The 57,671-nt window shown below is 35.5% G+C and carries 54 protein-coding genes (2 of these 54 running past the window's edge); 41 read left to right on the forward strand and 13 right to left on the reverse strand.

Annotation, left to right across the window (positions count from 1 at the left end; all coding sequences use genetic code 11):
* Window positions 1–234, forward strand: partial view of a TatD family hydrolase gene (locus ACQKM9_RS00770; protein ID WP_427732781.1) — the end only. 555 nt of this gene lie to the left of the window's left edge; only the last 234 of its 789 coding nucleotides appear in the window; its start codon lies beyond the left edge, outside the window; the stop codon is at window positions 232–234.
* A 124-nt stretch (window positions 235–358) separates the two neighbouring features.
* On the opposite strand, the gene ACQKM9_RS00775 is transcribed toward ACQKM9_RS00770, so the two are convergent.
* The gene (locus tag ACQKM9_RS00775) at window positions 359–1,495 is read right to left on the reverse strand and encodes an MFS transporter (RefSeq protein ID WP_427731769.1); all 1,137 of its coding nucleotides are present in this window, start codon (window positions 1,493–1,495) and stop codon (window positions 359–361) included.
* Window positions 1,496–1,703: 208 nt separating this feature from the next.
* Between ACQKM9_RS00775 and ACQKM9_RS00780 the strand changes: the two genes are divergently transcribed.
* On the forward strand, window positions 1,704–2,840 hold the full coding sequence (locus tag ACQKM9_RS00780) for an FIST signal transduction protein (protein ID WP_427731771.1): 1,137 nt from the start codon (window positions 1,704–1,706) through the stop codon (window positions 2,838–2,840).
* 11 nt (window positions 2,841–2,851) lie between these two features.
* Window positions 2,852–3,835, forward strand: coding sequence for a methyl-accepting chemotaxis protein (locus ACQKM9_RS00785; protein WP_427731773.1), 984 nt, complete (start codon window positions 2,852–2,854; stop codon window positions 3,833–3,835).
* A 59-nt stretch (window positions 3,836–3,894) separates the two neighbouring features.
* On the opposite strand, the gene ACQKM9_RS00790 is transcribed toward ACQKM9_RS00785, so the two are convergent.
* Window positions 3,895–4,212 carry a general stress protein gene (locus ACQKM9_RS00790; RefSeq protein WP_427731775.1) on the reverse strand — a complete coding sequence of 106 codons (318 nt, stop codon included), beginning with the start codon at window positions 4,210–4,212 and terminating at the stop codon, window positions 3,895–3,897.
* A 351-nt stretch (window positions 4,213–4,563) separates the two neighbouring features.
* Here ACQKM9_RS00790 and ACQKM9_RS00795 point away from each other — a divergent pair, with 351 nt between their 5' ends.
* The 7 genes from ACQKM9_RS00795 to ACQKM9_RS00825 all read left to right on the forward strand — a co-directional run bounded on the left by ACQKM9_RS00795 (window position 4,564) and on the right by ACQKM9_RS00825 (window position 11,504).
* A complete protein-coding gene (locus tag ACQKM9_RS00795; RefSeq protein ID WP_427731776.1) occupies window positions 4,564–5,025 on the forward strand; it encodes a hypothetical protein in 462 nt (153 codons plus the stop codon).
* Window positions 5,013–5,303 carry a DUF2653 family protein gene (locus ACQKM9_RS00800; RefSeq protein ID WP_427731778.1) on the forward strand — a complete coding sequence of 97 codons (291 nt, stop codon included), beginning with the start codon at window positions 5,013–5,015 and terminating at the stop codon, window positions 5,301–5,303. Before ACQKM9_RS00795 ends, ACQKM9_RS00800 begins: the two co-directional genes overlap by 13 nt.
* 177 nt (window positions 5,304–5,480) lie before the next feature.
* Window positions 5,481–6,707 carry a hypothetical protein gene (locus ACQKM9_RS00805; protein WP_427731780.1) on the forward strand — a complete coding sequence of 409 codons (1,227 nt, stop codon included), beginning with the start codon at window positions 5,481–5,483 and terminating at the stop codon, window positions 6,705–6,707.
* 634 nt (window positions 6,708–7,341) lie between these two features.
* A complete protein-coding gene (locus tag ACQKM9_RS00810) occupies window positions 7,342–10,023 on the forward strand; it encodes a hypothetical protein (RefSeq protein WP_427731781.1) in 2,682 nt (893 codons plus the stop codon).
* A 337-nt stretch (window positions 10,024–10,360) separates the two neighbouring features.
* Window positions 10,361–10,507 carry a hypothetical protein gene (locus ACQKM9_RS00815; RefSeq protein ID WP_427731782.1) on the forward strand — a complete coding sequence of 49 codons (147 nt, stop codon included), beginning with the start codon at window positions 10,361–10,363 and terminating at the stop codon, window positions 10,505–10,507.
* Window positions 10,508–10,702: 195 nt separating this feature from the next.
* Window positions 10,703–11,188 (forward strand): tyrosine-type recombinase/integrase, encoded by a 486-nt coding sequence (locus ACQKM9_RS00820; RefSeq protein WP_427731783.1) that lies wholly within the window; start codon window positions 10,703–10,705, stop codon window positions 11,186–11,188.
* Between the two features lie 175 nt (window positions 11,189–11,363).
* Window positions 11,364–11,504, forward strand: coding sequence for a hypothetical protein (locus ACQKM9_RS00825; protein WP_427731784.1), 141 nt, complete (start codon window positions 11,364–11,366; stop codon window positions 11,502–11,504).
* A gap of 227 nt (window positions 11,505–11,731) precedes the next feature.
* Here ACQKM9_RS00825 and ACQKM9_RS00830 read toward each other — a convergent pair whose 3' ends face one another.
* Window positions 11,732–12,166 (reverse strand): hypothetical protein, encoded by a 435-nt coding sequence (locus tag ACQKM9_RS00830; RefSeq protein ID WP_427731786.1) that lies wholly within the window; start codon window positions 12,164–12,166, stop codon window positions 11,732–11,734.
* A 342-nt stretch (window positions 12,167–12,508) separates the two neighbouring features.
* Here ACQKM9_RS00830 and ACQKM9_RS00835 point away from each other — a divergent pair, with 342 nt between their 5' ends.
* Window positions 12,509–12,670, forward strand: a complete 162-nt coding sequence (locus ACQKM9_RS00835; protein WP_427731788.1) for a DUF5658 family protein — start codon at window positions 12,509–12,511, stop codon at window positions 12,668–12,670.
* A 524-nt stretch (window positions 12,671–13,194) separates the two neighbouring features.
* Here ACQKM9_RS00835 and ACQKM9_RS00840 read toward each other — a convergent pair.
* Window positions 13,195–13,917 (reverse strand): WecB/TagA/CpsF family glycosyltransferase, encoded by a 723-nt coding sequence (locus ACQKM9_RS00840; protein WP_427731790.1) that lies wholly within the window; start codon window positions 13,915–13,917, stop codon window positions 13,195–13,197.
* Between the two features lie 96 nt (window positions 13,918–14,013).
* Complete coding sequence (locus ACQKM9_RS00845; RefSeq protein WP_427731792.1) at window positions 14,014–15,099, reverse strand: CapA family protein; 1,086 nt, start codon at window positions 15,097–15,099, stop codon at window positions 14,014–14,016.
* A gap of 149 nt (window positions 15,100–15,248) precedes the next feature.
* Between ACQKM9_RS00845 and ACQKM9_RS00850 the strand changes: the two genes are divergently transcribed.
* Complete coding sequence (locus ACQKM9_RS00850) at window positions 15,249–16,721, forward strand: S1C family serine protease (RefSeq protein ID WP_427731794.1); 1,473 nt, start codon at window positions 15,249–15,251, stop codon at window positions 16,719–16,721.
* 168 nt (window positions 16,722–16,889) lie between these two features.
* On the opposite strand, the gene ACQKM9_RS00855 is transcribed toward ACQKM9_RS00850, so the two are convergent.
* The 4 genes from ACQKM9_RS00855 to ACQKM9_RS00870 form a co-directional block, all read right to left on the reverse strand.
* Window positions 16,890–17,639: a C40 family peptidase gene (locus ACQKM9_RS00855; protein ID WP_427731796.1), complete on the reverse strand. Its 750-nt coding sequence runs from the start codon at window positions 17,637–17,639 to the stop codon at window positions 16,890–16,892.
* 560 nt (window positions 17,640–18,199) lie between these two features.
* The gene (locus tag ACQKM9_RS00860) at window positions 18,200–19,315 is read right to left on the reverse strand and encodes a LysM peptidoglycan-binding domain-containing protein (RefSeq protein WP_427731798.1); all 1,116 of its coding nucleotides are present in this window, start codon (window positions 19,313–19,315) and stop codon (window positions 18,200–18,202) included.
* 256 nt (window positions 19,316–19,571) lie between these two features.
* Window positions 19,572–20,498, reverse strand: a complete 927-nt coding sequence (locus tag ACQKM9_RS00865; protein ID WP_427731800.1) for an LCP family protein — start codon at window positions 20,496–20,498, stop codon at window positions 19,572–19,574.
* 350 nt (window positions 20,499–20,848) lie between these two features.
* Window positions 20,849–21,325: a competence protein ComK gene (locus ACQKM9_RS00870; RefSeq protein ID WP_427731802.1), complete on the reverse strand. Its 477-nt coding sequence runs from the start codon at window positions 21,323–21,325 to the stop codon at window positions 20,849–20,851.
* A 227-nt stretch (window positions 21,326–21,552) separates the two neighbouring features.
* On the opposite strand from ACQKM9_RS00870, the gene ACQKM9_RS00875 reads away from it, so the two are divergent.
* Complete coding sequence (locus tag ACQKM9_RS00875; protein WP_427731804.1) at window positions 21,553–22,083, forward strand: sigma-70 family RNA polymerase sigma factor; 531 nt, start codon at window positions 21,553–21,555, stop codon at window positions 22,081–22,083.
* A gap of 514 nt (window positions 22,084–22,597) precedes the next feature.
* A complete protein-coding gene (locus ACQKM9_RS00880) occupies window positions 22,598–23,926 on the forward strand; it encodes an NAD-dependent malic enzyme (protein WP_427731806.1) in 1,329 nt (442 codons plus the stop codon).
* Window positions 23,927–24,007: 81 nt separating this feature from the next.
* Here ACQKM9_RS00880 and ACQKM9_RS00885 read toward each other — a convergent pair whose 3' ends face one another.
* On the reverse strand, window positions 24,008–25,582 hold the full coding sequence (locus ACQKM9_RS00885; protein ID WP_427731808.1) for an FMN-binding glutamate synthase family protein: 1,575 nt from the start codon (window positions 25,580–25,582) through the stop codon (window positions 24,008–24,010).
* 204 nt (window positions 25,583–25,786) lie between these two features.
* Entirely contained in the window at window positions 25,787–27,106 is a 1,320-nt protein-coding gene (gene brnQ / locus ACQKM9_RS00890) for a branched-chain amino acid transport system II carrier protein (protein WP_427731810.1), read from the reverse strand.
* Between the two features lie 338 nt (window positions 27,107–27,444).
* On the opposite strand from brnQ, the gene ACQKM9_RS00895 reads away from it, so the two are divergent.
* Both ACQKM9_RS00895 and ACQKM9_RS00900 read left to right on the forward strand, forming a co-directional pair.
* On the forward strand, window positions 27,445–29,139 hold the full coding sequence (locus ACQKM9_RS00895; RefSeq protein ID WP_427731812.1) for a methyl-accepting chemotaxis protein: 1,695 nt from the start codon (window positions 27,445–27,447) through the stop codon (window positions 29,137–29,139).
* 304 nt (window positions 29,140–29,443) lie between these two features.
* A complete protein-coding gene (locus ACQKM9_RS00900) occupies window positions 29,444–30,487 on the forward strand; it encodes a glycosyltransferase family 4 protein (RefSeq protein ID WP_427731814.1) in 1,044 nt (347 codons plus the stop codon).
* A gap of 250 nt (window positions 30,488–30,737) precedes the next feature.
* On the opposite strand, the gene ACQKM9_RS00905 is transcribed toward ACQKM9_RS00900, so the two are convergent.
* On the reverse strand, window positions 30,738–31,823 hold the full coding sequence (locus ACQKM9_RS00905; protein WP_427731816.1) for an LCP family protein: 1,086 nt from the start codon (window positions 31,821–31,823) through the stop codon (window positions 30,738–30,740).
* A 137-nt stretch (window positions 31,824–31,960) separates the two neighbouring features.
* Window positions 31,961–32,596, reverse strand: coding sequence for a YigZ family protein (locus ACQKM9_RS00910; RefSeq protein WP_427731818.1), 636 nt, complete (start codon window positions 32,594–32,596; stop codon window positions 31,961–31,963).
* A gap of 181 nt (window positions 32,597–32,777) precedes the next feature.
* Between ACQKM9_RS00910 and ACQKM9_RS00915 the strand changes: the two genes are divergently transcribed.
* The 25 genes from ACQKM9_RS00915 to secA all read left to right on the forward strand — a co-directional run.
* A complete protein-coding gene (locus ACQKM9_RS00915; RefSeq protein WP_427731820.1) occupies window positions 32,778–33,932 on the forward strand; it encodes a sensor histidine kinase in 1,155 nt (384 codons plus the stop codon).
* Between the two features lie 26 nt (window positions 33,933–33,958).
* Window positions 33,959–34,633: a response regulator gene (locus tag ACQKM9_RS00920; protein WP_427731822.1), complete on the forward strand. Its 675-nt coding sequence runs from the start codon at window positions 33,959–33,961 to the stop codon at window positions 34,631–34,633.
* 459 nt (window positions 34,634–35,092) lie between these two features.
* Window positions 35,093–35,740 (forward strand): YybH family protein, encoded by a 648-nt coding sequence (locus tag ACQKM9_RS00925; protein ID WP_427731824.1) that lies wholly within the window; start codon window positions 35,093–35,095, stop codon window positions 35,738–35,740.
* 160 nt (window positions 35,741–35,900) lie between these two features.
* Window positions 35,901–36,743: a DegV family protein gene (locus ACQKM9_RS00930; protein WP_427731826.1), complete on the forward strand. Its 843-nt coding sequence runs from the start codon at window positions 35,901–35,903 to the stop codon at window positions 36,741–36,743.
* Window positions 36,744–36,877: 134 nt separating this feature from the next.
* Entirely contained in the window at window positions 36,878–38,317 is a 1,440-nt protein-coding gene (locus ACQKM9_RS00935; RefSeq protein WP_427731828.1) for a DEAD/DEAH box helicase, read from the forward strand.
* A complete protein-coding gene (locus tag ACQKM9_RS00940; protein WP_427731830.1) occupies window positions 38,314–38,916 on the forward strand; it encodes a ComF family protein in 603 nt (200 codons plus the stop codon). The genes ACQKM9_RS00935 and ACQKM9_RS00940 overlap by 4 nt, the downstream gene beginning before the upstream one ends.
* 127 nt (window positions 38,917–39,043) lie before the next feature.
* Window positions 39,044–39,466, forward strand: coding sequence for a TIGR03826 family flagellar region protein (locus ACQKM9_RS00945; protein ID WP_427731832.1), 423 nt, complete (start codon window positions 39,044–39,046; stop codon window positions 39,464–39,466).
* Window positions 39,467–40,238: 772 nt separating this feature from the next.
* Window positions 40,239–40,502 (forward strand): flagellar biosynthesis anti-sigma factor FlgM, encoded by a 264-nt coding sequence (gene flgM, locus ACQKM9_RS00950; RefSeq protein ID WP_427731834.1) that lies wholly within the window; start codon window positions 40,239–40,241, stop codon window positions 40,500–40,502.
* A gap of 18 nt (window positions 40,503–40,520) precedes the next feature.
* Complete coding sequence (locus ACQKM9_RS00955) at window positions 40,521–41,012, forward strand: flagellar protein FlgN (protein WP_427731836.1); 492 nt, start codon at window positions 40,521–40,523, stop codon at window positions 41,010–41,012.
* A gap of 21 nt (window positions 41,013–41,033) precedes the next feature.
* Window positions 41,034–42,620: a flagellar hook-associated protein FlgK gene (gene flgK, locus ACQKM9_RS00960; protein ID WP_427731837.1), complete on the forward strand. Its 1,587-nt coding sequence runs from the start codon at window positions 41,034–41,036 to the stop codon at window positions 42,618–42,620.
* Between the two features lie 15 nt (window positions 42,621–42,635).
* The gene (gene flgL / locus ACQKM9_RS00965) at window positions 42,636–43,517 is read left to right on the forward strand and encodes a flagellar hook-associated protein FlgL (protein ID WP_427731839.1); all 882 of its coding nucleotides are present in this window, start codon (window positions 42,636–42,638) and stop codon (window positions 43,515–43,517) included.
* Between the two features lie 117 nt (window positions 43,518–43,634).
* Window positions 43,635–44,189, forward strand: a complete 555-nt coding sequence (locus tag ACQKM9_RS00970; protein WP_427731841.1) for a DUF6470 family protein — start codon at window positions 43,635–43,637, stop codon at window positions 44,187–44,189.
* Window positions 44,190–44,202: 13 nt separating this feature from the next.
* Window positions 44,203–44,640 carry a flagellar assembly protein FliW gene (gene fliW, locus ACQKM9_RS00975; RefSeq protein ID WP_427731843.1) on the forward strand — a complete coding sequence of 146 codons (438 nt, stop codon included), beginning with the start codon at window positions 44,203–44,205 and terminating at the stop codon, window positions 44,638–44,640.
* A 4-nt stretch (window positions 44,641–44,644) separates the two neighbouring features.
* On the forward strand, window positions 44,645–44,854 hold the full coding sequence (gene csrA / locus ACQKM9_RS00980) for a carbon storage regulator CsrA (protein WP_427731845.1): 210 nt from the start codon (window positions 44,645–44,647) through the stop codon (window positions 44,852–44,854).
* Window positions 44,855–45,033: 179 nt separating this feature from the next.
* On the forward strand, window positions 45,034–45,870 hold the full coding sequence (gene hag, locus ACQKM9_RS00985) for a flagellin Hag (protein ID WP_427731847.1): 837 nt from the start codon (window positions 45,034–45,036) through the stop codon (window positions 45,868–45,870).
* Between the two features lie 139 nt (window positions 45,871–46,009).
* Window positions 46,010–47,254 (forward strand): flagellin lysine-N-methylase, encoded by a 1,245-nt coding sequence (gene fliB, locus ACQKM9_RS00990; RefSeq protein WP_427731849.1) that lies wholly within the window; start codon window positions 46,010–46,012, stop codon window positions 47,252–47,254.
* A 59-nt stretch (window positions 47,255–47,313) separates the two neighbouring features.
* Entirely contained in the window at window positions 47,314–47,700 is a 387-nt protein-coding gene (locus tag ACQKM9_RS00995) for a hypothetical protein (protein ID WP_427731851.1), read from the forward strand.
* Window positions 47,701–48,677: 977 nt separating this feature from the next.
* The gene (gene flaG, locus ACQKM9_RS01000) at window positions 48,678–49,058 is read left to right on the forward strand and encodes a flagellar protein FlaG (protein WP_427731852.1); all 381 of its coding nucleotides are present in this window, start codon (window positions 48,678–48,680) and stop codon (window positions 49,056–49,058) included.
* A gap of 15 nt (window positions 49,059–49,073) precedes the next feature.
* On the forward strand, window positions 49,074–50,579 hold the full coding sequence (locus ACQKM9_RS01005; protein WP_427731854.1) for a flagellar hook-associated protein 2: 1,506 nt from the start codon (window positions 49,074–49,076) through the stop codon (window positions 50,577–50,579).
* Between the two features lie 37 nt (window positions 50,580–50,616).
* Window positions 50,617–51,018, forward strand: a complete 402-nt coding sequence (fliS, locus tag ACQKM9_RS01010; protein ID WP_427731856.1) for a flagellar export chaperone FliS — start codon at window positions 50,617–50,619, stop codon at window positions 51,016–51,018.
* A complete protein-coding gene (locus ACQKM9_RS01015; protein ID WP_427731858.1) occupies window positions 51,015–51,368 on the forward strand; it encodes a hypothetical protein in 354 nt (117 codons plus the stop codon). Before fliS ends, ACQKM9_RS01015 begins: the two co-directional genes overlap by 4 nt.
* Before the next feature lie 199 nt (window positions 51,369–51,567).
* Window positions 51,568–51,960, forward strand: a complete 393-nt coding sequence (locus ACQKM9_RS01020; protein ID WP_427731860.1) for a PilZ domain-containing protein — start codon at window positions 51,568–51,570, stop codon at window positions 51,958–51,960.
* Window positions 51,961–52,087: 127 nt separating this feature from the next.
* Window positions 52,088–52,645 (forward strand): ribosome hibernation-promoting factor, HPF/YfiA family, encoded by a 558-nt coding sequence (gene hpf / locus ACQKM9_RS01025; RefSeq protein WP_427731863.1) that lies wholly within the window; start codon window positions 52,088–52,090, stop codon window positions 52,643–52,645.
* 186 nt (window positions 52,646–52,831) lie between these two features.
* A complete protein-coding gene (locus ACQKM9_RS01030) occupies window positions 52,832–55,222 on the forward strand; it encodes an EAL domain-containing protein (RefSeq protein WP_427731865.1) in 2,391 nt (796 codons plus the stop codon).
* A gap of 78 nt (window positions 55,223–55,300) precedes the next feature.
* Window positions 55,301–57,671, forward strand: the 5' portion of a protein-coding gene (secA, locus tag ACQKM9_RS01035) for a preprotein translocase subunit SecA (protein WP_427731867.1). 140 nt of this gene lie beyond the right edge of the window; 2,371 of the gene's 2,511 nt are visible here — the first part of the coding sequence; the start codon lies at window positions 55,301–55,303; its stop codon lies off the right edge, out of view.

Genomic DNA, 57,671 nt, shown 5'->3' on the forward strand with positions numbered 1-57,671 from the left:
CAGCAGCTCGTAAAGCAATATCCATTAGAGCAAATGATGGTAGAAACAGATGGGCCATGGCCGTTTAAAGGGACTTTCTCTGGTAAGATGACACATCCAATCATGATCAGAGCATCTATTGAGAAAATTGCTTCGATTAAACAGCTGTCATATGAAGAAGTTTCTACTAAGCTATATGAAAATACACAAAAATTTTATCGGTTGAAGTATTCAAGTCCATCTCTAAAAGTTTGACATAATATAGATGGTATCCTCTTTGTCTTTAGGCAAAGGGGATTTTTTGATATTGAGATTAATATGAAAATCAGCAACAAATTCCACAAAAAAAGCCAGAGATTTTTAAATCTCTGGCAGAATCTCAAGCTAAAGCAGTTTTCCGATCAAATAATGTCACACAAGCAAAGCACAGTAATAGGATTCCTGTAAAAATAAAGCTGCCTGTGATTCCAAGTGACAACCAACCTAAAAGCGAAGAGCCCACAACTACTCCAAATGAGAAGAACGCATAGAAGTAACCATAAGCCTTGCCTCGAACCTCAACAGTTGTCGAATCAATCAGTAACGAATTTAATGAAGGGAATAAGAAGGCGAACCCAAAGCCATAACAAGCCATTGCAATATAAAGTAATGTACTTGAATCTGCCTGGCTAATTAATAGTTGGCTTAGCCCCATCAAGCTAATACCAAGTGCTAATGTTTTAATCGGCTTGACTCTATCGAAAATTCTATTAGTCGGTAATAAGAATACAAGAACAGCAACAATGCCAAATGTACTCATTAAAGTTCCGCTCACACGAGAATCAAAACCTAATTCTTGTACCTTTAAAGGTAATAAATAAGCAATGGCTCCTTGAGAAAACATAAGGAAAAATGCGCCTATAAAGGCTTTTAGTGTGCCTGCATTTCTGAAAAAAGCTCGAATTGGAACTTGGACACTAGTAGATGAATCTTTTTTTATTTGAGATGCTTTTAAGATAAAGATGGCTGAAAAAGCGAGTACTAGCATGCAGACAGCTGTAATGTTAAAAACAAATGGTACACTTGTCCGACTAGCTAAAATACCACTAAATGCAGGGCCAGTAATGGCAGCAATACCTACAAATGCACCTGATATGGCACTACTCTTACCACGTTTTTCTTGTTCAGTTTCATTTGCTAAAAAAGTAAATGCTGCTGGAACGATTAAACCTGCTACTAAACCGTGGATAAAGCGAACAACTAAGAGCATGATCGGGGCATCAGCGAACATATAAAGCAACAAAGCTAGACCAGTAGTGAATAATCCCGCTATCAAGACTTTATATGGACCTCTACGATCCGTTAAAAACCCTGAAATGATGTTACCAAATGTATTAGACAATGAATACATACCTACCGCCAAGCCTGTTATAAAGGCCGAAGCTCCAAGCGATTCAGCAAATGTACTCATGACTGGTAGTTGTGTAAACAAATCGAAGAACGAAAAGAAAACAATGACATATATGAATTTTTTCATGTAAAACCTCTCCAACAATTAAATTATTTATATATTATAGCCTATCAATGCCAATCACCCAAATTTTCTTGAGTTTAGCGAATATGCAAAAGGGAAAAAAAGTAATTAAATAATCCTTATACATGCTATAATAGATTGTAAAAAAGAACTATTTTTAATAATTAATAGCAATTCAAACTAACTATCAAGAAAAACTAGAGGTGTTACTATGGGATTAATACGTGCCAATTCTACAAAGCAAAAAAATACCGTAGAAGCAGTCAGAGAAGTTACAAGTAAACTACATACCGAACCTTCATTACTATTATTTTTTACAAGCACTACACATCCATTTCAAGAAGTAACAGCACTATTTAATGCACAATATCCAAATAGTGAAGTTGTCGGATTAACGACGACAGGCGAAATTGGACCATCTGGCTTCTTAGAAAATGGTCTCGTAGCAATGAGCTTTGCGAAAAGTATTGGACAATTAAGCACGGTTTTGATGAACGATATTTCGAAATACCCTGTATTCTCTCGTAATGATCTAATTTCCGCAGCAAAACATATAGGTATTAATTTTAACAGCCAAGCGCTTGAAAAAGAAGGGGTGGCATTAGTATTTCCGAATGGATTAATTGCTGCAGAAGAAAAGATGTTATCAATCGTCAATTCAATATTCCCACATGAGGGTTTCCCTGTTTTTGGTGCAACTGCTGGAGATGATGCAAAATTCATTGAAACCTTCGTGAGCTTAAACGGAGAAGTATCAAGTAAAGGTGGCGTAGTCATCTTTATGAAACCGACTGTAGATTTTGTCATGCTAAAAGAGAATATTTTTACTAGTACAGGGAAATCAATGAAAATTACAAAAGCTGATACTGAGCAACGTATTGTCTATGAATTAGATGGAAAAAAGGCAACGACAATCTATGCAAATCGATTAGGTGTAAAAGAAAATGAACTAGATCAATATTTTATGACAAACCCAATCGGTAGAAGATTTAACAATGAAATTTTTATCGCATCCCCATTCCAAATACTACCGAATGGAGCAATCCAATTTTATTGCCAAGTTTTCCAAGATTCAATTGTAGAGATTTTAGAACCAAAAAACCCAGTTGAAACTTTACAACAAACATTACATACTTTCAAGTCCGAGTTTACTGAGTTAGAGGGTGTATTAGCCTTTAACTGCATTCTAAGAAAACTACAATTTCAAAGTCAGGGTCTATTCCCCGAATTAAATCGAGAACTTGAGAAATTACCTAACTTAGGTGGGTTCTGCAGTTATGGAGAACAATTTAACAAATCGCTTGTTAATCAAACACTAGTACTTTTAGGTTTAGGGAAGAAAAGATAGGAGAGGTGAGCATGCTTAAAAGCTTTTTCAAACAAAAAGAAAATTATTCGGACAATCTAATAGAAGAAATCAACTCTTTGACACTCAAAGAAAAAGAATCAATGATTGATGGGTTGCTTGATTTAGTCGCATTATTAAAATCATCTAATGAAAAAAACGCGAAAGGCGACAGCGTATTTATCGAGCGTATTACAGAAGTTAAAAGTACTGTAGAAGAGGGCAGAACATCTTTGATTACCTCAAGTGATAATATCCAAAGAATCATTGATGAAGCGCAAAATATACATAGTATTACAGCTTCAGTGGAAGCACAAGGTGAGCAAAATATTCGACTAGTAAATGAAGGCAATGAAAATATGGACAAACTCGACTCTCAAATGGATTATGTCAAAGACGTATTTACTAATTTCGAAAAATCCATCGCCGAAGTACAGCAAGAAACAAATGAAATTATAGCTATTACCAATATAATTGCGGGGATAGCAGACCAAACGAATTTACTGGCGTTAAACGCCTCAATTGAAGCGGCAAGAGCAGGGGAACATGGGAAAGGTTTTGCAGTGGTAGCTGCAGAAGTGCGTAAATTAGCCGAACAAAGTAAAAATGCATTAGTGAATGTGAATAAAAAAGTAAATGAAATTGTCGATAAAGTCTCGGCACTATCATCAAATATCGTTGAAAAATCAAAAGAATTCGATCATACGCAAGAAATGACTCGTTTGACCAGTGAATTCTTCGAGAAAATAGCAACATCCGAAAAAGAGCTATTTACAAGTATGTCAGGTATTAAGCTAGCAACAGATAAAACAATGGCTGAAATAATCACATTCCGTCAGGAACTTAAAGAGATTGTCCATTTATCCGAACAATCAACAAAAAGAATTGATGAACTGTACATATTCTCACAAGATAAATTTTTCATTTCAACAGATATGACATCCTATATTTCTCAAGTAAAATACTTAGTTGAAGCATTGAAGAACGACCAGCTTTAATATAAATTCAAAAAACCCCCAATCAATATTAGCGTGATTGGGGGTTCTCTACATATTCATTAGTTTACTATAATGATTAATTTACCTTTATCTAGTTCCTCTTCAGCATTAGCAGCTTCTTCTTTTGTTAAGCCAGCTGCCTCCATCTTATAGCGTAGTTCATCACCACGAGATGTGAATATATTCTTCATACTATTTAAGATTCCTAGTTCTTTAATTCCAACTTCAGCAGTATCTAGAACCTTATTGATATCATCAGATCTTTCTTTAAAGTGTGAGAATACATAGATATCATCACGTAAGTGACCTTGAAGCTCTAACTTTTTGATTTCTTCCAAAGCTTGTACGGAGTTTTCTACTGTTAATTTTAATGTCATTTGAATATCCCTCCGATTTTGTTTTACATATACTCTTTACCCTGAAGGAATAGTATCTAAACAATAAGTAGGGAAAGACCAAGTGTTCAAACAATATAAGCGGTAAAATCCTATACTTGAAATGTGTCTTATAAATAGGATGTAAAACACTTTGGGGAAAGGAGATAAATTGTTTTAATGTTTTTGAAACCTTTTGTCCTTTCAAACGTATATAAAGTAGATCATGATAATTATCTGTGATGAGATGGGCTAACGCTTGTATATCAGTGTAAATATCCAGTAGTGCATGATACACTGTTCAGTGGGGTTAGCACCAAAGAAAAACTACCAAAATTGATGGAGGGTCATACATTGAAAAAATTAGTAGCAGCTTTATTTGCAGCCACTCTTGTATTCTCAAGTGTCGGAAGCTTTGTTTTCAACGACCAAGCAGCAACAGTTGAAGCAAAAGGGTATAAATCAGGTAAAAAAGGCTTCAATACGAACAAGAACTACAATACAAATAACAATAACCAACCAACAAATTCAAATATTCAAAAAGATAAACAAGATACAAAAACAAATAACGGAACATCGGCTACAAAATCAGGCGGTGGCTTCATGAAGGGCGGCCTTATGAAAGGTCTTATGCTTGGTGGACTAGCAGGATTATTATTCGGTGGTCTATTTGGTAACATGGGAGCACTTGGGTCTATTTTAGGATTTGCAGTAAATATCCTTGCGATTATTGTATTAATTGCAATAGTTCGTAAAGTATTTACTATGCTAAAAGCAAAAAAACGTAAAGAGGAAGCGAACCCATGGAACAGATAATTATTCCAGAACAAGATATCATCAATGCAATCTGTCTTTTCCAAGCTCGTAACAAAAACGTTATGCCAGAAGATGTTGAGGTTGAATTGGCATATGATGATGATGAAGGCTTTTCAGCAGAATCATTCATTAGAGGTCAAGTTGAAGCAGTTAGCGAAGCGGGTTTAATAGCGGCAGTTCGTTTATGGATTTCCGAATTCCTAAACCGCGATCCATTCGCTTCAGGAATTGAACTTGTATTAGATGATGAAGAAGGTATTATGGCCGTAGTAAACTAATAAAATATAAAACAAGGCATCACTGATATATAAAATCAGTGATGCTTTTTTTGTTATTTTAATAATAAAACATTAATACCAGCATTTCACAAAAAAATAGGTTTAAATGTGGTAAAATAAGTATGTTACATGAAGTGGAAGAACTAAATACATATAAGTGAAGGAGCTTTAAAATCGATGCAGAAGACTAACAATACCCGTATCAAACTTCTCAAACGGCTTATGCTTTGTTCCGTACTATTAATCCCTTCGATAATAACTTTAACGAAAACAGACATCGCACAAGCGGCTAATTCTACTAACTTACAAAAAGAAAAGGTCGGTTTTCAAACAAAGACAAAAAAAACGACAAAAGCAAAGAAAAAGGTTTCTCAAAGCTATAAGGTGAAAAATGGCAAACTATATAAAGGAAACAAGCTCTATAAAAAGCAAAAGCTTTATCAAGGAATCCTCTATGTAGATGCACAAAAAGCAACCGGTCAGTACACGGTTTCTGGCAATGAACGATATTATAAATCCGGTAAACTTTTTACGGGTCTATTAGAAGGTTATTATTATGAATTTGGTAAAGAGCCTGGAAGATATGTTGTATATAATAACAAACTTTATGCGCCAGATGGCTGGCCGAATGAAGGCTTTAGAATTTATAATGGTTTACTTTACGATGGGGAAAATTTAAATAAAGGTGCGCTTATTTATCAAAGTAAACTATATTACGGAGCAAATATAAATAGTGGTTATAGAATATTTGATGGTGAACTGTACTACGGAGCGTATTTAAGAAACAGTAAAACAGTATATAAAGATCGATTGTATACGAACGCAAAGCCGAATGTTGGTTATACAACTTATAATAAGAAACTATACGATGGATCATATTTAAATGAAGGGTACTTCCTATATAACGATATCTTATATAACGATGCAGATTATAATAAGGGATATACATTATTTGAAGATCGACTTTACAATGGAAGCGAAGAGAACTATGGAATTGCAAAATTTGATGGTCAATATTATTACCATACAGATATCGCAAATGGCAAATACGGCGGAAATCTTTACGAAGATGGAGAATTAGTTAGAAGTGCGACGACTATTAAATCTATTCGTATAGTTGATACAAAAACGCTAGAAATAACATATAGCCAAGCAGTTAGTAATAAGAAGCCTTTAATCAACGTAGAAAAAAATGGTGATCTATATACAATCTCAGCATTTAAATGGAACAAAGCCAAAACAGTATCAACCTTTGATATCTCAGGACCTATCACTGCAGGAAAATATAACATTACTATTTTCGGCATTGATAATATTAAACTGTTCGGTTCTATTGCAGTCGAGGGTGAATCAGCTCTCCATATTGCAGATGCCAATTATGGTTATGAAATGGTAGAAGATTAAAAAATAAGAAACGTAGTCAGTAAACTTCTGGCTACGTTTTTACTTTTTTATGGGTAAATATATTGAAATAATAAAATATCAATCTATATGTTAGTATGATGAAAAACCATTTAAAGTTATATTTGTAATAATTATGTTGAAAATTAAAGTAAGGAAATATTTATATCTAATCCTTTTTATTAACATAATACGCAAAAATGTTATAAAAAATAACCTAAAAAGACAATTAAAGGTAATAATCCAAGTCTAATAAAACTGAAAATTTAAATAATTTAAACATTCTAATAAAAACTGTTCATAGTATAATTTTATTATAAAATATCCATTTTAAGTAATTTTTGAATAACATTTTACGAAAACATGCGTATTTTAATAAATTTTTAACAGGTAATTATCTTGAAATAATATAATTCTATTTTATCACCAGGTGGAAATTTATATAAATTTAATAGGAATATACTATCAAAAACGAACAAAATGGTAAAAAACCCAAAAAAATATTAAGTATACCTTTAGATGTGTGTTAATATAGTCAATAAGGATTACGTAAAGTAAATTTAAAGGATATTTAGAGGTATTAACTACATGACTTTAAAACTTTTAGATAATCCGCAAGTAAAGGAGAATGAATAAAATGGTAAACAACAAACTTAAACTAGTAAAATCGGCTACTGCCTTTGTAATTGGTGCTACATTATTAACAGGATCATTCGCAGCTGCTGGATCAGATACAGCATTCGCAAAAAGCTCATCTTCAGTAAAAGAGAGCAAAGGTAAACTTGTATATAAGAGCACTGGTAAAGTTGTAAAAGGATACAAAACTTATAACAAAGCGCTATATAAAGACGGTAAAAAATTAACTGGTCTTTACAAAAAAACTTATTACAAAGCTGGTAAAAAAGCGACAGGTACTTACAAATCTGTATACTACAAATCAGGTAAAGCATTCACTGGCGTAACTAACAAAACGTATTACAATGCTGGTAAAAAAGCGACAGGTACTTACAAAAACGTATACTACAAATCGGGTAAAGCATACACTGGCGTAGTTAACAAAACTTACTACAAAGCTGGTAAAAAAGCGACAGGTCTTTACAAAGGCGTTTACTACAAAACTGGTAAAGCAGCAACAGGAATCTACAAAGATCAACTTTATGTTTCTGGTAACCTAAGCAAAGGCTTAGAACTTTACAAAGAACAACTTTACAAAGATGGTTCTTTAAACCAAGGTTTAGCAGTTTACAAAGAGCAACTTTATAAAGATGCAGCATTAAACAAAGGTTTAGCATTATTCCAAGACCAACTTTATAAAGATGCAGTATTAAACAAAGGTTTAGTAAAATTCGAAGATAAATTCTACTTCGACGCAACAATTGCTAACGGTACTTATGTTGATGCAGACAATGTAGAGCGTGCAATTGAAAATGGTATTGAAGTTGGAGCTAAAGTTAAAGCTGTAGAGGCGATTAACGGTACAGAATTGAAAGTAACATTTAACAAAACTGTTGACAAAAACACAATTTCTGTTGACGATTTCACTTTTAAAGCATTAGATACTGCTACAAACAACAGTATTACAACAACTTCAGGTTCTGCTAATGTTGATGGAGCTCTAAGTTCAGATGGTAAAACTTATACTATTACAACAAATAACGGAACTTCAGTATTCTCTGGTCGTTATGATGTTGCAGTAGCTGCAGGTTCTATCAAAACAAAAGCTAACGAAGGGTTTGCTAAATACGCTGAAACATTAACATTCTCTGATAAAACAGCAGCTTCAATTTCATCTGTTACTACTAAAGCAACTGATGCTACAACTGCTGACGTAGTTATTGAATTTAATGAACAAGTAAAAGATGCTGGTACTTTAACTGTAAATGGTAAATCATATACAGCAACAGGTTTTAAAGCTGGTGATACAAAAGCTACATTCGCATCAGTAAAAGTTGATGCTAGTAAATCATATCCAGCAGAATTAGTAGGTACAACTGATGTTGCTGGAAATATTGGTGGAACAATTTCTACAACGGTTTCTTCAGTAGAAGATACAATAGCTCCAACAGTAGCAATTTCTGCTAAACAATCTACTATTACTTTAAAATTCTCAGAACAATTAAAAGCAGCTCCAACTGTAACTGTTAACGGTAGCACAATTGCAGCAAACCCAGATGCAACTGACGCTACAAAAACTACTTATACAGTTGATGCTTCTACTTTATTAACAGGAACAACATTCCTAAATAATGCAGCAGTAGTTGTTTCAGCTTTCGCTGACGCTTCTAATAATGCTGGTAAAACAACTAACGCAACAGTAAATCTTACTACAGATACAACAGCACCAACTTTACTATCTAAAGAATTAGTTAATAACGAATTAGTTCTTAAATTTGATGAAACTGTAAAAGATGCAGCAGGTGTGGTTGATGTAACTGGACTTAAACTTTCATTTGTAGATGCTGATGGTGTAGTTACTCCATTAACAGGTACAACTTTAACTGGTGCTAAAGGTAAAGACCTTAACGGAAACGGTAAAATTGATACTAACACTGATGAAGAAAAATATGTAGTAGTGTCATTCGCTGATTCTAAAAATCAAATTCTTGATACTAAAGGTAATTTAGTAAATGGTAATTACACATTCTCATGGGCTAAAGGTGGCTTTACAGACGCTGCAGGTAATGAAGTAGCTGCTGGTTCATTTACTTTATCACCAAAAACAAGCTCTTCAACATCAGCAACAGTAACTTATGATACAAAAGCTACAGTTTCTGGCTTAACGCTTAAAAATACTCAAATTTTAGTAACTTACAACGAAGTAATGTCTTCAAGTGCAACTGCTGTAGAAAATTACAAACTTGCAGGTGCAGCATTACCAACAAATACAACTGCAGTATTCTATGGAGATAAGCAACATGTATTAATTACATTACCACAAGGTTCTATTGCTTCTAATGGTACTCGTACATTGATTGCATCTAACGTAACTTCTGCTGCAGGTAACACTATTGCAGATACTCAAACTACTCAATCTGTAGACCTAAAAGAATCTGTATTACCAACATTCTCTTCAGTACTTGTTAATAGTGCAAATCAAGCAACTGCAACATTCTCTGAAGACCTTAAAGACAATGCTGCTCCTAAAGGTGTAACAGTAAAAGTTGATGGCGTTGAAGATAAAGCAGCGAAAGTGGAAGCTAAAGGCGGTAAATTAGTAATCACAACTGGTGTTTCTTTAACTTCATCTTCTAAAGTAACTCTAGTATTTGCTTCAACTGATTTAGCAGATGCTAACGATAACACTGTAGCAGATAACTAGTATTAAAATCCACCCCTTACCTTATTGGGCAAACGGATTCAAAGACTCCTATCTTTTTCGGAAGATAGGAGTTTTTTTGTTTCATAGCATTACCGAAGGTTTGCATGATAACAGCCATTAGTTACTTAACAAAAAGTAATGAAGATTACTTAATGATGGACGTTACGATGAAAGTAATCAACATCATGTCAAAACAATTTGGCTGAAAAACGGAGAAGTACAATTAGAGAACGATTAAACTAACGACAAAACTAATCGGAATCTCCACGACAAATGTAAATCAAAAGAATAGTAAAAAGGACAAGTTCATGCGACACAAGGCATGAGCTATTTTTGTATGCAAAAAAACTCACGACATTATTATATAACTGTCGTGAGTTTCATTTTTAGGAGGGAAAAGCGCATGAAGTACAAATTGATCGTAACAGTAGTAGTTGCAGTTTTAGCAGAAGCATTACGACAATTACAAGATGAAGAGTCCTAAACCAACACAATGGTTTAGGATTTTCTTTTTTTGCAAGGAAGGATAACAGTGAAAGCACCAATGGAAGCATTTCAACAATGGTTAGTAGAAGAAGGCAAAATAGTTAAAATGATTGAATCCTACATGAACGGTGTAAGGAAGTTTGAAGTGTACAGATAGAAACATCGTCAATTTGAGGAGTTTCTTACACGATTTTTGTTTTACTTAGAGGATAAAGCGAATGTAAGTGAACGGAATCGTTTAATAGGATACCTATTACTGTACATAGGTGTTCGAGTGATTGAATTGGTGAGTGTCCGTTTAGAAGATAGTCTAATGCCATCTGCTTTAACGGTTAAGGGGAAAGGCGGAAAAATAAGAGAAATTAGCTTACGACAAAATGTGTTAGCCTACATGAAAGATTACTTGCAAGGTGAAAGAGAGAAAAGTCCATTTCATAGTAGTTCTTACTTGTTGGTTAGTCAAAGCGTAGAAAAATTACATCGTGATGCAGTTCGGAACTGGTTGAGCTATGTGTCAAAGGAGTTACAAATTCATCTACATCCGCATTTATTTCGACATACGTTTGCGACAAGATTACTTCGTATGGTGGGCTGGATTAAAGACAATAACTGTACGCATGTTGCCATAGAAATCACTAGTGTTTACAGGAAACATATTGTGAATTTATTAGAAGCTTAAGATATTGAGTTTCTAGTTGTGGATGCCCAACATACGAAGGTAGTACCTGGAAGTAAAACAGATGTGAAAGACGCCAGAATAGATTGCTAAACTCTTTTGTCATGGGCTTTTAAAAGCTAGTTATATCCTGAGCGAAGAGGATCCTGAAATTCTATCGAACTTCGCTCGGCTTATTATGAAAAAGAAAAAAGAAAAAAGAAAAAAGAAAAAAGAAGAACTGGAAATAGCCCTAGGAGGATATATTAAATCTCATCAACGCTTAATGTTAAAGACTTATCAGCAACACGAAAAGGAAAGAAATGAGCAGGAATTGTAGTAGCATATAGCATCGTAATCCAGTTCAACTAACTACATAGTTCATTGAATTAGACACACTCTTCTTTTTTAGACGAATGAGCTGTATCTCTTTAAGTATTGCATTTTTTAAAAATACAGAATTTACTTTTTGTGGTAGTTTTATACTTAGGGAGTGTTCGGCAACAAACAAAGCACTTTGAGCAACAACCTTCCAAATATTTTAATCGGTCGGTATGTTCTCCTAAATTAATTATTATTTTCACTTAAAATTTCTTGAGAATTACTTAAGTAATTCTCTGCTATTGTATTTATGATTTTATTTTCATTAAAATCATACTGAAGATTTGCTTGCTGTAATTCTTCAGTTGTTTCAAATAAAGGATTTTTATAGTCATTTTGATTTTCTACTATATCACTTTTTATTTCATCTTTTTCTTTATTTAGTAAGTTACCAATCTTTTCATCAACGAAGTCGATTGAATCGGATATGAAGATTTTTAAATCATCAAATACGATTTCTAGGTTTTGAGGCAGAATTGAAATTAATTCAACGCCATCTTGGAAAATAGATTCCTTATTCCAATCAAGGAGTTTAGAGGGGGAATTGTTCATTGTGTAATACGATCCTGCGAAAAAAGAAATTGAACATATTATTAAAGTGGCAAAAAACTTCTTAATCATAATTTATCATCCTTCTTTCAGTGATAAATACATACTTTCCAAAAAAGGATGGAATTATAACTTTAAGTTAGTAATTAGAAAATGTTCTTTGAGAATAAAGCATTTATTAATGAGCTCATTAGACTTTGTGGGGTGAACACCCATGACAAATAAGAAAAGTAGTGACAACTGGACTATTATAAAACTAATCGAAGAATTTGGTACTGAAATTAATTTAATAATGAAAACTGCTTTTTCCTCTAATTCCTATCTTGTAAATTTACCCAACCTGAAAGTGAATTTTACCATCAGCTTTACCAGAATAGTACAAGCTTACTATTGAATAAAAAGGGGTTACATTATTTGGGAGTTAAAATTGCAGTTTTTCTATGTAGCAAAATATTTTTTGCGGGATTACTTCTATTATTCTTATTCATTCTAGATTCAATTTTCACCGATTTTGGTATTCGACGTGGCCACATTACTGAAGCAAACCCACTCACACCTTTTAGTATATTGAAATAGTGTTTTCGGATTCTATCCATTGAAAATTATGTTTCCATTATTGTTATTGTATATCCTCAGTAAGGTTCAGTGTTGAAAAGATCATTACGGCTCTTTATGGGGGCGGCTATTGTCCTTCACTTTGCTGTATTCATTCAGCATGTTTGGTGGATTTCATTAGTCATCTAATCAGTGGGTTCCAGATTCTTAGAGTATTTAAATATAATTAGTCCTTAATCTTTTCGGAGGTTAGGGCTTTCTTTTGCTGAAAAGGGGAATAATGATATTTCAATCAAGTTAGAAAATTACCCTTTATTCAAACAAAAGCCTAGCTTCTAGGACGTGAATATTCTCCTAAATAACAAACATCGGAGTTAGTGCAACAAACAGACGAGTTAGTGCAACAAACGCCGGAGTTACCACAACAAACACCCCAGTTACCACAACAATCCCAAAACCACCCCCAAAACACACAAAAAAGCCGCCCATTCAGGCGGCTTCCAATCAATTTTATCCAAAAGACTATCCCACTACTCAACAACCACTCATTTTCGTCCATCTCTCTTCACAGTAAGCAAAAACTGTGGAATCTTCAGCATTCTCTTCCAACGAGTAGGTTGAGTTATCAAGCGGTGGAACCATTCCAAATTTAACTTAAGAAAGATATCTGGTGCTCGATCAATGTTCCCAGATAGTATATCCAAGCTCCCGCCAACACCCATTAAAATGGCATTAGGGAACTGCTTGAGATGTGCAGCAATCCATTCCTCTTGCTTTGGGGCGCCTAACGCTACGAATACGTAGTCAGGAGATAGGGCGGCTGCTTTTGCTGCAACTTCATCACCATCGCCGTCTCCGCCATAACCATCAGCGACACCGATGATATCAATATTAGGGTACTGAGCTTTTGCCATCTCAGCCGCTTTTGCTGCGATACCAGGCTTACCTCCATACATGAAAATTCTATTGCGCGTTCCCGTAGCATCCGCAACACCCATAAACTCATGTACTAATTCAAATCCTGGAATGCGCTCTTTTAATGGTTGTCCTAGCATTTTAGAACCAATGACAACACCTATACCATCTGCCACTACATAATCAGCAGTGTGTAATAGCTTTTCATAACTGGGTAGTTCTTTGGCAAGCATAATGATTTCAGGATTCGCGGTTACGATCCAAACTTGTCCAACTTGTTTTGTGACTGTATTTACAAATTCTTTTTTTGTTGTATCCGCTATCGGAATCGATAAAATATCTATTTTCTTCATCTAAAAACCTTCTTTATAAAAGCATTTCTTTCTATTATATAGTAAACCATTTGAAAGGGGCGTGGCTAACGTGTAAACGTCCAATATGTTTACTTCTTACTGATCAACACCTACAGTCTCTTGTACCCAATCAACGGATCTTACAGCCTGTTTTTCGACATCCTTCAAAAGCTCTACTGAATAGAAACCGTCTTTCTTCATAATAGCAGTTGGGGTGAAGCGGGGTGAAACGATCCGAATGTCCCCTTCTGCATTTTTTACAACATTTAACGAGGCGATGCCACCCACATAAGTATTTGGATCTTGCATAGCGGCGAAGAAATTACCTAAAGAGTAAAATACATGCGTCTCGTGTCCGTCTTTTGCAGTTATTTTCTCATAGGGCTGTAAGACATGTGGATGATGCCCAAAAATTATATCTGCACCAGCTTCAGAAATGACTTTAGCCATTTGTTTTTGCTTTTTATTTGGTGTAGATTGGTATTCAGTGCCCCAATGCATATTGACGATGAGGACGTCGCTATAAGGGCGCATTTTTTTGATGTCCTTTTGAATAGTGTCAAGATCGATTCGATTGACTAGATAGTCTTTACCAGCAGGTGTCTCATTATCATTTGTTCCATACGTATAGGATAACGTTCCAACTTTGATACCTTTGACATTGATAATACGCATCTTTTCGCGATCTTTCTCGGATTTATAAGCCCCAACATAAGGAAGGCCATAAGATTGGATATTCTTAAGAGCAGCTAGAACGCCTTCTTCACCACGGTCTAATGTGTGATTATTGGCTACTGACAAGAGATCAACACCAGCTTCTTTTAAATCACGAACAATGTAATCGGGGCTTGCAAATTTAGGATAGCCAGATAAGCCAAATTCTTTACCAACGGGCAAAGATTCCTGATTCGCAAGCAGAAAGTCGAAGCTCTTTAAAGTATCCTCCACGGCAGCAAAAGAAGGGGAGTAATCTTGGTAATATAATAGTTGTTCATGCAATAGGATATCGCCAATCATAGCTATGGAAATCTCCTTATCCTTTATGACAGGAACCTCTTGCTCCACTTTTTCTGGTTGACTATCAGTAGTAGTTTCATTGGATACTATTTTTTGATATTTTTCTGAAACGGTGCATGCGCTAAGTAAAAAAAGGGTACAACATATTAATAGAATTTTTTTCAAAGAAAATCATCCTTTCTAAGTCCATTTTCTATAGATTGTGCTATGATAAACTTTGTGAAAAATGATTACTACATTTTTTGAAACTTTAGATGTAGTTAATCCGTCTATTATAGTAATGAATTTTATGCAGACAGGAAGTGGATGTGAAAGTGACTAATAATAGGAGATATAATCCCAAAAATACATCCTTTAAACGTGTAGTAGCTTCCGTTATTTTAATCATAGCAGTTATTGCCGGATTATACACACTCCTTACAAAAAATGATGAAGCGACAAATGAACCCAATGTGAAAGTGGCTGAAGTCCAAAAGCCAACTCCAGAAGAACCAAAAGAAGATTTAGATAAGGACACATCTGAGAAGCGAGAAGGATCTGTCACGACGGGTGTTAAAGATGGCATTACGAATGAAGATGTCACAGATGTGATAATGCCTAAAAACGATACATCTGCTATTATTGCGAATGCAAAAACGCAAGTGTACACTGTCTACACAGACTTACAACAAGGTTCGGGCTTTCTTTTCAATAAAAAAGGGGACATTATTACAAATGCCCATGTAGTAAAAGATGCATCCTATGTATTTGTAACAAATGAGCATGGTCAAGAATTCCAAGGACAAGTGATAGGTATTTCTAAAAAAACAGATATTGCATTGATTCGTGTTCCTGGTTTAGAAGGTAAAGACCCACTTGTACTGGATACTACAAAAGCAAAAGTAGATACGCCAGTTATCGCCATTGGAAGCCCTAATAACAAGGGTGGTACATCAACAGAAGGTGATATTAAAAGTTTAGACGCTAATTTTACAGATGAATATAATTATTCAAACCTATATGAAATCACAGCAAGATTAGAGCCAGGTTCTAGTGGTGGACCTCTAGTTAATGCGACAACTGGTAATGTTATCGGTATTAACTCCATCATTTTAACGGATCAACCTGAAATTGGTTACGCAATCCCGATCTATTCAATAATGCCACTTATCACAAAATGGGCAGACCAAGACGTCGACATTAAACTAGATGACGAAGAAGATTACGATCATAAACAGGATGCTTATTTAGATAAAAAATTAATTAAAGACTATATTGACGGCTACTATGAACTATTCCCGTACGCTATCAAAGATAAAAATAAAAACTACTATGAAACGTATTTGTTACCAAACAGTAGTGCAGAAACAATAGCTAAAGAGATGATTGCAAACTATTCATCAAAAGATAAAGAGTATCAAGATTTGAAATTTACTTTAGGCGCATTGCATATTTATGATGATTCTCCGAACATATCTGATCACTATGCGACAGCAAATATTAACTCGACATACACTTACAAAGACGTTAAAACAGGTACAAAAGGAACGATAAAACAATCTATTCAATATACAATAATTATTGATGAATATGGTGATTATCAGTTCTCTAAAATTGAAATCTTATCAACAAATACAGATTTACCTACATCAGGTTCTGGTGATAAAAAAGAAGAAGATAAAGAAAATGTAACTACGCCACCAGCTGATGACAATGGAAAATCAGATGAAGAAGAAAAAGAACCTGTTGAAACACAAGGTACAGAGACACCAACTGATACACCTTCAGATGAAATAACAGAAGAATAAGTACCTAAACCTCGAGCTAACAAAGCTCGAGGTTTTTGTGTGTAATATAGATGTTAAATTTTAGAAAGAAAGTAACGTTGCTAATTATGAACATAAAAACCTCTAAGTAAAGGGCTTTTTTCTAAAAGTCCAATACTTAGAGGTTCTAAAGTGAATGATTAAATTAAATTAGTTAAAAGTACCATAGCTGTGTAAATAGCGATTCCAGTATCCATTATTGATAGATTGAACTTGGACTTGGCTTCCGGCAGCATGTACGATTTTACCGTCACCCATATAAATCGCTACGTGATCGATTGAGCCTCCACCTTGTGTGAAGAATACCAAATCGCCTGCTTGTGGGTTGCTTGTATATCTTGTTTCACTACGCTGTGAACGACTTGTACGTGTGATAGATTTACCTTGTTGTTTGAAAACATATTGTGTAAAGCCGCTGCAATCAAATCCAGAAGTAGTCGTACCACCATAACGGTATGGAATACCAATATAATTTAGAGCTTGATCGACGATATCGCTACCAGAATCATTACTTGCAGATGCTTTTGTTACGCTCTTTGATGTTTTTGATAGGTAATCACCAGACATCCAGCCTTGTTTGCCGTTTACTGAAACTTTATACCATGTTTTGTTATCAATAGTTTTTTTAGCAGACGCTTTTACAACAGTGCCTGAAGCAACAGTTGTTTTTACTGTTGATTTAGTTGAAGCATCAGAACGTAGGTTCAAGCTTGCAGTTGTTTTTAAGTGACTATTAACTTTAGTAGCAGTCGAGTTTGAAACTTGAGTTATTTCTACTGATTCAACTTTTGTATTTTCTTTAGTGTTGTTGTCGTTTTCAGCAGCTTTGGCACTTCCAAAGGCAAGTGTTAAAGCAAGTGTGCTTGATGCGATTGCTGTAAATAATGCTTTCATATTCATCAATTCGTCCTCCAACTTTTCAACAATTTTTTTTGTATATAATGTTCAACGATTATTTTGAATTTTAGTTTGTTTGACTAAGTAATACTTTAAAGAATTCAGAAAAGAAACACAATACTATTTCGTTTACAGTTATATTACAGTTGTGTAACAGAAATGAGAATAAAGTTCTAATGGTGAATGGTAATTAAGTCTTTGTTGTTTGAATATTAGTGGGAAATCATTAATTTGCAGTACTTATAAGTTAAACAATTTATGTATAAGTAAAATTAGTGCAATAAGTCGGGTAATTTGAGTTTTTAGCGAAGCGTTTTGTAACATAATGTTACAAAATCCGGATGTTATTGAAATATTTCATTGCAAGTAGCTTTGAAGTATTTCGAGAAGAGTATTTCAGTAATGAATTCTGCTGGGTTGCCAATTAATAATTTCTGGCTAGCCTAACTATACAAAAAAGCATTCTCAAGGCAATTTGAATCGCCATGAAAATGCTTTTTTATAACAAATGGTTAATAACATCAGTTCCTGGATAGTAGAATACATTCTTTCGTTTATAAGTTTTAATCAAGTGAATAGAAACGTTTATAACTATCAAAGTGCTGAGCCCAATATGGTTCATTTACTGAAGAGACTTGAACATGTGTACCACCAGCATGTACGAATTGACCATTACCAATATAAATGCCTAAATGCGAAATACCAGTTTGATATGTATCACGGAAAAATACTAGGTCACCTGCTTGAGGTGTATTGATATAGTAAGATCTAGCTTCATAACCTGCAGCGTTTGTACGAGTCATGGAAAGGCCAGCATTATTAAATACATAGTGAATGAAACCGCTACAATCAAACCCTGCTGGTGTTTGTCCACCCCAAACATAAGGTGTATTTTGTAAAGATAGACCTAAGCTAACAGCTTTTTGTTTAATTTCATTTGTTGAAACTGTTGGTGTTGTTGGTTTTGAAACATTTGTTGTATTTTCCTTGTCTTGTTGGATAGTAGAGCCTGAGCTATTTTTGACTTTTAATGTTTGTCCAACACGTATTAGATCAGCAGTTAAACCGTTCCAAGATTTCAACTGTGTTATCGAAATACCGAATTTATAAGCAATGCCAGATAGCGTATCACCGGCTACAACTTTGTAGGAAGTAGCATTAACATTGTTTGGAGTTGGTGGTTTAGTTGTTTTATCAGGCTTAGTTGTTGTAGTATTGCCATTTGGTTTACCAGCATTTGTCGTTGTTGTAGGGACTTTTATCTTTTGTCCTACATATATAAGATGGCCCTTTATTTTATTTATTTGTTGAAGGGCGCTGACAGATACGTTAAATTTTGTTGAAATTTTTGAAAGTGTGTCGCCTTGTTTCACTTTATAAGTAGCTGTATTACTAGATTGAGAAACTGCATTTGTATTCACTGTATTAGATGGTACTTTTGATGTTTGAGTAGATGCTTTGCCGGAAAGTAGCAATTTTTGTTTTGGATAAATTATATCTGATTTCAAATTATTCGACTGTTTTAGTTTAGTGACTGTTGTGCCATGTTTAAGTGCGATTGTGTATAAAGAATCACCACTTTTCACTGTGTAAGTATTTGAGCTTGCTTCTGTTGATTGACTATTTATACAAAGTGCGAGTGCACCTGTAGCCAAAATGGAATAGGTAGCTTTTTTCACAAAAATCACTCCTCTTTATATTTCAAATTGTCATACCTGTTCTTTGTACCCTCATTCTATTGAAAAAAAACAGAGAAAACAATGAAATTAGTAAAAAGGGGTAATAAGATAGTGATTATTTTTGTGGAATGCGCAAGATTCGAAAGTAATGGTCATTTAAAACCATAAAAACCCTTGTTATAAATATAACAAGGGTTTTTATAACTAATTAAAAATAATAAAAATATATCAATAGTAATAAAAATAAACTAATTAACTATTTCAAGCCTAAATGAGCTTTTAATTCAGCGGATACATCCTTAAGTTCCTTCTTATTCATCATATAATACCAAATACCATTCATCGTCTGACCTTGCCCCTTATGAAAATAGAGTTGTTCAATCGAATTAAGAGCCTCTTTATGATTTTTTTGTAGCTCCATCATTTGTCCAAATGTCAAATTTGTTGAAATATTGTCACCGAGTGCATTAAAAATATCTTTATACTTCCAAAGACTACTAACAGAAGCTCCTTCTTTTAAAATTCCTTGAATAAGTTGTTTTTGTCGTTCTTGGCGACCAAAGTCCCCATTAGGATCTTCCTTCCGCATACGTACGTATGCGAGTGCATGTTCACCGTCTAATTTTATTTTCCCTTTTGGAAAACTATAACCTTCTTCCTTAAATGCAAGCAAATTAGTCACTGTAATACCACCAACAGCATCTACAATATCTTGGAAGCCTTCCATGTTCACTTCCGTTACATAATCAATTGGAATATCAAGTAAATTTTCAACTGAGGCCATTGCCATTTTAGTTCCTCCAAAAGCAAAAGCATGATTCAACTTATCACGCATCCCGTACCCAACAATTTTAGTATAAGTATCTCTTGGAATACTTAGCATTTTCGTACTTCTTTCATTAGCATTAATCGTAAGTACAATAATCGTATCAGATCGTCCTTTATCATTTTCCCGTTGATCTACTCCTAATAGTAAAATGGAAAACGGCTCTTTTTTCTCTAAATGGACTTTTTCCACCCTCAAATCGGATTTATCTCGATCAATTTCTACATGCACACTCTTTAAATTTGAAGATAAATTGGCATATACGTTCCAAACATACATACCAATTCCTAATATAACTATGCCAATAATCCATGGCCATTTTCTTTTCTTCTTTGTCTTTTCTACCTCGATATCCATTGGTATGACACCTCCTGAAAAATGGGATTCGACTGTTCTATGTATAATTGCGAATTGAGTCGACAAATTTATCGGTTAACTCACTTACTATCATCCGATGAAATTATACAAAATATCGCAAAACATATAAGTTATCGACAAAAGCTATTTTAATTATCGATTTGTTGGTCATTATGTCGTAAAAGGTAGTGTGGGTACATGACGGCTATATGTCATTTCAATCAATTTTTCAATTTTTATGTGTTAAATGTCGTTATAAAAGTTGTATCAAAACAACATAGAAAGAGCATCTAATAATATATTTAAATAACAAAAAGCTCGCATTTCTCATGAAAAGGAGCTTTTTGATATCATTTTCGACGAATTAGTGTTTGTTGTTTATTAAAACGTAAAGACAAAATAATCGAGGCTAATCGTTGCTGTTGTTCCATAACAGTATGTAGAGAAATATCCAAAATGACTATTTCGCCATTATCAAAATAAAGAATGGTCTGTCTTTTACTATATGCCTCATAACGATAACAATGATAAAAAACCCATACACACTCAGGGTGATAAGGTGATCGTGTCGGATACGCATAAATACCTTCTCCGATATAAAGTGGTAGCTTTTTTGAATAACCGAGAAGCTCCTTAGCAGCGTCTATACGACCTTGAAAAGTAGAACCATAACGAATACAGATTTTTTCGAGTAGCTGAATAGGCGTTAAAGTCGAGTATAAATATCCATCTCTAGTCATTACCTTCGACTTCATTTCTCCTTCAAATAAGGGGGATAAAACGAATGAATTGGTAGTGATTAAATCTAAATCCTTATCAAACATCATCGAACACCTCACATTTTCATCCATCATACGAAAATGACCAACTGAAATCAACATAATATTGCATAATTTCCAAATATTATGAAATATCAATGAATTTAAGGTAAGGTATACGTTAAGTTCGGTGGAGTAAACCTTAACTATAGTCATTCGTCCTGAACGATAATTCCATATACGATAAGTAGTACCCGGGAATACAAAGGGTTGTGCACAACTAGAAAGGCCATCTAATGGACCAATATGAAATTGTTTTAGCACAATTTGAACCAATGATTACAAGTGTTATGAATCGCTGTCGTATTTATCGAGACCATGAGCTATATAGGCAAGCGGCACGGATCGGACTTTGGAAAGCGTGGACAAAATATGAAGGCAGTCGAGGTGACTTTGCTCCGTATGCCTACCGATGTATTCAAGGTGCTGTTTTAGATGAATTGAAGAAAGAATCACGCAATGAAGATCGAAATATACCTGCCGAGTCAGATACGTTAGAAATACTAATAAAAAACACCCAAGTAGAAAAGTCAGACACCCACATACTAGATACTATATTAGAATCACTACCGACTAAGGATTTACAATTACTCATTCTATTGTATATAAAAGGATACAGCTATGCCGAATTAGCGGTTAAGGAAGGACTTACAATAGGAGGTATAAAAAAACGGAGAGATCGGATTATGAAGCAAATACGAGAAGGAAAAATGAAGAGTCGCAAAAAAGCTAACGAAAGATTGGTCGTTCATAAAAGTGGAAACTAGAAAGATTATACAAAGTGAAGCGAAATTATTAAGAAGTCTAGCGTTTTATCGTAGCAAATGTCGAAATCAGTAGTTTTCTTGACAGAATTTCAATATGCGCTGCAGAAAATGTCGTGGATAATAGAGAGTAAGAGGATAGCTGTAGAAGAAATTGTAGATTGAAGTGGGAGTCGGGTGTCGAAATGACTAAATTTGAGTGATTTGCATTGCTTGAATAGGAAATGACTACAAACTTTTTGGGGATATATGATTTCTTCGCGAAAACGCATGAATTTGAATTCATGCGTTTTTCAGCATGGAGAAGTAAAAAGAGAAAATAACTGTAATGTAACTGAAAGATATAATGCATTTGTAAAAGATTTGAAAGTAGTAAAAAGTAGTGAAAATAACCTATATTTGCGAATAAGTTAGTTTTTTTATGTTTTTTATAGGTAAACGTATTTACGTGTAGGATTTAGAGTAGTATTATAAACTCCATAACCAAAAAGCGTTTTCAAAATTGGGAGGAAAGATATTGAACGTTCAAAGCATTATTCGTAATCTAATAGTAGAAACACCATCTATACCTGGTAATTTGGCAAAGGTTGCTACAGCAATTGGCTCAATTGGCGGTGATATTGGTGATATCAAAACAATGAAAATTGGTACTTTATCTACAATTCGTGATATTTCATGTACTTGTGAAGATATAGCTCAACTCAATCAGATTGTAGAAGCGATTAATAATATAGATGAAAATATTCACGTTCGTTCAGTTTCGGATGACGTCATGAAAGCGCATGAAGGCGGAAAAATCCATATGACGAGTCGCGTAGACGTGCGCTCATTAAGTGATTTACGTCGAATTTATACACCGGGTGTGGCGAACGTTTGTCAAGAAATCCAAAGAGAACCCGAAAAAGCACATTATTACACAAGCATTGGTAATACTGTTGCCATCGTGACCGATGGTACAGCCATTTTAGGTTTAGGGAATATAGGACCAGTTGCAGGTATGCCAGTGATGGAAGGGAAGGCTGTATTGTTTGATCAATTTGCTGGTATTAGTGGTATTCCAATTTTACTCGATACAAGCAATCCTGATGAAGTAGTTGAAACCGTAAAACATATAGCAAAAGGTTTTGGTGGTATTTTATTAGAGGATATTGGTTCACCGCATTGCTTCGAAATTGAAGAGCGTCTAAAAGCTGAGCTATCAATTCCTGTTATGCATGATGATCAGCATGGAACAGCTGTTGTTACTTTAGCTGCAGTAATATCAGCTTGTCGTTATGCAGGAGTTGAACTGAAAGATGCTGTTGTTGGTCAAATTGGTCTTGGTGCAGCAGGGTTGGCAATTTGTCGTATGCTAATGGCTTATGGTGTTAAAGAAGTATGTGGCACAGATCCGCAAGAAAGTGCATTAGTCCGTTTACGTAGTTTTGGTGGAACGGTAGTAGATTCAGTTGAAGAAACGATAGCAAAATGTGATATTGTCATTGCAACGACAGGGGTATCAGGTCTGATTCAACCGTCAATGGTACGTGAAGGACAGATCATTTTGGCTCTTTCAAATCCATACCCAGAAATTACTCCTGAAGATGCAATTGCTGCTGGAGCATCATATGCTGCAGATGGACGCCTGGTCAACAATGTTCTTGGCTTTCCTGGGATTTTCCGAGGGGCATTAAATGCCAATGTTAAAAGTATTACGTACCCAATGTTATTAGCTGCCGCTAATGCCATTGTAGACGCAACGCGAAATGGTGACCTTGTACCACACCCGCTAGATCCGAACGTTCATAAATCGGTAGCTGAAGCCGTTGAAAGAGTAGCTTTAATAGAGAGGGCAAATATAGATTAATAACAATAGACCGCTTATTAAGCGGTTTTTTTGTATAAAAAAAGCATTCCGCAATGCGAAATGCTTTCTCTCAAAGACATTTTATTTTTTCTCTAAATCCTCAACGGAAAATACACGACCATAGGCATCTTTATAGACAATATGTTCACTACTTAATTTTGTTGGGGAATCAAGTCCAGCAGCAGCAGCTACACGGAAAAGACCTTCACGCATTGAAACAATATAGTTTGTTACACGGTATTTTTTTTCATCTACGATTAGACCATTTTGCAACTTTGGATTCGTTGTTGCTACACCTGCTGGGCAATCATTTGAATGACATCGTTGTGCCATAATACAGCCAACTGATATCATAAAGCCTCGCGCGATATTGATTAAATCTGCACCTAAAGCAAGCATGACAGCTGCACGGTCAGGTGTTATGATTTTTCCGGATGCGATGATTTTCACACGATCACGTACACCATGGCGAACCAATGCATCTTGTAATAACACTAGGCCAGAATGGATAGGTAGGCCTACACCATCAGCTAAATCTTGGAATGTAGCACCAGTACCACCTTCAGCGCCATCAATTGAAATGAAATCAGGACCTTTACCAGATTCCTTCATATAAGCAGCTAACTCATCTGCATCTTGCGGGCTACCCACTACAATTTTAATACCTACTGGCAGACCGCCGCGTTCTCTAATCTTTTCGATGAATTCAAATAGAGAAGGGAAGTCATCAAATTGACGGAAGCGGTTTGGACTATTAATCGTGACAAATGGTTCAATATTACGGATATTAGCAATCTCTTCTGTTACTTTTTCAGCTTCAACGTGACCACCACGTGTTTTAGCACCCTGCGCCAATTTCAGTTCAAATGCTTTAACATGGGGCATGGCTGCTTTTTCAGCGAGTTTATCCCAACTGAATTCACCATCTTTTGTACGATAACCAAAGAGACCTGAGCCAATTTGAGCAATTAAATCCGTTTTACCTGCTAAATGGTGCTCTGAAATACCACCTTCACCTGTATTCATCCAAGAACCTTTTGCCATACCAATACCTTTTGATAACGCCGTGATGGCATTTTTGCCAAGTGCACCGTAACTCATAGCAGATTGACCAACTAAACTACGAACGTGGAAAGGCTCACGGCAATTAGCGCCGATTACAACAGCATCATCTTCTGACAATAACCATGGATTGATATCAACTTCTTCAGTATGTTCTTTACGTGAAAATAAATTATCGGCATCCATTACGTATTTTTTTGTATGAATACGTTCCTCTGAATCCACATGTAATTCATCCACTTGTTTTGTAAACATCGCATTACGAATATAAAATCCGGCTTCATTAAAATCACGTTTTGAGCCGAAGCCTATAACGTTTCCTAAGTATTTCCCAGGTAATACAATATGTAAAAAATCTTCACGATTAAACGGTTTCCCTGAGTGATCATCGTCAAATAAGTATTGGCGGAATTCAGGTCCGACCTTTTCAAGGATATATCTCATTCTTCCTAAAATAGGAAAGTTTCTAAGAATAGCATGTTGCTTTTGATGACGGTCAAGAAAATATAAAAAGACTACTGAAATTAATGGAATAACAACTAAAACGACTAGCAATATGAGTAATATAGAAGAAATACCTTCAAACCACCCCATATGCGCCACACCCCTTTTTTATATAAAAATCATAATCTATATCAATAACTTATATAACATATCACATTTTGAGATAGATTCAAGGGTTGGAGAATAGATGAAAAATATAGAAAATACTATATTTTTAGAGTGTTTTGTAAATTTGAGTTGTGTTAATGCAAAAATCCCCAGAGCATAAGCTCTGGGGATTTTGCGTAAAGTATCTTATTTTTTTGTAAATAATGAAATAATCAAACCAATGATTGTTCCAACTATTGCAGGTACTAACCAACCAATACCTTCTGCATAAAAAGGTAAGTGACTTAATAGATCTGCGTAAGCTGGGATGTCCATTTTTGCTGCATGTAAACCGTCATATACACTAACTAGTGCAGTAGCGATTAATGCAACAGTGTAAACAATTGGTGCACCATTAAAGAATTTATCGATTAAAGCTAAGCTCATTAACACGATTGCAATTGGATAGATAGCTAAAAGTACTGGTAAAGAGATCGAAATTAGTTGCTCTAAGCCAAAGTTTGAAATAACCGTACTGAAAACCGCGAAAATGAAAACAAACACTTGATATGAAACTTTAGGGAAAAGTTTTGTAAAGAATTGAGATGATGCAGTTAATAAACCAATTGAAGTAGTTAAACAAGCAAGTAAGATAACTGCTGATAATAGAATATTACCAAAATCACCGTAAAGAATGTTTGCAGATTTCGCAATAATTTCAGCACCACTACCTTGAGCGCCAATCGTTTGGAAGCTTGATGCTCCAATATAACCTAAAGAAATATATACTAAAGCTAAACCTACTGCAGCAATACATGCAGCGAAAATAGTTGTATTAACAATTTTTTTATTATCGGTTACACCTTTGGAATGTAAGGCTTGGATAATTACAATCCCAAATATTAAAGCAGCTAAGAAATCCATAGTTAAGTATCCTTGTAGGAAACCTTCAGTAAATGGCTGTGTAGTATATTTACCAATTGCTTCACCAGGACCGTCCATTGGTGTAATAATACTTTTTGCTGCTAAAAGAGCAATTACTAATAGAAGTATTGGGGTAAGGATTTTACCAACACGGTCAACTAATTTAGTTGGATTTAGTGCAAAGAAAGTTGTTATTCCGAAGAAAACAATTGTAGAAATCAATAACGGAATAGAAGACTCACGTATCGCGTCTGATAAAAATGGTGAGACACCAATTTCATAAGATACTGTACCAGTACGTGGAATTGCGAAGAATGGTCCGATTGCTAAATAGACGATGGAAGTAAATACAATCCCAAAAAGAGGGTGAACTTTACCGGCCATATCTTGTAATTGGCCGCCAGATTTAGCAACAGTGATAACACCAATTAGTGGTAAACCAACACCGGTGATTAAAAATCCAATCATGGCTAGACTAAATGATTCGCCAGCTTGTTGACCTAATTGCGGAGGGAAGATAATATTTCCTGCACCTAAGAACAATGCAAATAGCATTAAACCTACGGCAACTTGCTCCCCAAGTGATAAAGATTTGTTCTTCATAAAAAAGACTCCTTTAATAAATTACTTGCGTAATGATTTCATCTATGAAAACACAACACTAATTTTTCTTATAATAAATAATCTTTGTAATCTGAAAATTCTAACTACAAAAGTTATAAAAGTTACTAAACAACTTTAACATGAATACGTTTAGAATGGAACCTTAAAAAAGACAAGCTAGTAGGTTTTTTCTTAATCCAGCGCTTTATAGTATTAAAGCGCTTTCATTGGACGAGAAGTATTTATGAATATAGTGTAAAAGGACTGTTAAGTTTTTGTAAACTGAAACTTTTAGTCTATTTTGTATGCTAGATTGTCTTTAAGGAGGGGGAATATATATGTTTATATGGAATAAAATGGACTTGAGAAGAAAGTATTTTCTTTCACTTAGTATTACTTTGCTGTTATTTGCTATTATGACGGTCACATTAACTTTTCAAGTAAACGAAAATAGAAAATGGTCTCAAGAATTAGATAGTTTATCGAAGAGTATTAATGACATAGATATGTTATCAAAGGAATTCAGTACATTATATATTGCAGTCATCCATTATACTGGGGATCCGTTAGCTAAGTATGATGCTTCGTATGGTGCATCGATGTCTACACTTGAAAGTTTACTAAAAAAATCTGGAGATGTAGTGCAACCAGGAAACTTGGAAGCAATCGAAGTGGAACTAAAAAGGATTCATGAATTATACATAAAGCGTTTGAAAGTATCAGTTGCGAAAAAAGACAATATCGCCAAACGACGTCAACTGAATTCGGTATATCAATCGTATGACAATATAGAAAAAAAATTAAACACAATTCGGGCAGGAGCATCATTGGAACGTGAACAAATTTTACAAAATATGAATGAAAGCCAACAAAGAACCTTAATCTTATTATTTGTGTCATTCTTACTGGCGGTAGCCATATCGACTATATTAATGATGATCACAAATCGCCAAATTCGACAACAACTTGAATTAGTTGCACAAACAGCAGAAAGTATTTCAAAAGGAAATTTGAACGTTGTGGATTTACCTATTCATACGAATGACGAGATAGGACAAGTATCGACAGCGATGAATCATATGAAGCACCAACTTGTAGAAATGCTTCAAATAATTAAATCGTCAGCACATGAAATATCGAGTGACAGTCATGTACTGCAAAATTATTCAGTACAATCTTTAGAGGGATCGAAAATAGTATCAGTCTCACTTAAGGAGTCTTTGCAAAATGCAAAAGCACAGCAATATTCATCTGATGGTATTGTTGCTTTTATGGAACGCTTCTCAAATAATTTGCAGCAAATGGTTGGCCAAGTAGAGCAACTGTCGATAAAGGGGCTTCAAGCGGAACAATATGTAGAAGATAGTAGTGTTTCGATGACTGAAGCTGTAAGCAAAATGACGGGTTTACAGCAACTTCTAATAGAAGCAGAACAGGAAAGAATACTTTTACAAAAGCGTACTGATGAAATTGTCCGTGTCTCTCTTTTGGTAAAACAAATTGCCAAACAAACTCATTTGTTAGCATTGAATGCCGAAATTGAAGCTGCACGCTCTGGTGAAGCAGGGAAGGGATTCGCAGTTGTAGCAGAAGAAGTCCGTAAATTAGCGGAAGAAGTTTCGAATGCTGCTCACAATATTCATAATTTGTCCGATGATATAACTGTGCAAGGTACAACAATGGCGAATACTTTTAACGCTGGTCTTATAACATCAGAAGAAAGTGCAACAGCAATTCAAAACGCGGCACAGCAAATGACGATTATCATACAATATTTAGGTGATACACGTGAGCAATTTAAAGCGATGTCCAGACAAATACAAACTGTAGAAAAAGAAAAGGAAAGTACTAAAACTTTGATTCACCAGTTAAATGACGCTATTTTTCAAAATACTGAGCATATTGAAGAGACGACATTGTTCTTAAGTGATAATCTATCAACTATTGAATTATTGTCGGCACGAATTCATGACGTCTCTGATCAAGCGAAGACAATGCGACAATCAACAACGAAGTTTGAGATGCACAGTTAAATGTAATATGTGGAAAAATGTTTAGCCTTCCTAGGAGGGGGGTACAATATTAAGGAAATGCCGTGATGCTTCTCCTAACTGCATTGTTGGGGGGTTTTTCTGTGAAAGTGGGAACTTTTTAAAGGGAAGCGACGTCCTATAAAAGAATTGACTAGAGTATAAGAAAGTAATAATTTCGGTTAAACGAAGTGTGTTTTCTAGTAATTCATGCTATAATACATTGTAAATAAATTGTAAATATATTGGATGCATATTTATTGCGTCTATAAAATATAAATGAAAAGAGTTATTAAGGAGGAAGGGTATGACATACCTTGCATGGATTGTAGCATTTATAGCTTCAATTTTACTGACTCCGCTTGTGAAGCGACTAGCATTTCGTGTCGGTGCGGTCGATCGTCCAAATTATCGAAAAGTGCATGCTGATATTATGCCGAGACTTGGTGGCTTAGCCATCTATCTAGCATTCCTCATAGGGATATTGATTTTACGACCTACGCATGAAGCAATGCTTCCTCTATTAATTGGGAGCTTTGTCATTATTGTGACAGGCGTCCTTGATGATATGTTTGAGATTTCAGCGAAGGCTAAATTATTTGGTCAGTTAATTGCTGCAGTAATCGTAATATTTTTTGGCGGAATTCAAATTGATACAATCAATCTTCCATTCAGTAATGGTGAACTTGATTTTGGCTTCTTAAGTATACCAGTGACGATTATTTGGATTGTAGGTATTACCAATGCGATTAATCTAATTGATGGACTAGACGGTCTTGCTGCCGGTGTTTCTACCATTGCGTTGATAACACTTGCTGGAATGGCCTTTATCATGGGAGATACATTTGTTATTATAATGGCTACGTTGTTAGCTGTAAGTACTATCGGGTTTTTATTTTACAATTTCCATCCTGCGAAAATTTTCATGGGGGATACGGGGTCATTGTTCCTTGGCTTCATGATTTCAGTTTTAGCATTACTTGGATTCAAAAACGTTACATTTGTCTCACTAGTTATTCCAATTATCATGCTTGGCGTACCAATCTCAGATACATTCTTTGCGATTTTACGACGCCTATTAAATAAACAACCACCATTTTCACCAGATAAATCTCATTTACATCACTGTTTATTAAATGTTGGTTTTACACATCGTCAAACTGTAATAATCATTTATGGTATTGCATCGATGTTTGGTTTAGCAGCGATTGTCTTCTCAATGGCTAAGCTATGGGGAGGTATTCTACTTATAACGGTATTGCTTGTTGCGATTGAATTATTTGTAGAAATTATCGGATTAGCAGGATCAAATTATAGACCGCTATTAAACTTAGTGCGTAATAAAAAATAAATAGTAAAAGACGATATTGCAGAATTGACTGCGATATCGTCTTTTTATTTGGAGATAGATAGAGTAGTTATGGATGTGAACTAGGGTTAGTAACTTTAATGTCATTGCTATCAACTGTATAATTGCTCACATTAAGGTACATTCAGGTCAGTCATGTTTGATGAGGTGGCATTTATTTATTTGCTTTTTAAACTCTTGTGTTGAACGTAATAAAATCCCTTAGCCGAAGACGACTAAGGGATTTTTGTGATTATTGATTATTATTGTTATCTGATTTGTAGTTCGATTTATATCCAGAGCCTTCAGCATTATTTGTGTCTGCTGTATTATCTGTTTCACCTGAATCATCAACTAAGTTATTATCTGTTAGCCCAAGTTGAGTACGTAAGATATTTTGTGTTTCTGCTAATGCAGGCTCGTCTAATTGGTAGTAGTAAATACCAGTAGAAGTATCATCATTACCTTTAAGAGTCAATGATTCTACGTTTGGCATACCACCTTTAATGTATTCAAAGAATGATTTCATTTCATTAAAAGTCATATTTGTTTTCATGTTGTTACCAACAGCTTCAAGAATGTTATCGTATTTAGTAAATGATGTAACGGAAGATGCTTTTTTCAGTATGGCAGCTAAAATCATTTGTTGGCGTTCACCACGTTGAATATCGCTATCTTGTTTACGTGTTCTTGCAAGCGCTAAGGCTTCACGACCATTAACCGTTTGTACACCAGGTTTTAAGTTAACTGTACGTTTATCATTTTCATCAAGTTCATGAAGTTCATATGGAACATCTACTTCAATGCCACCAAGAGCATCAACAATTTCGATAAATGCATCGAAATTTAAGCGGTAATAATAGTCAACAGGGACGTTTAATAAATTCTCTACAGTGTCAATTGTTGCATTCGTTCCTCCAAGATGTGCGTGCGTAATTTTATCTTTCTTGTCTACATTAGGAATATAAACATATGAGTCACGAGGAATACTTAGTAACTTTACGGATTTTGATTTATTATTTAACGTTGCTAGTATTAATGCATCAGAACGGGAATGTTCTGAACCTTGACCGCGTTTTTCACTATCGTCGATACCGACAAATAGAATCGAAACATTATCTGTCATTGGCTTGACGGCCGACTCACGTAAATCCGACTTTAAACGTGTATTGTCTTTGTCGTATGCATTATTTGCAGCTTGTTCTGCTTTTTTCGTTAACCAATATGCGTAGGTGCCAGTTGAGACAACCATAAGGGCAATCAGAATTAAAAAAGTGCGTATTATCAGTTTTTTCTTTGAGGGCTTCTTTTTTCTTTGGCCCGTTCTTAAATTAGTCATACACGATCTCCTCTAAATTAGGAATAAATGCTATATATAAATATTGGACGTATGGCGTATCCAAAAAGTTTTAAATGTAAATGTATAGCGAATTATATTATACTATGCATTTTTGTAACAGTAAAATTAAATTTACATTACTGCTTGTCGAATTCTAAAAATTCTTTATTATTACAATTTAATTTACATTGTCCATTAGTCATTTCAATTATCCAATTCGTAAAGTTTTCTACTTCCTCCTTTGGTACAAAGGTATAAAAATCGACATCATCAGTATATTCAATGTTATCTAATATATAAGAAGAATTGCGAATAGCATTTTCTACTTTTCCTAACCATGTATAGCTAACGGAAACTTTCATCAAACTATGAAGGCGACGTTCCACCACTGTTGCAGCTTCAATTCCAACGGTAGTTGATTTGCCGTAAGCACGTACCAAACCACCAGCTCCCAATTTAATGCCCCCAAAGTAACGAGTTACTACAACAACAGTATCTTTTAAATTTTGTTTTTTCAATACTTCAAGCATAGGTACTCCGGCCGTACCACTAGGTTCACCATCATCATTCGCTTTTTGAATTTGATCGTGTTCTCCAATTAGATAAGCTGAACAATTATGTGTTGCAGAATGATGCTCTTTTTTTATCTTATTTATAAATGTAATGGCTTCTTCTTCAGAATCTGCTCGCCCGCAATGCGCGATAAATCTCGATTTTGAGATGATTATTTCAGCAGTTCCAAAGCTTTTTAGTGTATAATAGTTTTCTCTCATGGTAAACTCCTTAAATAAATCAATTTATTTTTGACATCTAGTTGACACGAAATTTTAATAAAAAAAAATCATAAAAATGCTATAATTAACTTTGTGATACAGGAAAATAGGTTCATATATATAATTATAATATATGCTCATTACTTCTTCAAAATGTAGCACAATTTGTAAGGGGTTTGGTATGGTGGGAGATAAAATTGATATAAAATCATTAGATTTAATTTTTAATCGAATGGTAAAAACAATAGACGAATCTAAAAGTGATATTTTTACGATCAGTGAACAGAGTAGACAAACATTTGAAGAAATGAAAATCGAACTGGAAGAAGTTCGTGAAAAAATCGCTGATGTAATCACTGAAAATGACATTTTAGAGACCAAAACGAAATTTGCCAGAGGAAGATTAGCGGAAGTATCAAAAAACTTCCAAACTTATTCTGAAGCAGAAATCCACAAAGCATACGATCAAGCAAATCAACTTCAAATACGTCATTCTGTTGTCCAAGCTGAAGAAAAGCAGCTACGTGAGAAAAGAGATGACCTAGAAAGAAGGATGCGCAATTTACTTGATACGATTGAAAAAGCAAATCATCTCGTAAACCAAGTAAATGTCGTATTGAATTATTTGACCTTTGATTTGAAGCATGTCGGGCCAGCACTCGAAAATGCGAAGATGAAAGAAGACTTTACGATAAAGATCATCGAAGCAACAGAAGATGAACGTAAACGTATTTCTCGAGAGATTCATGATGGACCTGCACAAATGTTAGCCAATGTATTACTTCGTACAGATTTAATCAATCGCACATACCAAGAACGAGGGGTAGAAAAAGCATTACAAGAAATACTACAATTAAAAGACATGGTGCGCGATGCATTACATGAAGTAAGACGCATTATTTACGATTTACGTCCAATGGCTTTAGATGACCTAGGTATAATTCCAACACTAAAGAAATATCTTTCTTCAGTTGAAGAGTATAATAAAGGTACTACAATCCATTTTCAATCAATGGGTGAGCAAAGAAGAATGGGGACAAATTATGAGGTAGCCATTTTTCGACTTGTACAAGAATGCGTAAATAACGCAATAAAACATGGCAAAGCACTTGAAGTATGGGTTAAATTCGAATGGTTGGAAGAACATGCCAATATAACTATAAAGGATAATGGTGTAGGATTCGATACTAATATTGTGAAAAAAAATTCATTCGGTTTAATTGGTATGCGCGAGCGAGTAGAATTACTCAGTGGAGAAATGGAAATGATTTCTGAGATTAATAATGGAACTCGAATAATATTCAAAATTCCACTAAATCATGAACAAAAGAATTAAAGTAGTATTAAATAGGAGGATTTTATATGACAAAAATAATAATAGTAGATGATCACCAATTATTCCGTGAAGGAGTAAAACGTATTTTAGATTTTGAAGATACATTCGACGTAGTAGCAGAAGGCGATGACGGTACAGATGTTATCCAACTTTATGAAGAGTATAATCCAGATGTTATATTAATGGATATTAATATGCCTCAAAAAAATGGTGTTGAAGCAACAGCTGAACTTTTAGAGAAATACGCTGATGCAAAAGTTATCATGCTTTCTATCCATGATGATGAATCATATGTATCACACGCATTAAAATCAGGTGCACTTGGTTATATGTTAAAAGAAATGGATGCTGACGAAATCGTTGAAGCGATCAAAATTGTAGCTTCTGGTGGTTCATACTTACATCCGAAAGTAACTAAAAACCTAGTTGCTGAGTACCGTCGTTTAAGCGAACGCGAAAACAAAGGTTCATTCCATCAAACTGAAATTCGTCGACCATTCCATTTATTAACTAAACGTGAATGTGAAGTATTGCAATTATTAACTGATGGTCAAAGTAACCGTGCAATTGGTGAAACTTTATTCATCTCAGAAAAAACAGTTAAAAACCACGTATCAAGCATTTTACAAAAAATGAACGTAAATGACCGTACACAAGCTGTAGTGACAGCAATTAAAAACGGTTGGGTTGAAGTACGCTAATTGTTTAAAGCAATCAAGATGATGATAATCTAAATGACGCAAGTGAACATACCATTGCATTACTTGTGCTAAATTATGAATTAGCCTATTATTAAAAGTGCAGTTCAACTTTGAACATTGCGCAATGTCAGAGCCTGCATTTAAAACTTGAATAGTATTGGTCACTTTCTGCATTCTTATAATCTGCGATTAGCACTGCAAATTTATTTGCACGCATTCTATCATTATGTATTCGATGGTACCAAGCACAACCCTGTTTCTCTTTGTCGAGAAGCGGGGTTTTGTGTTTTTTGCAACTTTCAACATGCGACAATCGTCATCTATTTGTAAATATTTTTTTAAAAGAAATAGTGTTTTCATCGATAAAAAGGATTACGCTATTAGTTGGAACTTTGAATAAAGCTATTAATTTTTATACAATATGCAAATGTGCTACAATATCCGCGGGAGGTTTTGGAATTGATTATAAAAAAATGGTTGCTTGTCCCAGTATGTGCCTTATTATTAGTGGCATGTGGCAATGATGACAGCGCAACAAAAGAGAATACTGGTTCAGTCAATGATGGTGAGAACACAGCAACATCTAATGCTGTTGACCATAGTATTAAAGATAAAACTGAAAAAGAAACAAATGACGAAACTAAAACAGAAAAATCAGCAGCAACAGAAGAAACAAACGAAGACGATCAAGAGATAGGATTTGAAATGGTAAATGGCGAAGTAGAAGCGGCTAAAAATGTTCCTGCTGAAGAAGAAAAAGCTCTCCTTCAAGCATTTGATGAATACATTGCTGCTTTAAATGCAGAAGACCTAGAGCGCTATAGCAAAACACTTTCAAAAAACCCTACAGGCTTCGATTTAGAAGAAGATGTAGAATATCAAAAGCTAAACTTTGAAAATTTCGATATAAAACATACAGCAAAAGACGTCCATGTAGTTCAATATGATGAAAATGAAGCGCAACTTTTATCTCAAATAACTGTTGAAGTAGAATTAGAAAATGGCGAACCGTTTAAACAGGCAGCCAGAACAAACACTGTCTTTGTTAAAGAAGATGGCAAATGGCTAGTAACACGTGTTGCTGCTATTGGTGAAAAAATGGAATAAGAAAAGTAGCAGCTACTAATTAGACAAGTAGCTGCTTTTTTATTTTTTCGAAAATAAAAACGAATAATAGCGAAAAGTAACATTCTTTGTAAACACATTATTTATCATTTCACTTTCTTACGATATTAATATACTATTGAGGTAGGAGTGTGAACGATTTATGACAACTGCCATCGTAACAGACAGTACAGCATACTTAACTAAAGCCGAGCGTGAACAATATAATATTCGCATGGTTCCATTAAGTGTTGTTATTAAACATGAAACATTTGAAGAAGAAGTAAACATAACAACTACTAACTTTTATGATAAAGTACGAAATGAAAATGAGCTTCCAAAGACGTCCCAACCACCAATTGGTACTTTTGTGACATTATTTGACGAGCTCTCGAAAGAATATGATGAAATTGTGGCTATACACTTATCAAGTGGTATTAGCGGTACATATCAAGGCGCTTTACAAGCTGGAGAAATGGTCCAAGACATTGATGTCTATGGATTTGACAGTGAAATTTCATGTGCTGTTCAAGGATTATATGTATTGAAAGCTGGCGAAATGGCCAAAGACGGTGCATCAGCGAAAGAAATTTTAGAAGCTCTTGAAGAAATGCGTAAAACAATGCGAGCTTATTTCATGGTAGACGATCTGGCTCATTTACAAAGAGGCGGTCGCTTATCAGCAGCTCAAGCTCTAATAGGTGGACTTTTACAAGTTAAACCAATACTACATTTTGAAAACAAAGTCATCGTACCCTTCGAAAAAATTCGTACACGTAAACGTGCCCTTAAACGAGTAGAGGACATGCTCAGTGAAGACGCAGCGAAATACGATCAACTTGATGCAGTAGTAATACACGGTAACTGTGAAAATGAAGCGAAAGAATGGATGGCAACTTTGCAAGATAGATTCCCAAATGTTAACGTCAAATTAAGCTATTTTGGACCAGTTATTGGAACCCACCTTGGTGAAGGCTCTATGGGTCTTGGTTGGGTAAAAAAATAAAGTAAATGACTAACCTCCTTACAAAATGTAGGGTGGTTTTTTTGTGGATTTGGAACTTTATAATGGGTACTTGCAAACACATATAAATAATTGTAAAATAAATCCAAATACAACCCCTAGTAAGGAGTCAATATTTGCGAAAACGATTATTCAAGCAACGAAACAAATTCTGTCGTTATGTAGGTGCCTTAGAAAATCCGTCCTTACGCGACTTTCTAACAGGGCGTATTTGGCTACGTGAACATTCCCCCTTTTCAGATGAGCTAATCACCCAACACATCCAACTTGGCTACATCACTACTCTCCCTGGTGTGCAGAAAAACGCCAAAATGAAATCTCGATTTAAGCGTATGAACTACACATGTAATCGATGTGCAAACAACAATCCAAATCTATTTGTAACCTATTATTGTGCAGCTTGTGAGCAAACTTGTGTCTATTGTAGACATTGCATCAGGATGGGGCGTGTCAGTAGTTGCTCGGATCTCATAAGATGGATCGGACCAACACCTAGAAAATCAATTAAACACCAATTCTCATGGACAGGCACCTTTACACCTTATCAGCAAAAGGCTTCGAAAGAACTTATTGAAAGTATAAATGCAAACCGACCTCATCTAATCCATGCGGTTTGTGGTGCTGGGAAGACAGAGATCCTATTTCCAGCTATTTACGAATGTTTAAAGGAAGGAAAACGAATTGCTATCGCTACGCCTCGAACCGATGTCGTATTAGAGCTAGCACCGCGTATTCAACAAGTTTTCCCAAAGACAAAAACACAAGCACTCTACGGTGATGCAGATGTCGACAAGAATTACGCCCCGATTATTATTGCGACGACACACCAGCTTTACCGTTTTGAGGATGCTTTTGATACAATCATTGTCGATGAAGCCGATGCATTCCCATACACGCATGATGAAACTTTACAACTAGCGGTTATTAAAGCTAAAAAAAGTGATGTACCCATTATGTACGTGACAGCAACGCCATCAGAAAAACTAATCAATCAAATACAAAAACAACAGGGTGGCTATTCATTTATTCCTAGAAGATATCATGGGCATCTACTACCAGTGCCACGTTATGAATCGTTGTGGCGATACTCAAAACAAATTGAATCGACAAGACTACCCAAAAGACTTATTCAATGGACAAAAAAACAGCTCCAAGAAAATAAACCTTTTCTCATATTCTTTCCAACTATCGCTCTAATGGAAAAGGCCATCCCGTTATTTCAGCAATTGGAACCAAGCATTCAAGCTGTTCATGCAGAAGACCCAAATCGAAAAGAAAAGGTGTTAGAGCTCCGTGCAAAAAAAGTGAGGGGATTATTAACAACAACCATTTTAGAACGCGGTATCACAATACCTAACGTACAAGTGGCGGTAGTAGGAGCAGAAAGTGGTATCTTCACTTCAAGTGCACTCATTCAAATAGGAGGAAGAGTTGGACGCTCTTTCGACTGCCCAACAGGTGATCTTGTCTTCTTTCACCACGGTATCTCTGTTGAAATGGACCGAGCCACAAAAGAAATTAAACGTCTCAATAATACGGAGCTAATAACAATATGAATATGATTTGTTATCTATGTTCAAAGCCTTTAATAAGACGATTAACGTGGAAGCAACTGATTATGTATGAACAGCAAGCAGTCATTTGTCCTACTTGCTATAGTAAATTTGAGCTTGTTAAGCCCGAGGAACAAAAGTCTCCTGATATCCAAGCAATATTTCATTATAATGAAGCGATGAAAGACTTCCTTCATCAATATAAGTTTTTTAAAGATATGGTGTTAAAGGATGTATTTAGGTCTGAAATTGCTAAAGTACTGAAAAAAACTGACGCTGTTATTGTGCCAATTCCAATGCATCCAGAAAAAATAAAAACACGCACATTTGCCCATATTGATGAATTATTGAAAGCGGCTGGCATACCCTATACACATTTACTAGAGAAAATGTCAATTGAATCCCAATCATCTAAATCAAAAGTGGAACGTGAACAAAGCGCTCAGTTATTTCAATTAAAATCGAATAGTATAATTGAAAATCGACCACATATTTTAATAGATGATATAGTGACAACTGGGACCACTTTAAAACATGCCAAAGCGATACTCACTGCGGCTGGAGCACCTTCCGTAAAAGCATTTACCCTAATTCAAGGTTAGTCATAAAGATACAAAAAATCGTACGATTCTTTACAAACTCCCTGTCTTTTATAAATTTTAGGTTGATTTTACCGCCAATATAACTAGTATATTAAGTAGAAGAATTTAAATTCCAGGGGGTAAGAACATGGGTGAATTGCGAAGTTGTCCAAAATGTGGGGACTTTTATAACTATACTGGCATTAGAGAAGTTTGCGGAAAATGTGCACAAGATGAAGAGAAAATGTACGAGGTTGTATACCGTTTCTTACGCAAACGCGATAATCGATCAGCTACAGTTGAGCAAATTGTCGAAGCTACAGGTGTAGAAGAGGACTTACTACATAAATGGGTAAGGAAAGGTCGCTTGCAACCAGCTATGTTCCCAAACCTAGGTTATCCTTGTGACAGCTGCGGAGCTCTAACGACAAAAGGCAAGCTCTGCATTAAATGCCAAAGCGAACTAAAGTCCGAACTCAATAAATTCGAAGCAGCACGCGAATTTAGATCAAGCGTAGAAGACTCAGACCGAGCTACTTACTATGCCGACGCGAATAAGAAAAAGCAATAGAGTATAAATCTTCGCATACTTAGTATGTGGGGATTTTTTTGTTTGGGGGTTATTTTGTTTTTGAGTTAGGGAGCTGGTGAGTAGGGCCAAAGCGAGAGCGAGTAGGGCCAAAGCGGTAGTGAGTAGCGAGTAGCGCCAAAGCGAGAGCGAGTAGTGCCAAAACGGGAGCGAGTAGGGCCAAAGCGGGAGCGAGTAGTGCCAAAGCGGGAGCGAGTAGCGCCAAAGCGAGAGTGAGTAGGGCCAAAGCGAGAGCGAGTAGCGCCAAGCGAGAGTGAGTAGCGCCAAGCGAGAGTGAGTAGCGCCAAGCGAGAGTGAGTAGCGCCAAGCGAGAGTGAGTAGTGCCAAAGCGGGAGTGAGTAGGGCCAAAGCGGGAGCGAGTAGCGCCAAAACGGGAGTGGGTAGTGCCAAAGCGGGAGCGAGTAGCGCCAAAGCGGGAGTGAGAAGCGCCAAAGCGAGAGCGAGTAGTGCCAAAGCGAGAGCGAGAAGCGCCAAAACGAGAGCGAGTAGCGCCAAAGCGGGAGTGAGTAGGGCCAAAGCGGGAGTGAGTAGTGCCAAGCTAGGGTGAGAAGCGCCAAACCAAGAGCGACCAACCCCAAACAAACATCACCGAAAATGTCCGTCAAATACCCTCCCACAAATAAGGCATATAGCACTAGCAATTAAAAAACAGATTAGGATGTCTTTCGCTTTTATTACAAAATACTTAACATCGATATAAACTAACCGAAATAATGAATATATAAAAGGAACGATTGAGAGGAGGCCATTCTATATGAAAATTACCAACTATGGCGTGAACGCTGTAAACCCATATAAAAACCAGCCTGTAAAATCTGATTTTGCTAATAAATCGGTAGCGAATAAGGCAGATCAGCTAGAGATTTCATCAGCTGCAAAAGATCTTCAAGGAATCGTCAGCTATGCAGATGAAAGAGCTGAACGTGTACAAGCGTTAAAAGCACAAATCCAAGAGGGCAATTATAAAGTAGATGCAAAACAAGTCGCTTCAGATTTAATGAAATATTATCGCCCATAAGCAAAAGGAGTATGAGAAATGTCCATTGAAATGATTTTATCTATTTTGGATAAATTAGAAAAAATGCATAAGAGCCTGTTAGAACTTGCATATCACAAAACGGAGTTCATCAAAACAGGAGACATGGACGGACTCGATCAATTGCTCAAGGATGAGCAATCGCACGTAGCTGCCATCACACAGCTCGAGCAACAACGTCAGCAAGTGGTAACGGATTACCTTAAGGCAAAAGGAATTGCCTCTGCTGAACATGCAACTGTCGCTCAAGTAATGGAAGTAGCTGATACGCCAATTGAACAACTCAAATTAGACGAAGCACGCAAAAAACTGCTACTCGTCATCGAAACTCTTAAGCACCAAAACGACCTAAACCAAAAAATGATTTTCCAATCACTACAATTCGTCAACATGACACTAGATATGCTGCGCCCGCAACCAGATCAAATCAACTACTCACAAACCCAAGTTCGCGGCAGTAACTTAAAAACAAATTTTGACTCACAAGCATAGAAAAACAGAGGAGGAAATAAAATGCGCTCCACATTTATGGGATTAGAAACAAGTAAACGAGGCCTATACACACAACAAAGTGCCCTATATACAACAGGCCACAACATTTCGAATGCTAATACAATTGGCTACTCTCGCCAACGTATTAACATGCAAGCAACACTAGGTTATCCTGGGGCTGGTCTTAACGCTCCAAAGACTCCTGGCCATATTGGTACTGGTGTAGAAGCAGGTTCCGTACAACGTATTCGCGATGAGTTTATAGATAGGCAATATAGACAGGAAAACAATAAATTAGGCTATTGGCAATCCAAATCTGAAATTATCACACAGATGGAAGACGTCTTAAACGAACCATCAGATTACGGTTTATCCAAATCAATGGATGAATTTTGGGGATCTCTTGAAGATTTAAGCGCCCATCCAAATGACGGTGGAGCACGTGCGGTTGTCGTTCAGCGAGCTAAAGCAATAGCAGACTCATTTAACTATATGCATAAATCTCTTTCCGATATCCAAAAAAATACAGGAAAAGAAATTGGTGTTTCGTTGAAAGACGTAAACTCCATTCTTGAGCAAATTGCAAGTCTTAACAAACAAATACAAGCCGTCGAACCAAATGGCTATATGCCAAATGATTTGTATGATGCTCGTGATGTATTAATTGATAAACTGTCTAATTACTTTCCAATTGAAACACAAAGAGTACCTTCAGGTGGGAATGCTTTAGGTATTGCGGAAGGTTCATTAACAGTTTCGGTGAAATTAAATGGAAAAACTGTTGAATTAGTAAATGGAAAGGACTTCAAGCAATTTAGAACAACTCCATCAGAACCAACTGACGGTGTAACTCCTACTGGTGCAATTGAAGGATTATCTCTTGTGACAATTGATGCAGCAGGTAATGCAACTGTTGCCGATACAATTGCCTTTTCAGATTTAAATGAAACAGGAAAATTAAAATCACTCATAAATTCATATGGCTATATGGATAGCTCGATACCATCAGTTGAAAAAGGGCTTTTAACCGATATGATTGCGAAATTAAACTTAATGGCAAACTCATTTGCAGAGGAATTTAACAAGATTCATATGGGGGATGGATCTACTGACTATCCAAAAGGTTCAGATCTATATGGCAAAGAAGGTGGGGAATTCTTTGTTAGTACTACAGCAGGTGGTACAATAGACGCAGGCAATATTACGATTTCTAAAGATATTGTTGATGATCCCAACAAAATCGTAGCATCTGACTCAGCTCCAGGAACCCCTGAACCAGGTAACGGTAAATTCGCTTTAAAACTAGCCAATATGAAATTTGCGAGTTTAGCCGCTTTAGGTAATACAAGTGTACAAACCTATTTCACAGGGCTCATCGGACAACTTGGAGTAGATGGGCAACAAGCTTCAAAAATGCAATATAGTTCAGAGACATTACAACTTGCCGTATTAGAACGCCGTGCATCTGTAAGTTCTGTTTCACTAGATGAAGAAATGACGAATATGATTATGTTCCAACAAGCATACAATGCATCTGCTCGTATGATTACAGTGGTTGATGAAACGTTAGATAAAATAATTAACGGCATGGGCCGTACAGGACTTTAATAGGAGGAACATAAAATGCGCGTAACCCAATCCATGCTTTCAAGCAATATGCTACGAAATTTATCGAACAGTTACTCGAAAATGGGGAAACTTCAAAGTCAAATTGAGTCGGGAAAAAAAATAACTCGCCCTTCTGATGATCCAGTCGTTGCGATGAAAGGAATCGATTATCGAACTGCACTTGGACGAGTAGAACAATTCCAACGTAATATTGGTGAAGTTAATAACTGGCTAGACAGTACGGACGATGCTTTTGATAAAGTAGGTTCATCTCTGCAACGTGTACAGGAGCTAGTGACACAAGGGGCGAACGGTACTTTAACCGATGAAGATAGGGAGAAAATTCAAATTGAATTAGATCAGATTCAACAACATATCCAGAATATGGCGAATTCAAAAGTTGGGGATAAATATTTATTTAGTGGTACGCTAACGACTACGCCCTTATACGACGCTACAAATGGATATCCAGCAACTAGCGGAGATCCGACAAACCCTACTCCATTTGAAAAAAGTGTAGAAATTGAAGTGTTTGACGGAATTACCTTAAAAGTAAATACAAATGCCGTTGATGTATTTAAAAGTATAGATAAAATGTTCGAAGACATTAAATCCGGTGCCATAGATTTCAGCCAGGCAATCGGCGAAATTCAAAGTCAAACAGATGAAATCTTAACAATCCGTGCTGACATAGGTGCACGTCAAAATCGTGTAGAACTAATGGATAATCGTCTACAAACACAAGAGGTTATTGCGACAAAACAAATGTCTCAAAACGAAGACGTTGAATATGACAAAGCCATTACAGATATGATTACTCAAGAATCCATTCATCGTGCAGCCCTTTCAGTTGGCGCTCGTATACTTCAACCAACTTTAACTGACTTTTTACGTTAATATAAAATGCGGATGTCTCTAAATAAGAGGAATACATTCTTCTCGAGACACTTGGAAATACTAAAAAGCGTTTGGACACCATGTTCCAAACGCTTTCTTTTAAAGGGGGACGAAAAGGTGAATATCCCAAAACTTCAAATACACTCAACAAGAGCACTGCTAGGACTCAACATTCAAAAACCAGTCCAGCAAATTGAACAACCACAGGCAACTTTAGACATTCAGCAGCCTAAAGCGATTCAAACAATGCAAACGACAAAACCAAAACTTTCAATTGATACAGAACAAGCGCGTGCTGATATCGACTTGAAAAGCGTCCGCAGAAGAATGGAAGAGTTTGCAGCAGATGGTCACCAAGGCGTTCTAGAAGGCATCGGTCGCCGTGCAGAACAAGGTGGCGAACTAATGAGAATCGAAAATGGTGGAAATCCGATTAAATCACAAGCTCATTCATCTGGTCGTCAACCTTATTCGGGCTTAGGTATTCAATTCGTTCCATCCTATGGTAGTGTGAAAATCAGTTTTGAGCCCGGAAGTGTAGATATTCGTGTGGAACCACAACAAGTCATCAACAACTCTAGAGCAAATAAGCCGATCCATAACTACACGCCTGGAAAAGTAACGGGCGAGATGATCCAATATGCCACTCTTGATATAGATTGGCTTTTATAAGGAGCTAAATAAGATGAAAATACAAACAGCCTATATGGGTGAAATAGAAGTGGAAGCATCACAAATCATTTACTTTGAACATGGCATCCCGGGATTCGAAGATGAAAAACAGTTCGTATTACTACCAGTAGAGAGCAATGACATGTTTTTCGTATTGCAATCACTCGAAACAGCAGAACTAGCATTTATCATCACTAATCCATACACCGTCACAACAAATTATAGTTTTGAATTAGAAGATTCGATTGTACATGCCTTGCAAATTCAGGATGAAAAGGAAGTAGCGATCTTTGCAATTGTTTCTCTGAAAGAAACAATTGAACAATCGACTATCAATTTAAAAGCGCCAATCGTCTTAAATACAACAAACTATAAAGCAAAACAAGTTATTTTAAATAATGAAAACTTTGCGATTCGTCACCTACTTTCTACAGAAAGCATAAAGGGGTGATTTCATGTTAGTTTTATCACGTAAAGTCGGAGAAACAATTTGGATTGGGGAAGAAGTGGAAATCGTTATCTCAGAAGTAAAAGGCGATCAAGTCAAAATCGGCATTCGTGCCCCACGAAATATCGACGTCATCCGTGGCGAATTAAGAGAAGATGTCTCTACTTCCAATACAGAAGCGGTCATCCAAAATCTTGATATATTTAAACCGAAATAATAGTCATTAAAGATGTCGACAAAAAAAATAAAAAATAATTCAAAAACTATTAAACATATAAAATAGCTTCCGATAATATCTATGTAAGCAAGAAAAACGGGTCCTACCGGCTCCTATTCTTGACTAAATACAAATTGTTCACATGGATGTGAACAACATATTCCAAGGAGGAAACAAACATGATTATCAATCACAATATCGCAGCACTTAACACACACCGTCAATTAGGTAGCGCAACTAATGCACAATCTAAATCAATGGAGAAATTAGCTTCAGGTCTTCGTATTAACAGAGCTGGAGATGACGCTGCTGGACTTTCAATCTCTGAAAAAATGCGTGGACAAATCCGTGGTTTAGACCAAGCTTCTCGTAACTCACAAGATGGTATCTCGTTAATTCAAACAGCTGAAGGTGCCTTGAATGAAACGCATTCAATCCTTCAACGTATGCGTGAACTAGCGGTTCAAGCTGGTAATGAAGGAACGAATCAAACTGAAGATTTTAAAGCCATTAGTGACGAGGTTACTCAATTACAAAGTGAGCTAGATGGAATTGCTGAACGTACAGAATTTAATGGTAAAAAGTTGTTAGATGGTAAGTATGATTTTGATTTACAAATTGGAGCGAACACAAAACAACAACTTAATGTTAAAATTGAGTCTGGTGCTGGTAAAGGATTTAACTCAACAGACTTAGGTGTTGCAACTGGTGATTTAGTATGGGATGGAAAAAAAGCAAGCACTGATGCTAACTTAGCAAAAATTGATGCTGCAATTGGAAGTGTATCAAGTACTCGTTCAAATCTTGGAGCTAACCAAAACCGTCTTGAGCATACAATCAATAATTTAAACAACGCATCTGAAAACCTAACTGCTGCGGAATCTCGTATTCGTGACGTTGACATGGCAAAAGAAATGATGGAACAAACTAAAAACTCTATTCTTTCTCAAGCAGCTCAATCAATGCTTGCTCAAGCCAACCAACAACCACAAGGCGTACTTCAATTATTACGTTAATCTATATACTTTTCGAAAGAGAATTGGGATATTTCCCAATCTCTTTCTTTTTTTACAACACTAAAATAGACATCTTAATAAACTCCCTATGTATAAGGCATCGATTTTAGTGGTGTAACCTAAGAAGGAGCGTAATCATATGACACAAAAGACTAAAACTAGACCTATACTTACCCCACAATACATGAGTGATTTTTCTTGCATAGGTTCTGCTTGCGAAGATACTTGCTGTGCTGGATGGCGAGTAGAGATAGATGAGGATACTTACAAACAATATAGAAAAACACGTGATATTGAATTAAAACCTCTGCTAGACAAAAAAGTTACTAGACAGCGTTCTAAAGCTTCATCAGCAGCATATGCTAAAATCCAAATGGATAAAGAAGGTAAATGTTCATTTTTAAATGAGGAAAATCTATGTAAGATCCAGTTGAACCTAGGGCCTGATTTACTTTCTAATACATGTGCAATATACCCAAGAACATTAAATAAGGTTAACGGGATTATAGAAAAATCATTAACACTGTCTTGCCCAGAGGCGGCTCGTTTAGCATTATTAAATCCAAAAGGAATGGAATTCGAACAATTAGAAGAACATTCAGATACACGTGGCTATATTTCAAAGCAAATGGTTACCACAAATCCAAAGTTAAAAATCAATGTACAAAGCTATTTTTGGGAGTTGCGTATTTTTAGTATCCAAGTACTTCAAGATCGTTCATATACTTTATCGGAAAGATTAATTATTGTTGGAATGTTTATTAAAAAGGTACAAGAGCTTGTTGACAATGGGGACGTTCATCTTATTCCTGATAACATAGTACGGTATACGAATTTAATGGCGAATAAAGGAATAAAGGAATTGCTCTCTACCGTTTCCTCAAATATACAAATCCAAATTGAACTCTGTAAAGTTCTCGTAGACGCCCGCTTTAAGCAAGGTGTTAACAATCCTAGGTATATTGAGTGTTTACAAGAAATGCTGTTGGGTATTCAATATACAGAGGAAGCTAAGATTGAAGAAGTAACTAAAAAGTACGAAGAGTCATACGAATTATTTTATGAACCTTTTATGAGCGAGCATGAGTATATTTTAGAAAATTATCTTGTAAACCATGTGTTTAAGAATATGTTTCCATTGGGGCTAAAAACGCCATTTGAAGATTATGTAATGTTAGTAATACACTATTCAATGATTAAGTTGCATTTGATTGGTTTGGCGGGGTTCCATAAAGGATTAACTACAGATATAGTAATTAAACTAATCCAGTCCTTTGCAAAGACTATTGAACACAACGGTAACTACTTAAGTAAAGTATCGGATTTTTTAAAGGATAATGGATTTAACACCATGGCTTATATGACTATTTTAGTAAAGAATTAGTTGGACGAAAAGTACTCATTAAAAGAAATTAAATGAATAAACGAAACTGGTGATTTTGATTGAAACACTTAACAGAAGAACAATTGCATCTATGTCAGCAGTACTTAAACACAGTGTTTGGTATTGAAGAGGGGTTCGAATATGTCAAAGCTAGTTTTACTGATTTCAGTAAAACTGAAGGTGATTTAGTTTTATCTGATATTATTCAATCATTCTTCTCAATTGCCCAAACAAATATATTGCTTGAACGATTATTTATTGATGATAAAAAAATTCAACAAGCGATCAAACAATTTAAAGAAGTGACCGAAGCAGCTTTTATGTTAGAAGGTCATTTTGATCATTATGATACGAGAGTCAAGGTTGTAAATGATAATCTATATCCAACATTTTTTGCTTGGAGTGAATCTATTCAGGTTGCTTTGTCTAGAAATGTCACACAATAATGTGTTCTCTAGGTGTCTATATGCCCCCGAGTAATAAGAAAAATTTTTTGGGTAAACATAGGGTGAAGATATAGTCTATTCTATAATCGAAAGACATAGTTGTAAGTCAAGCCAACCAATAACTACAAGGAGTTCTTTAACAAAGATCATGGAATTAATCCATGGTCTTTTAAATTTCGGTAATATAAATGGCAAATAGTAAGTGTAATTATACCGGAATTCATTTCCGTTATTTGTAATAGTTATGATATATTGTGAAACTAATTCAGAAAAAATTGTAGAAATCACACTTACTAGATAGATTTTTGACGCATCTAAAAAAATCTTATACGAAAGATACTTTGAAAATGAAGCGGGTTTGAGAGCGATAGAAATCATAAAAGATATGGCGACTTTGCACTGGAAATTAATGAACTGGTCAAGTTGATAATGAAAATGTTAAAACTATTATGAATTTATTTAATTAGATTTTGTACTAGGTACCAACATGTATTTGGAGAATAAACGTGCTTAATTAGAGTAGAGTAATTGTGTTGTACACCACTTTAAGAATGTTAGATTTCGTCGAATTTATTTTGTCAAAGTTGGATATATAAATATAGCGGTGCTAGTCACCCGAACAAAAGTGAAAGTTCAAACAAACACGTTTGTCTGAATAATTGATGTAACTTATCCCTTGGACTTCGTTTTGGGGGATTTTAGTTTTGAAAAATAGAGAATAAATCAATCGGTAATTAAACCTTAACGAAAGTGAAGGATTAATAAATATGTTAATTTTAATGATCTGGAAATTACGATTCTTTAGATGAGAAAATAATATGAAATTTGTTGAAAATACTTTAATTTACGCCAAACTTGTCCTCAACAAATAAAGTAACTATGGATAAATTTTCTTATTTGGATAATTTTTATTAAAATCATTCATTCTCACCCGATATAAACGCTAAGAGTATGTATATAAAAGGAGGTAAGTTTGTGTGGTCAATCGATTTTCTGAGTCTATTTCGAATGTACAAGTAAACAAAACTTCACAAATAGCAGGTAGTTTAGATGGTGCGGAAAGTGTAAGTCCAGTTTCTAATTCGGTAATTCCCCAGACATTCTCACCTGATGAAGCAGAGCAAGAGTTTATCCCAGCTGATAAAGTGAAAAAGATGACGGATAGTATGAATAAGTTCTTGGAAAGTGCCAATAAAGAGCTGCGCTTCAAGTTTCATGAAGAGTTGCAGACATATTATGTAACTTTAGTGGATTCCAAAACAGATGAGGTTCTTCGTGAAATTCCATCAAAAAAGTTGATGGATATATATGCAGCCATGCTCGACTTTGTTGGAATCTTTGTCGACAAAAAAATATAAAGGGTTGGTGATAGTATGCGTATTAGCGGATTAGCTAGTGGCATGGATACGGATAAGATAATTAGTGATTTAATGAAGGCTCAGAGAGTTCCTTTAGATAAAATCACACAAAAAAAACAATATACACAGTGGCAATTGGATGATTATCGTACGGTTAATAGAAAGCTGAATGATTTCAGTAATAATATATTTGATACTATTTTGAAACCATCTACTTTTTTAGCGAAAAAAGTGAACATTTCCTCACCAGATGCGGTTAGCATTAAGGGGATAAATGCAACTACTGATTTTTCAGGAACTATAGCCATTTCTCAATTGGCATCTCAAGCTTCTATGCAGAGTAAAGACTCAATAGGTAAAGGTTTTGATACAAAAAAGACAATGAATGATCTAGGTTTTACAGGTACTGGTTCTATTACGATTAATGCAATTGCTGAGGATGGTACATTAAAAGCTGGAAAGGAAATTACGTTTGATCCAAGTGAGGATTCTTTAGAAACAGTATTAAAGAAAATCAATACTGAATCTGGCGTAACTGCTTTTTATGATTCATTTTCTGGCAAGATTGCACTGACAGCTAAAAACTCTGGAGATATTGGTGGAAAAGATAATGCTGAAATTGAAGTAAGTGGAGATTTGGCTACATTTTTTAAATTAGATTCTGATAATGTAGTAGCTGAATCTAATAAAAATGGTAAACTAGGAACGAATGCGGAATTCACTTTTAATGGTTTGGAAACGCAACGTAATAGTAATTCTTTCCAAATTAATGGCTTTGAAATTTCTTTAAAACAAGTGACGTCAATTCCAGTGTCATTTAGTTCTTCTCCTGATACGGATACAGTAGTTGACGCGGTAAAGAAATTTGTAGATGATTATAATAAATTGATTGAAGAATTAAATACTAAAGTGCGCGAAAAGAAATATCGTGATTTCCAACCTCTTTCTGACGAGCAAAAAAAGGATATGAAAGAGAAGGATATTGAGCTTTGGGAAGAGAAAGCTAAAAGTGGTACACTTAAAAACGAACCTATCTTAACAAGTATGTTGCAACAAATGCGTTCGGCTTTAGGGAGTACTATAACAGGAACTGCAGGAAAGATTAGCTTAAGTGATATCGGTATCAAGACAACAAAGGATTATTCAGCCAATGGTAAATTAGAAATAGATGAAAAAAAATTAAGAGAAGCCATCAATGCCGATCCAAATAAAGTATATGAAGTATTTGCAAAACCAGGTACTACGGCAAGTGATACAGGTGTAGTAACGAAAATGCGTGCAGTCATTACAGAAAGTCGTAAAAAACTGACAGAAAAAGCGGGGGGTTCGGGTTCAGTTAATACGTCATTTACTATTGGTCGTCAGCTTAAAGGATATGACGATCAAATTAGTAAATTCGAAGTTCGTCTTAAACAAATTGAAACACGTTATTACAAGCAGTTTTCTGCTATGGAAACAGCGATTCAACGTGCTAATTCACAATCAGCGCAGTTGATGAATGCATTTGGTGGCGGACAGTAACAGGATAGGGAACGTTTCAATAAGAGGAGTGTTTTTCATGGCTATGCATAATCCATATAAAGCTTATCAACAAAATAGTGTCATTCAATCTACCCCTGGTGAATTGACATTAATGTTGTATAATGGTTGCTTAAAATTTTTAAATCAGGCCAAAAAAGCAATTGAAATAAAAGATATCGAAATGAAAAATACGAATATCCAAAAGGTACAAAATATTATTCGTGAATTGATGATTACATTAGATATGTCCCATTCCGTCTCTGAAAATATGATGGCTTTATATGACTATATGTTAAATCTGTTAGTTGAAGCGAACATTTATAATGACATATCTAAAATTGATGAAGTGATTGGATTGACAACTGAATTCCGAGATACGTGGAAGCAAGTTATTCAAATTAACCGTCAAAAGCAATACGACCAAACAGGTGCAATATGATTCGCGACAGTTTATTAGCTTGGAAAAGTACAACGGAGTTATTGATACGTATTCTTGTAGTGCGTAAAGAGGAATTAGGAGACGGTGTTATTGAGCAAGTGGATCAATTGCTCAATAAACGAGATGAATTGCAGAAAACGATTCAAGTGCCTTTCACTGATCAGGAAAAAGCTTTTAGTCAAGAGCTACTCCAGATGGAAAAGAAACTAGATACAACGCTTAAAATGTATTTAAAAGACATTCGTGGAGATATCGAGGTACAACAGAAAAAGAAAGTGTCTGTACATGCTTATATGGACCCGTATAAAAAAGTGTTTAGAGACGGAACATTTTACGATAATAAAAATTAACATCTAAACCTGCCTTGAGTCATTATGGTTATCATATAAGGGATGTCATGACAATTGCTTAAACATTAGATGGCAAAAAATCAATTCAACCCTCCTCACCCCAATGAGGAGGGTTTTATAATCGTTTTTACCTATACATTTACCAATATAAACAATTTGTATATAATGGATTTTACATAAAAAGAGAAGGTGAGTTCTGATGAAATATAATCGCTTGGAGTCGTTTCGCCATATTCTTCAAGAGCCTGTGAAAGCGGAATTTCGTTTGTGTATGGATGGCAAAGAACAGGGTAAATTATCGAGTAAAGTGGACTGTTTGATTTTAGATATGAGTCCGAGTGGCTTGAGGTTATCGACACATTTAAATTTGCCTGCGGAGAATTATTTAATTCGAATGGAGTTAATGTTTGTTCTTTTTTCGAAGTCTATACGTACAATAGGTGAAGTGAAATGGAAAAAATCAGGTAATGGCTCGTATGTATATGGCATTGATTTAGAAGAAGATGAAGCGGTTGAAGAGATGATTATTTCAGAACTCAAAGCGAGACGACGCACTGAAGTGATTACTAATAAAACGTCTTCTGATAATTGAGTGTTCAATATTTCGACAAAATTCTGCAGAATTCCTAAATTTTTTAAAAGTTTTTTCCGGTTTAAGAAGGAGTTTTTAGGGAAATGTAGAATTAGTAAGACATGGTTGAAATAAAGGAGGAGTTTACATGCTAACATTTAACATTCGTGGTGAAAACATTGAGGTGACTCCAGCAATTCGAGAGTACGTTGAAAACAAGATCCAAAAAATGGAGCGTTATTTCAACGAAGATTTCGAAGCAACAGCTAACGTTAACTTAAAGCTTTACAATGATAAGCAAACTAAAGTTGAAGTAACTATTCCTATGAAAAACCTAACATTACGTGCTGAAGAGCGCAATGCAGATTTATATGCAGGGATCGATTTAATTATCAACAAACTTGAGCGACAAATTCGTAAGCACAAAACAAAAGTGAACCGAAAATTCCGTGAGCGTGAAGGTGTAGGCTATTACTTTGCTACTGTTCAACCACCGACTGCAGCGGCTGTTACTGAGGAAGAGGACGAATTAACAATCGTGCGTACTAAACAATTCTCATTAAAACCAATGGATCACGAGGAAGCTGTTCTTCAAATGAACCTACTTGGTCATGACTTCTTCATCTTTACAGATGCAGAAACAGATGGTACGAACATCGTCTATAAACGTAGCGATGGCAAATACGGCTTAATTGAAACTAACTAACCAATAAATATTTCACCCCTCTTTATTAGGAGGGGTGTTTTTTTTCGACAAAAAAGGAATTTCGTAAAATTATCTATATTGAAAATTCCTTTAATTTTCCAATTGGATATTTATATTGCAATATTTTTTCCATGTAATAAAATAGATATAGAATGGTTCTAATGTATTATTTGGTGAGGTGTGTTAGTGGTTAAAAAGTTTTGGCTGAATGAAATTAGCTTTACTTGGAAAGTTTTAGTGCCTATGTTAATCGTCGTACTTTCTTTTTTTATACTTACTGCAACTTATACATATTCGAATACAAAGAAAATACAATTACAACAATTGGAAAAGGAACTTTCACTTGAAATACAAAGCATTGAAAAGCAATTTTCAAATGAGTTATTTCAGAAAAGGTTGATTGCCGAGCGTATTGGTGAAATGAATGAAGTAGAAGCGTACTTACAAAAAGCGGATACACGTGACCATGCAAAATTTTATGACTCAAATAATTCTGTACAGAAATTATTAGATGAGGCTAAAAGTAAGAGTAGTTATATTGATCTTATGTGGATTACTGATGCAGATGGAGAATTTATGATAGGGAATTCAGGATTATTGGCTGAAGATATGATGGGTATAAAAAAACGTCCTGGGTTTACACTAGCTACAAAAAAAGAAGAAGTTTTTTATACAAAACCCTATCAAGATGAACATACGAAAACGCGTACAATTAGCGTGGTTTATCCAGTTACCTCAAATGATAAGCGGTTGGGCTATATAGGCATTGATATGGCTCTAAATAATATTTTACCTACCGCTAAATCAAGTGGTATTACGGGTCAAAATATCGTTCTCTTCTCTTCGGATGGACAAGTATTATTCGATGAGAATCACATGTGGCCATTATTAAAAAAAGAGCAAATTCCATTGAACATAAGCTCACCGGTCTCTATTGAAAAAGGTAAATATTATGTCGAATTACGTAAAGTGAGCAATAGTGATTGGATGATGGGTGTTTATGTTCCCGAAGAGAATGTTTTAGCACCTTTAAAGGACTTCCAAAAGAGAATTATTTTTTTCTGGTTGGTCGCTATTCTTATTTTACTTTTTGTCATTAAGGCTGTGATGACTTATTCAATGAAAGATTTTAATTCCGTAGTTGACCAATTAAAGTATATTGAAAAGGGAGATTATACAAAGAAGTTCAAAATTCAACGCCGAGATGAAGTAGGAAGAATAGCAGATGCAGCGGAACATATGGGTAAACAAATACATAAGCAGATGGAAATTTTGAATTTTCAAGCAAGCTTTGATATGCTAACTAAACTACCAAATCGCTCTTCCATTGAGCGTCGAATAGATGTCGGAATTCGTCATTGTCGCTTGCAAAATGAAGAAATGACTGTCGCTTTTATTGATGTTGATAATTTTAAGGATGTAAATGATACACATGGTCATGCTTATGGTGATGAGTTATTAATTCAAGTTGGACAACGTGTACAAACGAGGCTAAGTAAAAGTAGTTATCTAGGTCGCTTCGGTGGAGACGAGTTTATTTTATTACTTAAAGCAAATTGTGAAGCGAGTCGACAAAATCTAAAAGAAATACTGATATTATTCAATGAACCATTCAATTTGAATGGCCATGATGTATACGCTACTGCTTCTATAGGCGTTGCAATATATCCGAGTGATAGCATAACAAGGGCAGGGTTATTAGCGAAAGCAGATACGGCTCTTTATGAAGCGAAGAAACAAGGGCGGAACCGGATTGAGTTTTTCCAAGGTGAGATGCAGGAAAGTTTTGAAAAGAAAATGCGTTTAGAGGCTGGATTACGGACCGCGCTTGAAAATAATGAATTTGAGTTATTTTATCAACCCCAATTAAATGTTTCCTTAGGGTATATGGCGAGTGCAGAGGCCTTAATTCGCTGGAATCATCCAGAATGGGGAATGGTGTCACCTGATGAATTTATCCCGTTAGCAGAGAGTTCTGGCCATATACGTTCGATTGGTGCGTGGGTCATTGATGAAGGTATTAAGATGGCAAAAACGTTAAAACAACATTATCCTAGATTACATCGGATCGGTTTAAATGTTAGTTCTATACAACTGAGGGAACGGAATTTTGTAGAGCAAGTAAAAATGGCGATTGCAAAATACAATATTGACCCTTCTTTAATTGAGCTGGAAATTACAGAATCCGTTGTCATCGATCGTTTAGAGGAAACAATTGAAAAACTTTCAGCGTTAAAAAAATTAGGAATTGCTCTTGCTTTAGATGATTTTGGGACAGGTTATTCGTCACTTAATTATTTACGTCGTTTGCCAATTGATCGAGTTAAGTTAGATCGATCGTTTATTCAAGAAATGGATGAAGATCCTAAAATGGCAACAATGGTGCATTATATTATTGAAATGGCGCATAGTTTAGGACTGAAAGTTGTGGCGGAAGGTGTCGAAACAGAGAAACAAATGCAGATGTTAAATATGCTACAAGTGGACAAGATACAAGGGTATTTTTATAGTAGACCTATAACACAAGAAGGACTTTTCACATTTGTAGATGAAAAATATGGAGAAATTCAATTGTAAAATAACTAGGGTTCATTTGCACTAAGTATCAAATCAGTGTTAAAATGAGCTTTGAGACTATATGGGATGTGAAGATAAATGCTTGGCATATTAAATAAAGTTTTCGATTTTAATAAACGTGAAATTAAACACTTATCAAAAGTTGCAGATGCTGTTGAAGCGTTTGCTGGACAAATAGAGAAATTATCTGATGAAGAATTGAAAGCAAAAACAGAAGAATTTAAAGAACGCTATGCAAATGGTGAAGATTTAGATTCGCTTCGTCCTGAGGCATTTGCTGTTGTTCGTGAAGGAGCTCGCCGTGTTTTAGGTATGTTCCCATTCCGCGTACAGCTTATGGGGGGCGCTACCCTTCATGAAGGTAATATCGCCGAAATGAAAACAGGTGAAGGTAAAACGTTAACATCTACTTTACCTGTGTATTTAAATGCGATCACTGGTAAAGGTGTTCATGTAATTACGGTCAATGAATACCTTGCAAGTCGTGATGCTGCCGAAATGGGTAGACTATATGAATTCCTTGGTTTAACTGTAGGTTTGAACTTAAATAGTTTATCTAAAGATGAAAAACGTGAAGCATATAATTGTGATATTACTTACAGTACAAACAATGAGTTAGGATTCGATTACCTACGTGACAACATGGTTCTTTATAAAGAAGAGCGCGTGCAACGTCCACTTTACTATGCTGTAATTGATGAAATTGACTCGATCTTAATTGATGAAGCGCGTACGCCTTTGATCATTTCTGGACAAGCTGGAAAATCAGCACAACTGTATAAACAATCAAATGCTTTTGTACGTACTTTAAAAATAGACGATGATTATACGTATGAAGAACAAACAAAAGGTGTTACGTTAACCGAGAAAGGTATTGAAAAAGCTGAAAGTGCATTCAATATCGACAACCTTTTTGATTTAACACATGTAGGTTTAAACCATGCGATTAACCAATCGTTAAAAGCACACGCTTCAATGCATCTTGATGTAGACTATGTCGTTCAAGAAGGGGAAATTGTGATCGTTGACTCTTTCACTGGTCGTTTAATGGATGGTCGCCGTTATAGCGATGGTCTTCACCAAGCGATTGAGGCGAAGGAAGGTCTTGAGATTCAAAATGAATCCATGACAATGGCAACAATTACGTTCCAAAACTACTTCCGTATGTATGAAAAGCTATCTGGTATGACAGGTACAGCGAAAACAGAGGAAGAGGAGTTCCGCAACATTTACAATATGCAAGTTGTGACAATTCCAACAAATAAACCGATTGCTCGTGATGACCGTCCTGATTTAATTTACGCTTCTATGAAAGGCAAGTTTGAAGCTGTTGCAGATGATATTGCTGAACGCCATAAAAATCAACAACCAGTTCTAGTAGGTACAGTGGCTATTGAAACATCTGAATTGATATCGAATTTGCTAACAAAACGTGGCATTCCACATGAAGTATTAAATGCGAAAAACCATGAACGTGAAGCTGAAATTATTGCAGAAGCAGGTTCAAAAGGATCAGTTACAATTGCCACAAACATGGCTGGTCGTGGTACAGATATTAAATTAGCGGATGGCGTATTAGATATCGGCGGTTTAGCTGTAATTGGTACTGAACGTCATGAATCTCGTCGTATCGATAATCAGTTACGTGGACGTGCTGGTCGTCAAGGTGACCCTGGTGTGACTCAGTTCTATCTTTCTCTTGAAGATGAATTAATGCGTCGTTTCGGTTCTGATAATATGAAGAACATGATGGCTAAACTAGGTATGGATGATTCTCAACCAATTCAATCTGGTATGGTATCTCGTGCTGTAGAATCAGCGCAAAAACGTGTTGAAGGTAACAACTTCGACTCACGTAAGCGTTTATTACAATATGATGATGTTATGCGCCAACAACGTGAAATTATCTACAAAGAACGTTATGAAGTACTTGAAACAGATAATATGCGTGATTTAGTTGAAACGATGATTGATGAAGTGTTAGTGAGCACAGTAAATGCTTATACTGCATCAGATTTGGAAACTGATTGGAACTTAAAAGCAATCGAAGACTTCGTTGCAGCGAATTTATTACCTGAAGGGGTTATTACTGTTGAAGATTTACAAGGTAAATCAGTTGATGATATCCTAGATGAAATTCGCAAAGAAATTAAAGCTCACTATGATGAAAAAGAAGCAGAACTTTCACCAGAGCGTATGCGTGAGTTTGAGAAAGTAATTTTACTTCGTGCTATTGACTCTAAATGGATCGATCACATCGATGCTATGGATCAATTACGTCAAGGAATCCATTTACGTGCATACGGTCAAACTGATCCACTTCGCGAATACCAACAAGAAGGTTTTGAAATGTTCGATGCTATGGTTGAAGCAATCCGCGTAGATGTTGCAAAATATGCGATGAAAGCTGAAATCCGCAGCAATCTAGAACGTGAAGAAGTGGCGAAAG

It is taken from the genome of Viridibacillus sp. NPDC093762, from assembly GCF_050279675.1.
GTDB lineage: Bacteria > Bacillota > Bacilli > Bacillales_A > Planococcaceae > Viridibacillus.

Coding starts and splice junctions, on each gene's coding strand:
- ACQKM9_RS00775 (WP_427731769.1), bottom strand. CDS start 1,495: ATGAAAAAATTCATATATGTCATTGTTTTCTTTTCGTTCTTCGATTTG.
- ACQKM9_RS00780 (WP_427731771.1), top strand. CDS start 1,704: ATGGGATTAATACGTGCCAATTCTACAAAGCAAAAAAATACCGTAGAA.
- ACQKM9_RS00785 (WP_427731773.1), top strand. CDS start 2,852: ATGCTTAAAAGCTTTTTCAAACAAAAAGAAAATTATTCGGACAATCTA.
- ACQKM9_RS00790 (WP_427731775.1), bottom strand. CDS start 4,212: ATGACATTAAAATTAACAGTAGAAAACTCCGTACAAGCTTTGGAAGAA.
- ACQKM9_RS00800 (WP_427731778.1), top strand. CDS start 5,013: ATGGAACAGATAATTATTCCAGAACAAGATATCATCAATGCAATCTGT.
- ACQKM9_RS00805 (WP_427731780.1), top strand. CDS start 5,481: ATGCAGAAGACTAACAATACCCGTATCAAACTTCTCAAACGGCTTATG.
- ACQKM9_RS00810 (WP_427731781.1), top strand. CDS start 7,342: ATGGTAAACAACAAACTTAAACTAGTAAAATCGGCTACTGCCTTTGTA.
- ACQKM9_RS00815 (WP_427731782.1), top strand. CDS start 10,361: ATGCAAAAAAACTCACGACATTATTATATAACTGTCGTGAGTTTCATT.
- ACQKM9_RS00825 (WP_427731784.1), top strand. CDS start 11,364: ATGAAAAAGAAAAAAGAAAAAAGAAAAAAGAAAAAAGAAGAACTGGAA.
- ACQKM9_RS00830 (WP_427731786.1), bottom strand. CDS start 12,166: ATGATTAAGAAGTTTTTTGCCACTTTAATAATATGTTCAATTTCTTTT.
- ACQKM9_RS00840 (WP_427731790.1), bottom strand. CDS start 13,917: ATGAAGAAAATAGATATTTTATCGATTCCGATAGCGGATACAACAAAA.
- ACQKM9_RS00855 (WP_427731796.1), bottom strand. CDS start 17,639: ATGAATATGAAAGCATTATTTACAGCAATCGCATCAAGCACACTTGCT.
- ACQKM9_RS00865 (WP_427731800.1), bottom strand. CDS start 20,498: ATGGATATCGAGGTAGAAAAGACAAAGAAGAAAAGAAAATGGCCATGG.
- ACQKM9_RS00870 (WP_427731802.1), bottom strand. CDS start 21,325: ATGATGTTTGATAAGGATTTAGATTTAATCACTACCAATTCATTCGTT.
- ACQKM9_RS00875 (WP_427731804.1), top strand. CDS start 21,553: ATGGACCAATATGAAATTGTTTTAGCACAATTTGAACCAATGATTACA.
- ACQKM9_RS00885 (WP_427731808.1), bottom strand. CDS start 25,582: ATGGGGTGGTTTGAAGGTATTTCTTCTATATTACTCATATTGCTAGTC.
- brnQ (WP_427731810.1), bottom strand. CDS start 27,106: ATGAAGAACAAATCTTTATCACTTGGGGAGCAAGTTGCCGTAGGTTTA.
- ACQKM9_RS00895 (WP_427731812.1), top strand. CDS start 27,445: ATGTTTATATGGAATAAAATGGACTTGAGAAGAAAGTATTTTCTTTCA.
- ACQKM9_RS00900 (WP_427731814.1), top strand. CDS start 29,444: ATGACATACCTTGCATGGATTGTAGCATTTATAGCTTCAATTTTACTG.
- ACQKM9_RS00905 (WP_427731816.1), bottom strand. CDS start 31,823: ATGACTAATTTAAGAACGGGCCAAAGAAAAAAGAAGCCCTCAAAGAAA.
- ACQKM9_RS00910 (WP_427731818.1), bottom strand. CDS start 32,596: ATGAGAGAAAACTATTATACACTAAAAAGCTTTGGAACTGCTGAAATA.
- ACQKM9_RS00915 (WP_427731820.1), top strand. CDS start 32,778: ATGGTGGGAGATAAAATTGATATAAAATCATTAGATTTAATTTTTAAT.
- ACQKM9_RS00920 (WP_427731822.1), top strand. CDS start 33,959: ATGACAAAAATAATAATAGTAGATGATCACCAATTATTCCGTGAAGGA.
- ACQKM9_RS00930 (WP_427731826.1), top strand. CDS start 35,901: ATGACAACTGCCATCGTAACAGACAGTACAGCATACTTAACTAAAGCC.
- ACQKM9_RS00940 (WP_427731830.1), top strand. CDS start 38,314: ATGAATATGATTTGTTATCTATGTTCAAAGCCTTTAATAAGACGATTA.
- ACQKM9_RS00945 (WP_427731832.1), top strand. CDS start 39,044: ATGGGTGAATTGCGAAGTTGTCCAAAATGTGGGGACTTTTATAACTAT.
- flgM (WP_427731834.1), top strand. CDS start 40,239: ATGAAAATTACCAACTATGGCGTGAACGCTGTAAACCCATATAAAAAC.
- ACQKM9_RS00955 (WP_427731836.1), top strand. CDS start 40,521: ATGTCCATTGAAATGATTTTATCTATTTTGGATAAATTAGAAAAAATG.
- flgK (WP_427731837.1), top strand. CDS start 41,034: ATGCGCTCCACATTTATGGGATTAGAAACAAGTAAACGAGGCCTATAC.
- flgL (WP_427731839.1), top strand. CDS start 42,636: ATGCGCGTAACCCAATCCATGCTTTCAAGCAATATGCTACGAAATTTA.
- fliW (WP_427731843.1), top strand. CDS start 44,203: ATGAAAATACAAACAGCCTATATGGGTGAAATAGAAGTGGAAGCATCA.
- csrA (WP_427731845.1), top strand. CDS start 44,645: ATGTTAGTTTTATCACGTAAAGTCGGAGAAACAATTTGGATTGGGGAA.
- hag (WP_427731847.1), top strand. CDS start 45,034: ATGATTATCAATCACAATATCGCAGCACTTAACACACACCGTCAATTA.
- fliB (WP_427731849.1), top strand. CDS start 46,010: ATGACACAAAAGACTAAAACTAGACCTATACTTACCCCACAATACATG.
- ACQKM9_RS01005 (WP_427731854.1), top strand. CDS start 49,074: ATGCGTATTAGCGGATTAGCTAGTGGCATGGATACGGATAAGATAATT.
- fliS (WP_427731856.1), top strand. CDS start 50,617: ATGGCTATGCATAATCCATATAAAGCTTATCAACAAAATAGTGTCATT.
- ACQKM9_RS01015 (WP_427731858.1), top strand. CDS start 51,015: ATGATTCGCGACAGTTTATTAGCTTGGAAAAGTACAACGGAGTTATTG.
- ACQKM9_RS01020 (WP_427731860.1), top strand. CDS start 51,568: ATGAAATATAATCGCTTGGAGTCGTTTCGCCATATTCTTCAAGAGCCT.
- hpf (WP_427731863.1), top strand. CDS start 52,088: ATGCTAACATTTAACATTCGTGGTGAAAACATTGAGGTGACTCCAGCA.